The sequence below is a fragment of the Chryseobacterium sp. T20 genome (assembly GCF_047345655.1).
In the GTDB taxonomy this organism is placed as follows: domain Bacteria; phylum Bacteroidota; class Bacteroidia; order Flavobacteriales; family Weeksellaceae; genus Chryseobacterium.
This window is the reverse complement of the sequence record NZ_JBLFDU010000015.1, coordinates 57,672-104,958: the sequence shown is the minus strand read 5'-3', so window position 1 is coordinate 104,958 and position 47,287 is coordinate 57,672. Positions and strand designations below refer to the sequence as shown.

Sequence of the window (47,287 nt, the reverse complement as noted above, 5' to 3'; positions counted from 1 at the left end):
AGATTGATTCCTCAACCTTCCTAATTTTAGAACGGAATTATTTGTGGCTTCGCAAAACTACTTTGTGCAACAGCCACAATTAGCATCCCTTTACTTTTAACGCCAACCACTAAGGTAAGATCTCGTGCAGAACCTTTCCACATTCTGTCGGACTGATAAATCTTTGTAATTCTACTGAATTATCAGCAGACCAGGTACAAACAGGGTTAGTTTCCTCTTCACCACACATTTGTTCGGTCTCGATACACAGCCCTTGGCTTTCATCAAAGCGATAAGCTGTTTCATTAAATTTTGCCATGTTTCCGGCAACTGCTGCGCCAGCACCCATTGCTACAAGGAGTGCGGGTAATAACAATTTTTTCATCTTAATTTGTTTATAATTTCTCTGCCTACTCTTTGTGGAGGTTTTCAGCATCCCCTCTTATATAATTTCTTTTTATAATATCGCGAATCCGGTATCGTACAACTTCATCGCCACGCAGAACATACATATATTTCTCAGTTATCATGAAATCGTGCATTTTCATCTCTTTTTTATTATAGATGTAAAAGCTTCCGATATATTCCTGACGGTCTGTACGGTACATATCGATCACCTTGGCTGCTTTCCACGCTTCTCGCGATTCAAGCTTACCCATAAGATCCGATTGGTTGAAGAGTACTCCTCCATAAGAAACGCTCTGACGATTAACCTTCAATGGTGGCGCATTCATTTTGTGCCTTCCATCGGCAAGCTTTGTTATTTTGATCTGGGCAATCCGTGTTGTATCAATAGTATTGAACTTATTCTTCAAATTCAGCCTATCGTCCATAATTAGATACTCATTTCTATACAGGTAGGTGTAAATTAAATTCTTCTGCGATCTGTCGTAAGTTATATTGCCATCTACATCAAACACACCGTCTATTTGTTTTTGTAAAAGCTCCGGAAATAATTTTATCTTCGGTACAGCATTCAGATCAAGAAGCGCCAGAGTAAACTGTTTGGTCGCGCTACTCTGTGTTCTAAGCGCAAAACGGGCTGAATCTAAAACAATGAGCTGATTAAAATATGCATCCTGAAAACTCAAAGTTTTAGCGTTTGGATTTCCCAACCTACCACTGTAAATAATTGGGATTGTGCCGTCATAGAAATAGTAAAATCCGTTATTTACCTGCAGCCTCAAATTAGAAAATTTATGATTCATATTGTCCGGCTCGATCTTCATTAACTGATCGTTCTGGAGCCCAGTATCTGCAGTGATCAGAATCTGTGGGAAAATTCTATTTCCAAGATAGACGTGCCCATCATCATAACCTGCAAAATAATAGTCAGGATTATCCAGATCCAGAATCTTTTTTTCCTCAATAACGGGATGAACGAGGAAACGCCTTGTGAAATTATTTTCCTTTTTAACAATATGTTCAGATCCCAGAAACAGTAAAATCACAATGACACAGGTCAGCACAGCGGTAATAGTGGAAAAAACTAACGCTTTACGAATTTTATTCCCTCTATTCCTGCTGAGCACTACAATTGCCGCAAGAGCTAATAATACAAAGCAAATATTGAATATCAGATGTTCCTTCCAACCCAATTTTTCAAGTATACCGCCACAACTACAGGGAATGAAATCACTATAATTTAAGATCAGGTAAATGTAAATAGTAAAAGCCACCATTAACGCCAGTGATCCGTATAATGCAATAAGTCTGGTTTTGGGTAAGCATAACGCAATTGCTACGGAAAATTCGATGATAAGGATAAGATAGGATATAATTCCAGCATAAGCACTTAATAAAGGAGATTGCGCAAGCTGCACCTGAAAGTTCTCAAAGTCAAGCAATTTACTGGCAGAAGCATATATGAAAAGCAAAGCAAGAAGAATGCTTACCGTTTTTACAAAATATTTTTTTACTAAGCCTATCATAATCATTGGCATTGATTATGACAAATTTCGCTATTAGGGTAAAATTAAATATTGACAATATTAACAATTATATACCAATATGTAATAAACTTATACCAATATGCAACAAAAGTATGTACAATAGTAACTTAAAATATTATAAATTAGCTAATCGAGGAATTGTTGTCAAACCAATTCCGTGACGAATGAAAGCCTTGTACATATTCTGATAGTCAAGAAATCTATTTTTGAATGCAACCTGCTTTAAGCTCATCTTCGTGAAAACAATATCCTGAACAGCCTCTATCATATTCTTTTTTAACCAGAAGCTATAAAAGGAATCCCCAAAACATACTTTGCAGTCCCGTTGGAAATGATTGTAATTATATCCTTTTTTTTCTATAAATGTTCTCAATGTCTGCTTTTCATCAGAAATATAAGAATCAAGTAAGTCCTTAACATAGGTTACCTCAGATGGGATATTTTTTATTTCGCTTTTAGGTAGACATAGATCAACTATATGCAAAAAGCTTCTCTTAATATTCTCTATCCGGTATAAACCTACTACTAAATGCATATTATCCTTATCTGTATATCTCGTTTGAACTGGTATTACATCTTTAAACAGCAGTTTTTTGTGACTAAGGGCGCGCAAGATTTCGTTTACTGGCCGCTCATATATATTAGGCTCTGTAAAATTATAATAACCCAAATGATTTGTAATAGAAGCTTCGTTCGATATAAAATTTAGTTTTTTTAAAAAGGAGAAATAAAAATCGGTAACCACTTTGAAACGATTGGAAATTTCATGTAGGTCTGAGAAAAATCCAGCAGATTTTACGAAATTAAGATCGCAAAATATAGATAGGTTTTGCTCCGCCATAGCGTCCAATAATGAAACAATATAAAAATTCATCACAATCTATAAGTTGACATCAAAATTAGACCGATCTCAGGGATAGCAAAAATAAGTTTCCGTATAGTGTAATTTATGGTCTATAGTTTATATAAATCTAACATTTTTACCCTAATAAAGAAATATTTCCATGTAAAAAAATCATCTCACTTTCTCGCGCATACATTTACTAATTAATTGTAACAAAAAAGGACAGCCATTGGCTGTCCTAATGAGCATGCTCTCACTCTGGTAGTGTAAGGCCTTCGCCCTATTTTTACGGTAATACTTTTATAAATATAATATTATCTAACCGGACCGATAATGATCGGACCCAATTTTTTGTTGTTAAATTGAAAAGAAATTTGCTTTTCATTACCAAAACTGTCTACTATCCACACATCAAATTGTTGTGAAACTAAAGATTGTGAGGTATAATACAAGCGAAATTCTTTCTCGGCCAAGGGATAAAGATCGTTCGGTAAATAAGGTTTATAACCTGAATAATTTAAAATGCCCTGTCCATCGTTCTGAAAATAACGTATCCGGTAGGTATTACCTGTATAATTTCCGTTTGAAATGATAGAAAATCTGATCTCAACAGTTTCACCCATTCCGATTTCCTTTGGTACTGGCATCACCTTCACCTCAAAAGGGAAAACTTCCTGTACATCCAAAACCTCTTTATCACATCCGGAAAGTAACGTAATTCCCAGCATAGCAATAAAGCCTAGAAAAAGCGTTCCTATCGACATTTTCCACTTATTAATTAAATTTTTCATTTTATTCGCTGATTTTCAAAAGTTAAAACGTAAACCGACACCCGTTGAAGGTCTGAACCGCTCAAGATCTGTTCCCCAAAGCACCCTTATGCGACCTTGCAGCATAAAAACAATCCGGTCTGAAAGGTATGTCTCGAGCGACAATCTCCCGCTGCTCCCAAAAACAAATCCATTATTACTTTTTAGAAGCCCCCCATCCAAAAGGAGACTGTCTCCCCTATTGACAGATTCATAGCCCACAACTCCAGTTATACCTCCATTCAGCGTAATAAATTTTCTTGAATCCGAGAGAAGCTTAAAACTATAACCAACCTCTCCGATGAAGTCTTCTAAAGGAATTTCCCAATTTTTGTAGTCTACGGTCTTTCTTTGATATTCCACTCCCCAGATCCAATAGTTGCCATGTTTCGCAAAACTGTTCAGTGTCAGATTTAGATAGAAATTTTTGCCTACCCTTTCTGTATTTAGAAGTCCCGTATTAATTTCCAAAGATTTCTGTTTATAGACCATTCTCTGTGCATGTAATTTGATGCTCAAAATCGCCAGTACCAAAAAGATGATATATTTTTTCATAATTCGCTGCTTTATTGAGTGACTTTAATCTTCATTTCAGATACAGGCTTTGCGGCAACCAAATCCGAATTTTCAATTTCCAGAACCTGGTTCCTTGCGCCATTCCTTTCAAAAATTTCAATTCTTAGCACCTGTTCATCGGTGATTGTGAACTGATCCAGAAGTATGACGTTGCCAGCGATTGAATTATCCGAGATTACTTCAAGATCGGGATATTGCCTTACCGGAACCAATTGCTTTTCCTGAGATACTGTTCTTTTCGCAATCTGTTTATCCACTATTTTGTAGGTACAGAAGTCAACGACAAAAGGTACATTGGATCTGTTCTTCACTTCAAGATGAAAATAAAACTTTCCATTGTGGACATAGATTCCCTTAAGAATTGACTGAATGCCATAGGATCTGGCAGCGATATGCCGTACATATCTTTTATTCTGCTGATAGATGGTTTTAAGTACAATTTCTGTTAAAGATGGTGGATTAAAACCGAGCTCTTCAAACTGAACGTTTCTTCCTTCCTCACGCTCAACATCAGTTTTCATTTTCTTTAGATCATAACTCAACGTATAAGGATCAGCATTATAAATAACATTAAAGCTATAAAATTGCCCATCCTCTGTGATCACGCTGAAATTGGTTTCCTCTGCAAAGTCCTTAACCGCGGCCTTTATACGCAGGACGTTCTGCGCATCCTCAGCTTTTTCCGCAATCAGATAATTCGATCCCAGGTCTGTGTACCTGATCGCTACCGGAAAAATCAGGTGGCAGGTTTTATTATAGGTAACTTCCAGCCTATAAGGTTCGACCCTTCCCGCTTCAAGAGACTGTTGTCCAAAGGTCTTGATGAACAGTCCTACAAAAAGCAGGATCATAAGTGTATTTTTGATTGATATCATAGTATGATTATTATTGTTGTTATATTACTTTTTTGTCAACAGGAGTACCGGATGCCCTGATCTCACTGTTACCTTAACAGCTCTCAGCTTTTTAGAAAAAAAACCGGAAACTCCCTGAATCAAGCCCCTGCTCAGATCACTGGCAACCTGCTGGCCCGCAGAACGTGACATCGAAATATTCATTCCTGAACTCTGGCTCATGTTAGCCGCTATCTCTCCTGCGGCATTGATCTCATCTGTTCGTGGGACAAGTAGCCCAAGCTGACCGTCCGTGCCATAGACTAGAATCTCAACCGGAACTATATTTCCGGATACTTCAACTGCGCTGATCTTTAGCTGTAACCTGTTACCCTGAAATTTGGTATCGGCAACCAGTTCGGTTCCTTTGGGAACATAATGACCGCCAATAGTGGCATTTTCGGATAACCTCAACTTTAGAGACCCGTCGCCTGATAATGTTTTTGTTTCCATTACCATTGCACGTATGCTGTTCCTGACAACATCGCTTTGAACAACTTGTCCTGGCGTTATAAAACCCATGTTACGATCTCCGATCCCATTTAAAATCTCCGATGTGTCCTCTTCCCGATAGAGGGCTGAGACGACACTCTTTTTCAGCACCTTCAAACTTTCGGTTTTCCCTTTTTTGCCCGGTAGAGCAGTTGTTTTAACTGCAGTTGAATCCATATTCTGTCCAACTTTCACCGTAGGGCTTGCGGGTCCACCATTTGCTGACGGAAGATAGCGCGAAGCCATTTCGTATGATTTTTCCATTAATGCGAGCTGATCCTTATAGGTAGGTGCCTGCGGGACATCTTTTTCTGAAAGCTTATCTTTGAGTTCATCTACCTGTTTACGAAGTGCCAATTTCTCACGGTCATCATCCCTGTAAAACGAGCCCAGAGTTTGCTGCGCATTCTGATAACTGCTCAACGAACTATTCTGTGCACCGCTCATCCCATATCCCCCTGAGTTTCCTGCAATAACCTTCGAAACTGGAGTTTCAGCGTTAACCGATGTGTCTGCACCACTCCAATAATCTGACAAAGACATCAGGGAATTACGCTTTGCCGCTTCCCTTTCCTCAACCATCTCTTTTTCATATGCCTTTTGTTTATCGGCCTGCAGTCCTTTATCCGTTGCCTCGGGTACTGCATTTTTTAAACCTTTGTCTTTATTTTCCTCACCACTATTTTTAGGCTTAAATATTAAGTAAAGACAGGCGATGAAAACAATGGCCATCAGGCCAAAGATGATGGGCTTTTTAAGCTTATCATTTTTTGAGGAACTACTTTCCGGATTTTCTGTAGAATCTTCATCCACAATTAAACTGATCCTCTTATTCTCTTTCTCTTCCATTGTGTATAGTTTTAGGATTTCTAACAGAATCTTTCAAAGAAGATTCATTATGAATTACTGCGGACACCTCGATATGGCTTATATCGATTTTATCCCCTTTTCCCAGATCATAAAATACCTTGACCAGTACGCCTACGCCCATAAGCAGGTAGAATGCGAATAGATAAAGTACATATCTGATCTGTTTACGGACGGGTAAATTCCGCCATCTCAGATCGAGCTTCTCAAGCTCATTATCAATTGTTGTTCTAATATTTTTCATTTTTTAAATTTTGAACCATAACGCTTCCCCCTTTTAAGGAGAGAACTGATTTTCTCTACCGCTCTATCACTTCCTCATCCTTATTGGAAAGGACTGAAAATTTTAACATCTGGAAGCCCTGTGGATTGCTGTCTGACCGGACGCTATTGAGCAGATTGCATGATGTGACAAGGCTCCTTCGGGTAAGATTACTGGACCGGATGATAAACTGCTTGGCGTAGGTGGTGACAGAATAAGGATAAGTATTAAAATCACAGACCACACTGTCCACTTCAACTCTTTGCTGAATGTTCCCGGAGATAATCCTGTTATAATACCCCTTTTCAGAAAGGTCACGATAATAATCAAAAGCACTTTTATCCGCCAGGTCGAACGCCCGTTTCATATTGCTTTCAATCGCAGCTTTATCTGGTGCCAGCGTAAAAAAAAGCTCATGGAACCTCCTGACATGCTCACGTGCCTCAACGGGGCGGTTTATGCTTGCATCCTGTGAGAGTGCCAGCATCAGCGATTTTCCCTGATCAAGAACATAAATTTTCTCCCGTTGTACCGATGCAAAGGAATATGATTTCCAGACTGCAAAAGCTGCTACCGCTAAACACAATATTGCAAAGACAATTGCGTATAGCCTGATCTGCTTGAAACTGTTTTCAATATTTCTTAATGTTTTGAATTCCATAATCAATTGCTTTTTTGTCCCTGTCCATTGCTCTTATTATCCAACAGTTCACCCCCGATATTCCCCACTGCAGCTCCGGCAGCGGCAGCGCCAACATTTCCTGTACGCATCGCAGCCTGACTGACATTACGGGTAAAGTTTCCTGCACCTCCAGCCTGAATGATCCAGCTGGTAACAGTTGGAATGGTAAAGTATCCAACAATTCCTATGATCATAAAAATCAGATAAACGCTATTTTCAGGATCGGGCACAAATGAGGGGTCACTTAAGAGCTCTATATCCCGCTGGACGCTCATGGCATTTATTTTCGCCAGCATTGCGCTGAAAAGATCAGCAACCGGAAGCCACAGATATACACTTATGTACCGTGTAAGCCATTGGTTGAGCGTACTCTGAAAACCATCCCACACAGAAATAGCAAAAGCAATGGGTCCGAGTATCGAAAGAACAATTAAAAAAAATGAACGGATCGTATCCACAACAAGTGCCGCCGCCTGAAATAAAAGTTCCAGTAATTCGCGCAACTGCTGCTTGATTTCCTGCTTTATATTATAAACCGCCTGATCCCTGTACATATTCATCATCGTTGCAATGTCTTCAAAAGACCAACCCAGATCATCAAGCTTTTTGTCGAATTCCTCGTCCGAGACCAGATAGGCCGTTGCGGGATTCCGCAACATCGCTTCTTTTTCCAGTACATCTTTTTGCTGTTGCAAAGTGTTTAGATCCAGAACCTGTCCTTCCAGCATAGAGTGTGTACCCTTAACAATTGGGCTAAGTACACCGTTAATTGTCCCCAATACTATCGTCGGGAAGAACATGATGCAGATGCCTATTGCAAAAGGTCTCAGTAAGGGAAAAACGTCAATAGGTTCCGCCCGGCTCAGTGCCTGCCAGACCTTTAACGCCACATAAAACAGAGCTCCCAGACCCGCAACTCCTTTTGCGACAACTGCCATCGTTTCCGACATCGGGACCATTTCATCATAGAGGCCCCGAAGGATCTCATGTAAATTATTAAATTCCATAACCGTAAGAATTTATTACCAATATTTTTGATTAGCTGTACCATATAAGTCCATGACACGCTTGGTGTCATTCTGCTTTTTTGCACGCAGGATACTGACAGAGATATTTTTGTTCGTAAAATATCTTACCAGGCTATGGTACTCCTTTACCTCCTTGTAGACACGGTCTATAATCTCCATACGCTCCTTATCATTCAGTGAAAGGCTGCTGGAACTTACGATCTGCTTCAGTTCCTTGAGCAGTTCTGTACTCTCATTTAGCAGCGATGAATACCCATTTCCAATTGCTACCAGTTCCGCTGCAGAGAAGTTTTTGTCGTTCAGCATACGGGAAAAATTATTGACATAAAGATTACTGACATCCCCGACCAAAAGGACGGTCTGTTGCACTTTTCTCCCATCTTTCACCAGGTTGTTGACGGCCTTTAATTTGTCATAATACTCTTTGCCTTGTTCATACACTTTTTTGACTTCGTTAAAATTCTTCACCACATTACTTACAGTATTTGAGGTTTGTACAATCTCATTCGCGCTGTTCAGAACACCTGAGATCAGATTGCCCGGATCAGTTACAACCCATTGTGCTTTTACTTTTTGTGTTATGGTAATTGCCATTACCATAAACACGGTCATTAATAAATTTTTCATTTTTCTAAATTTTTAAGATTGTTTAATTATTGGGATGATCGCCGGGCGTTAACCCTTTGATCTTTTTCAGTGAGATTTTTTTTATGGCGGCTTCAACATCCCCGCCCATTTCATGCGCTAGATCCATCACTTCCATTTTCTCCGATTCCTCCGTGGTGTATGCCAGATACTCCTGCTCGCTCACTTCTGTCGCGTAGACCGCTGAATGCGTTCCTCCAAGTCCTATCCATACTTCCTTATATTTGCGGTTCGGATCATTGTCCTGATTGATCGAAAGTATCTGCGATTTTTCCCGTTCTGTAAGCCCGAGCATATTCTGGATCTCGTCAAATTTATTGGCGTATTTCCGTTGGTCGAGCAGGATCTTGCAGTCACTGTTGTTGATGATTGTTTCTTTGACTATGGGAGATTGTATGATGTCGTCTACTTCCTGTGTGACCACTATTGCCTCACCAAAAAATTTTCTGACGGTTTTAAACAAATATTTTAAATATTCTGCCATCCCCTCTTTAGCAATTGCCTTCCAAGCCTCCTCTATGAGTATCATCTTACGGATACCTTTTAACCGACGCATCTTATTGATAAAGACCTCCATAATGATGATCGTAACCACAGGAAACAGGATTTTGTGATCTTTGATTGCATCAATTTCAAAGACAATAAATCTCTTATTAAGCAAATCGAGCTCTTTTTCTGAGTTTAGCAAATAATCGTATTCACCACCTTTGTAATAGGGTTCCAGCACATTTAAAAAGTTCGCCAGATCAAAATCTTTCTCCCGAACTTCTTTGTCCTGCAGAATCTTTTTGTAGTCCCCCTTGATATATTCGTAGAAAGCATTGAAACAAGGTCTTTCAGAACTATTCTTAATTCTTTCGATATATCCTGCGACTGCATTGGACAGTGCCACTTCCTCACTACGTTTGGGAGCTTCGTCGTCCCTTTTCCATAATGTAAGGATCAAGGTCTTAATACTTTCTCTTTTCTCGATATCGAAGACATTATCTTCGGTAAAAAAAGGATTGAATGAGATCGGGTTTTCCTCGGTATAGGTGAAATAAATCCCGTCTTTTCCCTTAGTCTTACCTTTGATCAGTTCGCAAAGACCCTGATAAGAATTACCTGTATCGACTAATAGTACATGAGTTCCCTGCTCATAATACTGTCTCACCATATGATTGGTGAAGAATGATTTTCCACTTCCATTTTTGGGTGGGTTGGCGGGCTACTCAATTAAGAATAGCCCGCCAACCCCCAGATGGCCCTAAAATGAAACGGTTTCTATTCGTGATAATCCCCTTTTTCATGGGAAGATCACTGATATCCAAATGCACAGGTTTGCCAGTCAGTCTGTCCGCAAGCTTGATCCCAAAAGGAGAAAGTGAATCCTGATAGTTGGTCTCCTGCGTAAAAAAACACAGTGCCGGTTCGATGAAAGTGTAAAAGGATTCTTCGGCTGGAAAATCACCGGCATTCCCCGGAATTCCCGCCCAATATAGAGTGGCGGCATCTACTGTGTTATGACGGGGTTTACATTCCATAAGAGCAAGTGCACTCCCGACATCATTTTTCAGGTTACGCAGATCATTTCGGTCTTCACTCCACGCAAATACATTATAATGGGCCCTGATCGATGGTGAACCGTGGGAGTGTGCTTCATTCAGATAACGCTCTATCCATTCTTTATTGATCTGGTTCGCCCGGCTATAACGTGCCAATGAGTGCATATTTCTGGCGGACTTCTCAAATTTCTTAAGGTTTTCAGAACTATTATCGATGAACAGGTACTGGTTATAGATATGGTCGCAACTGAGCATCAGTCCCACAGGACTGGCAAAAGACAACATACAGTCACTGCGATCTGTGGAAAGCCTATCATAGCGATTGCAGTCAGAAACAGCTCCCGGAAGATCGTCTGTACTGGATAAGGTATGAAGTACCATCCTCTTACTTCCGATCCTAAGTTCCTCTGCTCCCAGAGCCATATCCTGCAGAACGGGGTTGGCATCACGTGACAGTGTAAAATACTGTTCAAGGATTCCGGTTTTCCCTTCGCTCCCCAATATTTCAGCTTCACTCAGCTGATCCATTGTTATATGACCACTGTCATTGATGATACGCTGGAACTGGCTTACCGATTCCAGGAAACGCCGCATTCCTTCTTTATCCCTTATTTCTTTTGGAACAAGATTGCCCTTGCACAAACTGCTAAAATTGCTCTGGGACTGCATCCGTGCCTTTGTTGTTTTCGTCAGGAAAATATAACAGTAGTGATTCAGAAACGGTCGCTCATTAAAATGCAGCTGGAAAGAACGTGACAAAAAACTATGTTCACTTTTTTCAAGATCCGGCTGGTAGTTTTCCTTTAGATACCAGTCCTGTTTGTGCAGGATACTATAATCCGGCAAAGTCTTGATCGCTTTACTCCATGAGGAATGAATGGATTCGTACACATCCGTGCCCACCGTAAAAATTTCCGGTAGCCTTACACGGAAACACACGGTAAGGTCTCCTTCTTTCGATATAATACAATCGTTCTCAATTGCCAGGAGAGGAAAACGGCTTTCTAATGTAGTTGTTTTAGAGATATTTCTCATGATAGCCTTGAAGATTTAGTGTTAAAATTTTGGATTTTCTCACCTTTTGCAACTGGGTATTTAAGGTAAGATTGGACAGGTTTACGGGTGATGATAAATTGTGGATGCTTTCTTTTTGCACCTAGCTTCATCAGCCCATGTTCACCGTACTTGTTGTTCAGACTGAAAGTTTTCCAAATGATCAGCGATGCAGAAATACAGCCGACCGAAAGGCAGATATACATATTTACATCAGCCATGTACAGCACCATAACCAGGATCAGGACCAATAACAATCCTCCGGCAAATCCGAAGAGATACTGCGCTTTCAACCCTTTAAATTCGACTGTACAGCCGATACCTTTATTGATGTTATAGGTTTTCATGTTCTTGGGATTTAAAGTTTAGGGTGCCCTGCACGATTGCAAGGTCATAGTTGGCGGTAAGTACTTCGATCTTTTTCTTGGGTACTTTTCCCGAATGTTTATCGACCAGCACCTCTTTCTGCATTTTGACAGTATGCCAGTCAAGATCGCGGCTGAATTTGTTCAGGATATCACTCGGGTAACTGCTCAAAAGAAACTTTCCCTTCGTATTGGATAGACACAATAGCAGAGATTCAAAATCATGTTTGCTATACCCATCGTAATGACCGCAGTCACTGTTAAAATAAGGCGGATCACAGTAGTGAAAGGCCTTTTCGTGATCGCGTGAATTGATGATCCTAATGGCATCTGTATTTTCGATCTGAACATTTTGAAGGCGTATTGCATAATCTTCACAGAATGACGCACGCTTATTGCTCAATCTTTTGGAAGAAGTCTGATCCCGTACATCGTAACCCCATGAATCGCCGATTTTTGCGCTGAAAGACTGGTTACATAAAACCCAGACTGCCCAGGCCCGTTGTAATCTGTCAAAGAGATGGGGATTGTTATAGATCACAAGCGCATCACTATGGAGCGACCTGCTGTGTAGTGTGATCCTTATCATTTTTTCCAGTTCAACAAACTGATTTTTCACCATCTCACAGAAGTTGATCAGCTCACGGTTGTAATCGTTGATCACCTCAACCTCAGATCTCGGTTTCGACCAAAAAATTGTGCCTCCTCCCACAAACGGCTCTACGTAGGTATAATGGGGTGGAATAAGCGGAATAATGATCCTGGCCAGCTGTTGCTTTCCGCCATAATAGGTCAATGGCGTTACCATCTTATTTTTTGACATAATTGAAAAAATTTAAGAGGGTTAGCCTAAAGGAAAAATGATCTTAAGATGGTCGCTGCTACGATCAGGAATATACAGGCACCGAACCAGCTCGCCGCTGTCTTTGAAGTGTCAGGGTCGCCCGAACTGAATTTGTTGTACACTTTCACGCCGCCGATCAGTCCGACCACAGCACCGATAGCATAAATCAGCTTTGTTGCTGGATCAAAATAGCTGGTAACCATTTGCGTGGCTTCCTGGATACCTGCAGCGCCATTTCCCTGCGCAAAAGCCCCATTGCTGATAAGCGAAATAAACAGCAACGCCAGCAGAATTTTTTGTCTTGATTTTTTCATGTTTCATTACATTTTAAGTTTGTAATACCCGCCTTTACGGGCTTGGAAACAAAGGTGTCTCAGATAGGATCGGATTTGGGGGCAGGTGGTATCAGACGTACTAAGTTTGCCGTTGTTTTCCTAATGTGAGTACCGGGAAACAAAAAAACCGTCAGGCTTTAGAAGCTGGTGGTTATGCATTTTTTTGAAAATGATTCCAGTAATTTCTTTTACTGATTCATATCTTACTTATTCGCGTTTAGTATTCATTACAGATTTGGTTTATCCCAAAAATAAAATTCTGGTAAGTCATTATTCCCGAACATTATTGGATAAAATTTTATACTAAAATCTTACAAAAATAGGTCTCGCTCCATAAATTATAAGTGCTTTAAAAAGCAACGTTTCTACTATTCTCATCATAATTGGATCACAGAGCAATAGAACGATCCTTGATATTAGAATAAGCATTCTCCGTTACTGAGTTCAACATGTTTTACCAGACTAAATATTGCTTAATTTTAATTTATAATCCTCACAGAATGAGGGAAAACAAACATTTATAAACCATCAAAATAAAACATTATGGCTAGTAACAGAGGAGTGGTCTACAAAGGCCCATGGAACTTAGAAGTAAATGAAATTGCCTATCCCACATTCCAGAACCCCAAGGGAAAGGACATTCATCATGCGGTAATCATTAAAGTGGTCTCCACAAATATTTGTGGAAGTGATCAGCACATTTTTAGGGGACGTTTCTCAGTACCTGTGGGACACGTATTGGGTCATGAAATCACAGGCGAAGTAGTTGAAATTGGAAAAGACGTAGAATTCATCAAGGTAGGTGACATCGTTTCAGTGCCTTTCAACGTTTCCTGCGGACGGTGTAGAAACTGTAAAAATGGAAATACCGACGTCTGCGAGACCGTTAATCCGGATGCCCCTGTTGGCGCTTATGGGTTTGACCTGGGAGGCTGGTTAGGTGGCCAATCTGAATATTGTCTTATCCCCTATGCTGACTTTCAGCTTCTTAAGTTTCCTGATAGAGAACAAGCACTGGAAAAGATTTTAGATCTCACATTAGTATCTGACATCCTTCCAACAGGATACCATGGTGCATACGCTGCTGGTGTGACAACAGGATCAACCGTTTATATTGCTGGTGCCGGACCTGTGGGACGCTGTGCTGCAGAATCAGCAAAGCTTCTTGGAGCTTCCTGCGTTATTGTGGGAGATATGAACAAGGAGCGGTTGGAACTTGTCAAACAGGCCGGAATGGAAACCGTTGATCTTACCCTTGATGCAAGCGTAGCAGAACAGATCGAACAGATTCTCGGTGTACCCGAAGTGGATGCCGGTGTGGATGCCGTAGGTTATGAGGCACATGGACATGGTGATGAAGACTACAAAAAAGAAAATCCCAACGCAGTTATCAATGATCTTTTCGATGTTGTCCGCGCAAGCGGAGGTATAGGGATTCCAGGTATCTATACTCCTTCTGACCCAGGAGGACGTGATGAGAACGCCAAACACGGAAAACTGACTGTCGACTGGGGAAAAGGTTGGCTTAAGTCATTGCATATTCAAACGGGAATGGCTCCAATTGGACGTTACAATTATCAAATTATGCAGGCTATTCTATGGGGCCGTATCTCGATGAAAACGATCATGAACCCGCAGGTTATCAGCCTTGACGAAGCACCACAAGCCTATAAAGACTTTTCGGATGGTTCAAGCAAAAAGTTTATTATCGATCCACATGGCATGATAAAAAACCGTTCGTAAACTCATGTAGAGCGAAAATAAAAAGTAAAGGTGGGGCATCGAATAAATGTCCCACCTTTTTTTAATTTCTCAGCTTAACCAATTACATACCTATTTAACGCGCACTTTGCGTTAATCAGTGTCTATATTGGCCCGGAGAAAGCCCTTCAAGCCTTTTAAAAATTTTAATGAAATGATTCACATTATTAAAACCTGATGCATAACAGGCTTCGGTCACAGTAACGGAACTGTCTGCCATTATTTTTTTTGCATGGTTTATGCGCGTGCGCAGAACAAATTCCAAAGGAGTTATGCCCAGTATATTTTTAAAATATTGATAAAAAGATGATTGGCTCAAACAGCATTCTCTTGCCATCTTTTCAACAGTTATTTTTTCCGTAAGATGCTTATGCACATAATTGATTGCCGGTTGAATTCGATTGTCATACATTGATTGATTGCTGTTCACTGACAAACGGTTCTGGGTCTGAAGAAGCCTTAATAGAAGTACTTTAAGAGACAGGTCCGCAATTGCCTCTTTTGCAAAACCTTCCTCCATACTAAGGTTAACAAGTTTATTGAGACTTGCTACCAGCTGCATGCTATTCTCGAAATGCTGATGCGAAAAATCAAGTTTCCATTCAAAAGGTGCCTGATGATTTGAATATCTCTCATTTAGATAGTCAAGATTTTTGTGAACAGTATCCCAGTCCAGCGTCAGAGTGATACATTGCACGGGACGATTTTCATCTGCGTCTGGAAAACCTACATTCATGGTTAGTCCGTCAGGAAGGATCACACTTTGACCGGGCAAAAAGTCAAATGCCTCCTGACCCTCCACGGACATCACTTTTTTACCTCTCATCATACTTGAAACCACCAATCCACCACTATATGAAAGTATTACATTGTCACTTTTATGAAATGTTTCAAATATGTTGAGCTCACAGTTCGGAAGATTAAAAGTCCTCCGGTGCTCCAGTCTGGAATCCAATTTAGAACTGTCGCTTAAATTTACGGGAGTTATCCGATAAGATTTCATACTTAAGTCTTTATATATTTACTATTGACCAAATAAAATTTACTTAATCCCAATTTTCGCAGCCGCCAGATTTGATCGCAGTGTGCCATACATTTCGGATCTGCACCTGTTAAATCACTTTCTGGAAATAATACAGTAAGCCAGGAGGGATAAATTGACCAGAACGGCAAAGGCATTCGATAGGATGATTTGCCAATCTTGTTTCATGATTCCATACCAGACCCACAGGGAAAGGCCTGAAAGTAAAACAATAAGTGTTAAGATTGAAATGTCATCCGCATTTCTGGTTCTTATCACCTTTATCAATTGGGGCATCATTGCAAATGAAGTTAAGACACCTGCAATGAGTCCAATTACGTCTGTATTCATACGACATATTTATTTTGTTAATAGCGGACATTTCGTCCTTTAATTTTCATTTTTTAAACATAGGCAGCCAAATATTTAGCTGTTTTGCTTTGCTTATTCTTAGCTACATCCCTGGGAGCTCCTTCAGCAATTATCTTTCCGCCATCTTTACCCGCACCGGGTCCAAGATCTATCACCCAGTCACTGGAAGCCACAACATGCATATCATGTTCAACCGTAATCACGGTATTTCCGGCATCAACCAAAAAATTCAGCTGACCTATCAATTTTTCCACATCAGACGGATGCAGTCCTGTCGTTGGTTCGTCCAAAACGTACAAGGTTTTCCCTTTTTGGGTACGCTGCAGTTCCGATGCCAATTTGATACGCTGTGCTTCTCCCCCGGATAATTCAGTGGCCGGCTGTCCAAGACGTATATAACCCAAACCGACCTGTCTGAGGACTTCAAGACTTTGCCTTAAAGACCTGTCGCTGCTGAAAAAATCCCAGGCCTGATCCACAGTCATGTCCAAAACTTCGGCAATATTTTTATCGTCATACTTTACTTCCAGTGTTTTCTCATTATACCGGGTTCCCTTACAGGTCGGACATGGTGTATAAACACTGGGAAGGAATAACAGTTCTACCATAACAAACCCTTCTCCTTTGCAGTGTGCACATCGTCCCTTCGCTACATTAAAAGAAAAACGTCCCACATCATATTTCCTTTTTTTAGCTAGCTCAGTTTCAGCAAATAATTGCCTTACCCTGTCAAACAGCCCCGTATAAGTTGCCAGATTTGAACGTGGTGTTCTGCCGATTGGCTTTTGGTCAACTCTTACCAGCCGTTTGATGTGTTCCATGCCGTTTGTGATAACACCTGAAGTATGAATATTGGTTTCCTGTGACAGTTCAGGCTGTTCATCGCTGCTTTCCTCCATATCCTGTCCCAAATAATCCGATATCAGGTCTACCAGTGCCTGACTTACCAGACTGCTTTTACCTGACCCTGAAGTACCTGTAATACTGGTGAGAACGCCCAAGGGAATTGACACATCCAGGTTTTGGATATTATTTCTGGTGATATTACTTGCTCGCAGCCAGTGCTCAGCTGTCCTGACAACCTCTTTGGTAACAGGAACCGGATCAATATAATGACGAGTTACCGACCGTTCTACAGATTGTAGTCCTTCCAGAGGACCGCTATATAATATCTCTCCGCCATTGGCTCCCGCCTGTGGCCCAACATCCACAACCCAGTCACAATGCCGGATAATATCAACCTCATGCTCTACGATAAACATTGAATTGCCCGCATCTTTCAATTTTATCAAAACAGCCAACAAGGCTTCTGTATCTGCAGGATGAAGACCCGCTGAGGGTTCATCCAGAACGTAAATTACCCCAAACAGATTAGAGTGTACCTGTGTCGCCAGCCTTAACCGCTGTAATTCGCCGGGAGAAATACTTGGCGTGCTCCGCTCCAGCGAAAGATAGCCCAGACCGAGATCAATCATGATTTTTAACCGGGCAACAAGATCTATCGCAATATTTTGGGCAACGATCGCTTTCTCAGGATGTTTATCCTTATCTTTAGATAAAAATCTACCTTCCGCATATGGGGTAAAAATAGCCATCAGCTGAGATAACGACTGATTGGATAGATCAGCGATGTCGAATCCCTCAAATTTTACAGCCAAAGATTCTTTTTTTAATCTCTTTCCGTGACATTCCGAACATTCCGTATTCAGCATATACTGTGATACCCGTCTCTTCATCATCTGACTGTTGGTATTTGCAAATGTTTGCAGAACATAGCGTTTGGCACCGGTAAAAGTTCCCATATAGCTTGGCGGCAATTTCATTTTCACTGCGCGGTTTACCTCCGCCGCAGACAGCCCTGAATACACGGGTACTGTAGGTGTTTCATCGGTAAACAGTATCCAGTCCCGGTCTTTTTTCGGCAGATCCTTCCACGGCTTATCGACATCAAATCCTAAAGTCATCAAAATCTCCCGGAGATTTTGCCCTTGCCAAGCCGATGGCCAGGCAGCCACAGCCCGTTCACGTATTGTCAGGGAATCATCCGGTACCATCGATTTTTCTGTGACATCGTAGATGCGTCCGATACCATGGCATACAGGACATGCTCCTTCCGGCGTATTTGGAGAAAATCCTTCTGCATAGATGATAGACTGTTTTGGCGGATAATCCCCTGCCCGGGAATATAACATCCGCAATAAATTGGAAATAGTCGTTACACTTCCCACTGTAGAGCGGACGGTAGTTCCTCCCCTACTCTGTTGCAGGGCAACAGCCGGAGGCAGTCCATGAATGGCACTGACTTCCGGAACATTCATTTGATTAAATAAACGTCTTGCATAGGGTGAAACTGATTCCAGATATCTTCGCTGTGCTTCCGCATAGATCGTACCGAATGCAAGAGAAGATTTACCGGAACCCGATATCCCCGTAAACACGACAAGTTTATTTCTCGGAATATCGACATCAACATCTTTTAGATTGTGTTCCTTGGCTCCCCTGACACGTAAAAAACCCTCGAAATTCTGTTCGCTTGGACTTTGATCTGAAAGGCCTCTCTTATTAGAGCCTTCTGTATTTTTACCAAAAATTTTCATAAAATAATGCTTTAAGGTTACATAAGATAAAATCCCTGCGGCTCAATCGGATCTGGGATTTCCTTCTCATTTAATAGTTGACGGATATTGATCTCTATCGTTCGTGAAAGTGCGGTCATAGGCGTATCCGTAGGGCTGTTGCTGAAAGGATCCTGAAGCCTATGCGCTAGCATTTCCAAGAAAAAAAACATCATCGAAACCGAAATAAGAATGACAACCTGCAGCACAATGTTTAAGTGGAACGAGGATGACAGACTCAGAAAAACGGCAAACAAATAGATGGCGGCATGCAATATCTGCCCAAATGTGGGTGGAAAAACGGTATTTTTAATCCGCTCTGCCCTCCCCATCGATGCTACCAGATCATTTAATGTTTTTTCTATCTGAAGCAGAGCAAATTCATTCAGCAGCTTTTCATCATAAAGTTTTTTCAAGCATCCATTCTGTAATTGACTGATCGCAAGGGGAACATTTGAATGTTCTTGGAGCTTTTTAATTTCCTCTTCGCTGAGCAAATCTTCCAGAACAGGCCAAATATCCTGCCGCCTCAATGATCTTTCTAAGGCTCTGCACCAGCCAATCTGATAATGGGAAATTTTAGCCACATCTACGTTTTCAGTTTTCACATAAAGCTGGAGCTGCAGGATCAGAGAACGGCTGTCATTTACGATTGCTCCCCAAATGGTACGGGCTTCCCACCACCGGTTATAGGACTGGTTGATTTTATACGATAACAGAATCGAGATCGCAATACCCAATGTTGTCGCTATCTGAATGGAAATATCCGGCGCATAATCTGGTAAATAATATGGTAATAGACCAAAAGTAACCCCCAGAAGGGCAACTGTAAACAATTGTACCTTAATTTCATTTAATAGAAATTTAAATGGAACTCTGCGGTTTATAATCATGGGATTTTCTATTTAACATTATTATTACTATACAATTCAAAATAAGAATTTCCGATTCCAATTTAATAAATATAGCTCCAAAATATCAAATGGAGGAAAGTGATCCACCCTAAATTAAAGGGTAAACCACTTTCTTTATCAAACTTGTTTAATTCTGATAGATATCGCCTTCAAAAGAAGCATTGTAAAGATCTTTTAAGTCCTGTAAAGTCGGTTTACGCGGATTGAAACCTGTACATGGATCTTCTAAAGCATTTTTGCTGATGAAATCCAGATTTTTCTCCCAGTCTTCACGGGAAATACCGAATGCTTTAAGTGAACCTATGTTATTGACAGACGCTCTAAGTTTCTCAATTTCCTGAGCCAGCTCCTCTGCTGATGTCCTGCCAACAATTTTGGCCAGATCAGGGTATCTGCTTGTTGCTGTCTGATTGTAACGGATCACATTTGGAAGGAATATCGCGTTGGCTGCACCATGGGGAATACCATAAAGGGCGCCAACTTGATGCGATAATGAGTGTACAATACCCAACCACGCATTATTAAAAGCTAAACCTCCCATAAATGAAGCATCGTGCATGTTTTGACGAGCCTTGATATTGCCCGGATTATTCACCGCTTCTTCCAGATTCTGAAAAACAATTTCCAGACCTCCTTTTGCCAGTACATCTGCATAGTTGTCTTCAATATTCGACACATAGGCTTCCACACAATGTGTCAAAGCATCCAGCCCCGTATTTGATGTGATGTGAGCCGGCATTGAAGCACATATTTCTCCATCTACAATTGCGATATCCGGAGTTAACTCGTAAGAAACGATCGGATACTTCACCCCCTTTTCTCTATCAGTGATAACCGCCAGACCTGTTGTTTCTGTTCCTGTACCACTTGTAGAAGGGATCGCTACAAATTTAGCCTTCTGGCGTAATGTCGGAACAGTGAAAGGTTTTGTCATTGCCTCAAAATCGGCATCGGGATATTCATAGAAGACCCACATCATTTTTGCCGCATCGATTGCAGAACAGCCCCCAAGACCAACAATCCAGTCCGGTTTAAAATCACGCATCACTGCAGCTCCCTTAAGACTTGTTTCCGAAGACGGATCTTCTTCAACACCGTCAAAAACAGCAGTTTTAAGTCCTGCTTCGTTTAAATAGGAAAGTGCTCTATCTAAGGTCCCACTTCTTTTCATTGATTGTCCACCAGTTACAATGATCGCTTTCTTTCCTGAAAGGTTCTTTAATTCTGATAAACTTCCAGCTCCGTGAAATACTTCGCTGGCAACAAATAACTTGCTCATATTTTTATTTTAAATTTCTTATACAAAATTACTGCAATGACAGAGGCTGATGTTATACATTGAATATTATATGATATACATTTGCTCCCTTATGAATAAACAACTGAAATTAAAACAAAAAGGCAGACAACTACCATTATACTATTGAAAATCAAATACTTCACACGGAACACAACATTCATTGTTATACATTTAATCACTGACATACAGCATATTTGGTACTGTATTAAGTATAAAAAGCAGAAGTAATAAACTTCTGCTTTTTATACTCGGAGTAAAACCTATCCTGAATCAGCGCCAGGACTTATATTGATTGATCAACCCATTGGTAGATGAGTCGTGGCCCTGAACCTGGTGATCCTCCTGAAGTTCAGGTAAGATAGCATTAGCTAATTGTTTACCAAGTTCAACGCCCCATTGATCAAAGCTGAAAATGTTCCAGATGACCCCTTGCACAAAAATTTTATGTTCATAAAGAGCGATCAGTTTACCCAATGATTTTGGCGTTATCTTTTTCAGCAAAAATGAATTTGTCGGACGGTTTCCCTGAAATACCTTGTATTTACGCTGCTGCTCGATTTCATCAGCTGATTTTCCTGATCCCTGCAGTTCGGTTATCACTTCCTCCGCCGATTTTCCGTTCATCAGTGCTTCGGTCTGCGCAAAAAAATTGGACAATAGTATTTTATGATGTTCTCCCAGCGGATTTAAACTCTGAGCAGGCGCGATGAAATCCGCAGGTATCAGCTTCGTCCCCTGATGAAGTAACTGATAAAACGCATGCTGTCCATTGGTGCCGGGTTCGCCCCAGACTATAGGTCCTGTCTGATAATCAACAATATGACCGTTACGGTCGATATATTTACCATTGCTTTCCATATCCCCCTGTTGAAAATAGGCAGCAAAACGGTGCAGGTATTGATCATACGAAAAAATACCCAAGGTCTCAGCACCATAAAAATTGATATACCAGATCCCCAAAAGAGCCATGATTACGGGAATATTCTTTTCAAAGGGAATATGCTGAAAATGCTCGTCGGCCTCATGGGCACCCTCCAATAACGCCTGGAAATTAGCATACCCTATTCCAAGACTGATGGACAGACCTATTGAGGACCATAATGAATATCTTCCCCCTACCCAGTCCCAGAACACAAACATATTACGCGTATTGATTCCGAACTTTTCCACCTCAGCTTCATTCGTGCTCAGCGCAACAAAATGTTTTTCGATATCTTTTATTTCAGCCCCCGCCTCAAGCAGCCAAGAACGCGCACTATGGGCATTGGCCATGGTTTCCTGGGTGGTAAATGTTTTGGAAGCAATAAGAAAAAGTGTGGTTTCAGGATTCACTTGCTTGAAGACCTCAGAAATGTGCGTACCATCGACATTCGATACAAAATGCAGATTCAGAGGCGTTTTATATGCTTTTAAAGCCTCCGTTACCATGACGGGGCCGAGATCTGACCCACCGATCCCAATATTGACAACATCAGTTATCGCCTTTCCCGTATATCCAGTCCAGCTTCCCGAAAGTACATCCTGTGTGAAATTTTTCATCTGGTCCAGTACTTCATGAACCTGGGGTATGATATTCACTCCATCAACAGTAACTACCGCATTTTTTGGCTGGCGCAGTGCTGTATGCAGAACAGGCCTGCCCTCCGTTGCATTGATCTTGTCTCCAGCGAACATTTTATCAATCGCCTGGTCTAGTTTCACCTCTTTTGCCAGCTCCAGCAAAAGGTTCAGCGTCTCTTCTGTAATTCTGTTTTTTGAATAATCAAACAGTATATCGCCCCATTGCACTGAAAACGTGGAGAACCGATGGGGATCTTCTATAAATAAATTGCGGATCTGCACATCTTTTATCATCTGGAAATGTGCCGTAAGCTTCTGAAAAGCCGCTGTATCTTTTAAATTAACCGTTGGTAACATATGTTTAAGATTTATGTTACAAACCTAGTTCAATTCTCCGGCGGTCACGCAACCAACTTATACCTATGTCTTATACATTTGCGCCAATTGCTGCTGCAGGTCCGTGGGTGTTTCATCAAGCTTAGCCTTAACAAACTTGTTAAGTGCAGCGGGTGAGTTGAAGCCAAGTTCGAAAGCAATTTCCTTATGGGAATAGCTGGAGAGCAGCAACAGCTGCTTGATCTCATTCATGATCCTTGCGTGGATGGTTTCGATCGAGGTCAGCCCCGCGGTTTTCTTGGTGATCTCATTTAATTTTTTTGGTGAAATAAGCAATTTTTCCGCATACCAGCTTACTGTACGTTCTGTCTTGTAATGCCGCTCCAGTAATTCTAAAAATTTCCCATAGAGTTTTGTATTTTCATTGGTCAGTTTATTCTTGTCCCACTTCGTGTGGACAAACTCGACCAATTTAAGTAACGTTATCTTGATGTAAAACCGTGCCTGTTCTTTCTTTACCGATGTCAGGTCATGGTATAATTTTTCTATCTGATCCAACAGCAACTCTACTTCCTTGGTCTCCGCTACGGGCAGTTCAATATGATTGAGTTTGACAGAAATGTTGTGATTGTAAATACTCAGCTCATTTTTAAGGATATCCGAACAGAACAGCACTTCATCAAACAGGATCATCTTGCCCTCAAAGTTACTGCTGATCTGTTCTTTTGATGATAGCTGTCCAGGAAATATAACACAGATATTATTTTCGGTCACATCGTACCGGCGGTCCTCCACCTGCATTTTCATTTTGCCTTTTTTAACAAATAATAGACAAAAATGGTCTTTTGTATGCGGTTCCCTATATTCCTCCAGTGCATTCCTGTCCAATTCAAAAATATGAAAGGGCGTGATTGCCCTTTCAGAATTATGCTGAATATCTTTCAGATGATGTGTGATCATATTTATTTTTTATATTAAATATTGCCGTGCAAATATTTGGCTGCTTTTTTGTCTACCAAAAATAATAATTCTCCCTGAGATGGCGCAAGCAATTGTGCCGGGTATATTCTGGGGTTATAAGGCCCCTCGATAACCTCTTTGAGAGCTTCTGCCTTCGTTTCTCCAAAAGCGATCACGAGCAGTTTTCGTGCCCTGTTAAGAAAAGGGGCCGTCAGTGTAATCCTGTACATCTGCTGCTGTTCCAGATAATACGCAGTGACCCAATTTTCTTTTTCATCCAGCGCCACGGTTCCCGGAAACAACGAGGCAGTATGCCCATCTTGTCCCATGCCAAGAAGGATGAGATCCATTCTGCCATCACTTCCCAGCATTTCTTTTAATAATACATTATATACAGCAGCGAAATCCTCTGCTGTTATACCGTCCCGGTACATGGGAAAGACATTGACCGGCCGAACAGGCACTCTGTCCAAGAGCTGCTCATAGGACATCCTGGCATTGCTCAGGTCATTGTCAAGTGGCACCCACCTTTCATCTCCCCAGAAGATCAGTACTTTGGTCCAGTCGATCTGGTTTTTATACTGATCTTCCGATAGTAACCTATACAGGCCTTCCGGTGAAGATCCGCCTGTCAGTGCAACAGCAAAATATCCTTTCTGCATAATCGCTTCATTTGCAGAACTGATAAAAACCGCTGCAGCTTCTTTGAAAATTTCTTCTGTGGTCGCAAATATATTAAGCATCTTGTTCCTTTTTAAATTTTTCGGCAGAAGTAGATAACCAGTGATGCCCCTGTCTCTTCAATAAATCATCCGCAGCTGCAGGCCCCGCACTTCCAGCAGCATACGTGTCCATCTTTGGCGAATTTCCGCTTTCCCAGGCGGTCTGAATATTGGAGATAACATCCCAGGCCTCCTCCACCTGATCCGAACGCATAAAAAGAGTAGAATCCCCGTCAAGAGCATCCAGGAGTAAGGTTTCATAAGCTTCAGGAGTTTCCGATGAACATTCAAAATAGTCGAATACCATTTCAGCCGGTTTCAGCTTCATGTCCAGACCTGGTTTTTTGGTCATGAACGACAGCCTGACGTCCATTTCTGGCTGGATATTGATCACCAGTTTATTGGGGAACAGCATATTCAGATCATCTCGAAATGTCGTGCACGGGACGTCTTTGAAACTGATCACGATGGAAGATTTTTTTTCCTGCATGCGCTTGCCCGTCCGCATATAGAACGGTACCCCGCGCCAGCGTTCATTGTCAATGTAAAACTTCATCGCAACATATGTTTCGGTATTTGACTTTGGATTCACTCCGGGTTCTTCCAAATAGCCAGATTTCTTTTTACCGTCAATCTCTCCCTCGGTATACTGTGCTCTTACCGTATAATGTCCGATATCCTCAAGGTTGATCCTTCTGACACTTTTGAGCACGTCTACTTTACGGTCCCTGATCTCTGACGATTCAAATGCAGCGGGAGCTTCCATGGCAATCATGCAGAGAATCTGCATCAAATGGTTCTGGATCATATCACGGAGAGCCCCTGACCCATCATAGTATCCGCCCCGGTCTTCAACGCCGACAGTCTCCGCAACGGTAATCTGTACAGAATCGATATAATTATTATTCCACAATGGTTCAAAAATGGTATTTCCAAAACGGAAAGCCAGGATATTCTGTACATTCTCCTTTCCAAGGTAATGATCGATCCGGTAGATCTGCTCCTCCTTAAAAGTCTGCGAAAGGAGCTTATTGAGCGCTACGGCCGAAGCCTTATCATACCCAAAAGGTTTTTCAATGATCATCCTGTCCTGATCAACATTCTCGGTCAGACCTGCATTTTTTAAGCTATTCGATACCGTTTCAATAAAACTGGGTGCCACCGAAAGGTAAAACAGACGGTTGGATCTGATCCCCAAGTTTACATCAATGGTATCAAGTTCATTTTTCAACCGGATAAAAGATTCCTCCTGTGTTATATCAAATCTGATAAATTTAATTTTCTCACTGAAATTATTCCATTGTTCCTGGGAGAATTTTTGGATTCTTGAAAATGTCCTGATATTTTCAAGGATATAATTCCTGAATTCTTCCTGTGTCTGTTCCGTTCTTCCCAGTGAAAGAACTTCAAATTCCTCGGGCAACCAACCCTCCAGGAACAGATTGAAAAATGCAGGAAATAATTTTCTTTTCGCCAAATCTCCTGTTGCCCCAAAAACTACGATCGAGGTTGGCTTTTTATCATTATTTTTCATTTTATTTAATTTTAAGATTCCCAACGGGTATGGAATACGCCTTCCTTATCAGTTCTTTCATAAGTATGCGCTCCAAAAAAATCCCGTTGTGCCTGAATAAGGTTCGTAGGCAAATTTTCTGCACGGTAAGAATCGAAATATGACAGTGCATTCATCCATGCCGAAACAGGTGTACCATTCTGAATGGCATCCCGAATGATGGACCGGATACCTGCCTGTGATGCATTTAACTTGGCAGCAATCTCCCTGTCAAGTAGAATATTTGCAAGATCCGGCTGTAAAGCGAACACCTTTCGGAAGTCTTCCAGAAGTGTCGCACGGATGATACAGCCCCCACGCCAGATTTTACACACGGTCTCCAGATTCAATCCATAACCATAGGTATCAGATGCCATCCTAAGCTGGGCAAGCCCCTGTGCGTATGTGCTAATAATCGCGAAATAAAGACCGGCCTTCAGATGTTCCAGATCAACAGGATCAACTTTTGACGTATTTTGCCAGGTCAGCAGCTTCGATGCCTGAATCCTTTCCAATTTATATTTGGACATGTCCCGCATATTCACAGCAGCGTCGATCACAGGTACGGGCACCTGAAGATCCATTGCATTTTGAGATGTCCATTTACCTGTCCCTTTGGATTTAGCCCAGTCTGAAATCAGATCCACCAGGAAAGTATTCTCTTCTTTTCGCTTTAGAATAGCTCCGGTAATTTCAATGAGAAAGGAATTCAGTTCTTCCCTGTTCCACTGTTCAAATGATTCCTGTATCACTTCATGCTCCAGATGATAGACATTCTTCATTATATCATAGGTCTCTGCAATAAGCTGCATAATTCCATATTCTATACCGTTATGAACCATCTTCACATAGTTGCCCGCTGAGCCGTTACCCAAAAATTCAACGCATGGTGCATCATCAACTTTTGCAGCAATTGCTTCAAAAATGGGGCGTAATCGCTCATAAGCTACCTTATCACCTCCGGGCATCATACTCGGCCCCCTTCTGGCCCCGCTCTCACCACCTGAGATTCCCATACCAAAAAAGTGGATTCCCTTTGACGAAAGTTCCTGATACCTCCTGTCGGTATCAGAAAAATAGGTATTGCCCCCATCGATTATTATATCGCCCTCATCCAGCAAGGGAAGTAAAGTTCCTATTGCCCCGTCAACAGCAGAACCCGCAGGAACAAGGAGCATTATTGCTCTCGGACTTTCCAGAGATTTAACAAAGGATTCCGGATCAACGGTTGCAAAAATCTGATGGTCTTTCTGTGCTTCATTCTGCAATGAACCTGCCTTCTCCTGATCCATATCCAGCCCGGCCACAGCAAATCCATGATCCGCCATATTGAGCAATAAATTTCGGCCCATCACACCCAGGCCTACTATACCAAAATTATATGTCTTCATTTTCTAAATCTTTAAATATTCTATTTATATCATTCTTCACTACAGTTAAAAATTGAGCAGATTTGATTCGTAGAATAAAGTCTTCCCTGTTAGTACAGAGAAGACTTCGAAGGATAATCCGACTTTCTGATTTATGCTGTGATGGCTTCTTTCAGGGCTTTAGCTGCTGCAGCTGGATCCTGGGCACCATAGATGGCTCCTCCGGCAACAGCTACTGCTGCACCAGCAGCCACGACATCTTTAATCGTGTCAAGATTTACACCACCGGCAATCGAAAAAGGAACCTGTGCCTCGCGGCCCTCACCGATAAGTTTTTGCACGTTATAACCCGGCTGCGCCTGTTCATCAAGGCCAGCATGCAATTCAACAAATGCCACACCAAAGGCTGTAACTTCTTTGGCACGTTGTACACGGTCTTTTACACCGATCGTATCAACTACTACTTTTTTACCGGCTTTTTTTGCTGCTTCTACCGCACCTTTGATCGTGGAATCATCAACAGCACCCATTACGGTTACCAGATCCGCACCTGCATTGAATGCCATTTCTGCTTCTAATGCACCTGTATCAGCTGTTTTCAGATCCGCAAAGACCAATTTATCGGGATGCGCGGATTTCATTGCGGTGATCACTTTTAGACCTTCAGCTTTGATTAAAGGTGTTCCCAGCTCGATGATATCCACATAAGGTGATACTTTTGCAGCCAAATCAAGGGCTGCTTCTGTAGTCAATAAGTCAATCGCTACTTGTAACTTAGTCATAATATAAAATTTTAATATTTATTTAATTGTATTTCTCGTTATTCAAGATTGGCATGTTTCGGCCAGAGTTCCTCTTTTGTCAGGCCTGAATCTCTCCACAGTGTCATAAATACAGCATCAAGGACCAAAAGGACAGACTGTTCAAAGAGACTTCCGGCATACTGACGGGACGCTGATTCTCCAAAGTCCGTCTTCACCGCCGCGTTAACAAGCACCACATGGTCTGAAAGGCTAGCAATTTTGCTATTCGAATCCGCTGTAATGCCAATAACAGTTGCATGTTGTTTTTTTGCCTTTTCAGCGGCGATTACAAGTGTCGGCGTGCTTCCAGAACCGGAGCCTACCAGCAGAAGATCGTCCTTTAAGATGGCGGGCGTAGTTGTTTCACCCACAACATATACATTTAAGCCTAGATGCATAAATCTCATGGCAGCCATCTTCAGTGCTAAACCGGTACGTCCGGCACCTGCAAAAAATATACGGTCCGCTTTCTTTAAATTGTACTCCAGTGTCTGTAGCGATACCGGATTCAGTACTGATGAAATCGCTTTAATTTCATCCAGGATTATATTTAAATTATTTATTGAACTATTCTCTTCCATTTTCTGTAGTAAGGATATTTTATCACCCGATCCTCTGATTTGATAATACAAAGTTATGCTGCCTGAGACGCCTGATATTATACATATAACATTATATAATATACATTTGCGACCTTCCTGACCACTGTAAAAGAGCGGGTTATATTTTAATAATACTGTATTGTATAGGGAGTGGTGTCGCTGAACCCAGAAAAAAGGTAACTGTGCCTGATCAATAACAGTCCAACGCACATTATGGCCTTACCAAACTATTTTACACCTGCTGGTCAAACATTAAATTCCGGAGGTTTAGTTTGCGGATCAATGAAACATTGATTTTCCCGGAACACCGGCAAACCGTGAATCAGTTTTTTAATTATATTTGTGTTACAACCAACTAACAGGAAACTTATGTCAAAAGGCCTTTTTATATTGCACTCAAAGTATATTCCAGCAGGAGACCAGCCGGATGCTATCGCAAGACTTGTTTCGGGAATTGAATCTGGAGCTACCCACCAGACACTCAAAGGTATCACAGGTTCAGGAAAGACCTTTACAATGGCCAACATTATCCATCAGCTAAAGCGTCCGACCTTGATTCTTGCACCTAACAAGACCTTGACTGCTCAGCTATATGATGAAATGAAGCAATTTTTCCCAGAGAATGCTGTTGAGTTTTTTGTCTCATATTACGATTATTTTCAGCCTGAGATGTATCTGCCCGGCAGTGACCGTTTCGTTGAAAAAGACTCTTCCATCAACGAGCATTTGGAAAGACTCCGCCTTTCCACCACAAAATCCCTTATTGAACGCAGGGATACTATTGTGGTCGCATCGGTTTCGTCCATTTATGGGCTTGGAGCACCCAGCGATTATAGCGCATTACAGGTTCGCCTGTCGCTGGGAATGACAGTTCAGATAGACCAGCTGGAGCAGGGCCTGGCACATTTACAGTACAGCCGTACGGAACGTGCCCTGAAACGTGGTAACTACCGGATCGAAGGAGATATCATAAAAATTTTTCCCGCTGATTCAGAATACAGGGCCATACAAATCGTTCTTAGTTACGGGATAATCACTTCACTAAAGTTTATTGATGCCGCTTCAGGCAAAGAGCTTGAAGATATAACAGCGTATTCAGTGTCGCCCAAAACTCTATTTGCACCTTCAAAAATACAGGCAACAGCAGCAGCGGACCAGATTATGACCGAACTTGATGAGCGTGTTGCACAGCTCAACAACGAAAATAGACTGGAAGAAGCTGACCGTCTTTACCAGCGTATTACCGATGATGTGGAAATGCTCCGTACTGCCGGATACTGTTCTGGTATGGAGAACTACGCAAGCTTTTTTAGTGGCCGTGATACCAAACTGCCACCCGTTACCCTTCTGGATTATTTACCGAAGGATGGCCTTCTGTTTATAGATGAATCACACGTCATGATTCCGCAGATTTCGGCAATGTACAAGGGCGATCAGGCGCGTAAAGATACCCTGATAGATTATGGTTTTAGACTTCCTTCATCAAAAAACAACCATCCCCTTAGTTTTGAAGAATTTGAGAAGATCAAACCGCAGACTATATTTGTTTCGGCCACCCCCGGTAATTATGAGCTGAAAGTTTCAGAGGACCGCGTTGTTGAACAGGTTGTCAGACCCACTGGACTTCTCGATCCCATTGTGGAGGTACGGCCATCAGCAAATGATATTGACGATCTGCTGGGCGAAATAAAAAAATGTGTGGATTCGGGCAACCGTGTTTTGATCACCACGCTGACAAAAGCCGCCGCCGAAGAACTCAGTGGCTATATCCAGAGTGAAGGTTTCCGCGTGAGATATCTACACTCGGATTTTAAGACCTTAGAAAGAACTGAAATTCTCAATGATCTCAGAGCCGGAGAATTCGACATCCTGATAGGTATCAGTCTGTTGCGGGAGGGACTCGACATTCCGGAGGCTTCACTGATTGCAATACTTGATGCTGACAGGGCTGGATTTCTGCGGTCAGCAAGTGCACTTATACAGATGATTGGCCGTGTAGCACGTAATGTCAACGGAAAAGCTATTATGTATGCCGACAAGATCACCCCGGCAATGAAGGCAGCTATTGACGAAACCGAAAGTCGCCGAAAACGCCAAATTGCTTTCAACGAAGAAAATCATGTTTCTCCCGTTTCCTCCAGCCGTAGACCAAATGCGGAGGAACCCCGCGAAGGAAAAAACTTCACCCACACAGAAGCTTTTTGTAAGAATCTTGAGGAGCTCTGCGAAAGGATAACTGAACTGGAACGTCAGCTTGTTGCTGCATCAGACGATCATGATGAAAAACTGACAGATGAAATCCGCCTTCAATTAGACGGTCTCTATAGACAGTTCATCTATATCTAAGTATTCGCATCCGATAGTTTTTAACGATACTGAGGGGCTTAGATCCCGCTAAATATATCATACAAAGATGCAATAACGCTGCACTATATAGAATTGCACATTATTTTAATGTGCAATTCTATATAGTGTTGAATTAGTTGTAGGATACTTCTATACGATCAAGTTTAGGAATATTATTTTTGCAAAATGGAAGAAAAATTTATTTTTTATCTGATCCTTGCAGTATTGATTACTCTTTTGATTATTCTGGCAAGAAAGATCAGGATCGCTTATCCTATTTTACTGGTATTGGCAGGATTAGCTGTTAGCTTCATTCCCAGTGTCCCGGTTATAACAATTGATCCCGAGCTAATTTTCATTATATTCCTACCTCCCCTGCTCTACGAATCAGCATGGAATATTTCATGGAAAGAGCTGTGGAAATGGCGCAGGATTATCAGCAGTTTTGCCTTTTTGGTTGTATTCTTCACTGCCTTCGCAGTTGGAGTTACCGCTTGGTATTTTATTCCCGGTTTTACCCTGGCCCTGGGTTTTTTATTGGGTGGAATTGTATCGCCGCCGGATGCCGTAAGTGCGGGGGCAATTCTTAAAAATGTGAAAATACCCAAAAGTTCCGCCGCTATTCTGGAGGGCGAAAGCCTACTGAATGATGCCTCGTCATTGATCATATTTCATTTTGCCATAGCCGCAGTAATGACCGGACATTTTGTTTGGTATGAAGCTTTGGGAAGCTTTTTCTGGATGGTGATCGGTGGCGTGGGAATTGGTATTCTGACAGGAAAAATCTTTATGGAAGTACATAAAAAACTGGATACAGATGTTAATATAGATACCATTTTAACGCTCATTGCTCCCTACATTATGTACCTTGCGGCTGAAGAAACTCACGCTTCCGGTGTATTGTCTGTTGTATCGGGAGGACTGTTTCTGTCCTATAACCAGCATAAGTTTTTGAGCAGTTCTTCCAGATTACGGACAATAAGTGTCTGGAACTGCCTGGGCTTTATACTAAACGGTACAGTCTTTATGATGATCGGTCTTGACCTTCCCCAGATTATTGCAGAGCTTGAAAATGTAAGCATTTCAAAAGCTATCGGATATGGTGTCTTGATTACCGGCGTTGTAATACTTATCCGGTTTATCTCTTCTTATGCCGCCGTAATTGCGACATTCATTGCAAGAAAATTTACGACGGTCGCAGCTGCCCAGAACCACGGATGGCAATTCCCGGTTTTCTTTGGCTGGTCAGGGATGCGCGGAGTGGTTTCTTTAGCTGCAGCACTTTCTATTCCGGTTTATATGGATAACGGTCAGCTTTTCCCGGAAAGAAGCCTCATTTTATTTGTCACTTTTGTAGTCATCCTATTAACTCTTGTTGTTCAGGGATTAACTCTCCCCCTTCTCATTAAAAAACTGAACTTACCTTCCGAAGAAAACGAAATGTCCGAAGAACAGATCAGCGCCAGTCTTTTTAAGGAAATGACAGCGGAAACTGTCCATTACCTCCAGGACAAATACGGTGATAAAATCCAGGATTATCCCCATGTCATGAACATGGTAGCAAAGTGGGAGAAAAAATATAATGATGTCGAAAATGTATGCCGAACTGCTCCGTCCAAAAATCTCTATATAGATCTTTTAGAATTTCAAAGACGTTGGCTGCTGAAAAAAAATGCAGAATACAAAGATCTGGATGAGGATATAATAAAAAAACATCTGATGCGTCTTGATCTTGAAGAAGAAAGACTACAATATTCATCTTTCTAGGATTGTAGTTAGGATTTCATATTTTGTTGATCTTTCTAATGCAGGAATCAGTGCTCAACTGATTCCTGCATTAATTGTCATTCAGGTTTTTAACTTTTCGAGTAAAGCAATAACCTCAATGTTCCTATAATTTCCGCCTTTTCTTATGTTCTTTCTTTTCATTGTCTTTAACTGCTTCCCTGATCGGCTGTTTAAGTCTATTTTCCGAGATAATTTCATCAATTCCAGATTTATTCCACGGCACCAACTCGGCCTTAAAGTCAAGTCTGAGGCCCGTTTCTTTCAAACCTTCCATCTCCTCCCATCCATTTCTTCGGTTCCATCCCACCGGATCAAGGGTTCTTGAATAAGGAATTTCAACAAAAATTAAATCTATGGGGTAGTCCAGTATTTTATCCCATTCTCGATCTCCTATTTCAAAATTTTTGGGATCGTAAGGAAAGGCATAGACATTTTTATCCTCAACATACCAATCCTCCAGATCATCAAAACGTATACCCATTGTTGATAGAACATCTTTAGGCCTTAAAAGATCAATCCTTGCATCTGCATAAAAGATGTGCCCTCCAATTTCAACCGTTGGAAGTTCTCCATGTTTAATTCTTCTTGTCAGTGCCACCTGATCGACCATGAGCTCAAAATCGGTCAGCAAAAGAATTTCCTCAACAGCCTTATTATATTTCTCTGCCATCTGCTTTGGTGCTAGCGTAACAAACTGAGGAGGAGTTATAGTCAGGTTCTGCCTACCCATCTTGTCGAAATGATCAAAGCGATATCCCTCTTCACCTAGATCGATCATGTCCTCTAATGTGTAACGGTTTTCGGGGTTGGCCCTTTCACGAAATTCGAATTTCTCCACATCAACAATAAACTCAATTCCGTAATCTGGATCTGTATAGATCGGTAGTTCTTTTTCCATAACTCAGCTTTTATTATTTTTATTAATTTAATTGCTGAGCTAAATTCTACTGTAGCGTTAAATATTTGGAGAATTGCAGAACATTGAGGTACCATTTTTCCTGAATTTTCCTATCTAATTTCAAAATTTTGGCCTCTTCCCTTTCTTGGGATTCTCTATTGCTGATTTTTCATTTTTGATCAATAATTTTTTAGCTTCTATTTGATCTTGCGAATGATACAGTTCAAGATATTTATTAATGGGAAGAAGTCTGCTCAATATAGAATTACTGGATATATTATTCGCTTTATCGACTAAATTGTCAATATGTTTCATTGCTTCATTTACACCTGACTGCTTCATATTGCTGGCTGAATGTTCAGAAAAAGGAATTATCACCTGTGCATTGTACGGTTTGTTGTTTTTTTCATAGATTATGGTCAGGTCTTTAGCAGGATAGCCAGTGTCATTGCTACTCGCAATAATATAATTTCGGTATTCCTGCAGAGTAAAATCAGGATCATTTTCTGAGATCTGGATCAAGGTCTTCAGATCTGGATTTTTAACTGTAAAATCACTGTTTAATAAAGCGGTTCCATTGATCTGCTGTTGTGACGGTTCGGCAAAATGAAACATTTTAAGATCCTGATAATATAGTTCAAGATCTGTAAGGAAATGAAAATTATTGATAACTGCAATTGGATCTAAGTTTGTAAGATCCGGAACTTTAAACTCTATTGAATTTTCGACCGTTTGATCTCGAAGCAGATCGACGATATGGCCATCATTCATATTGCAGTATAAGTAATAGCAACTTTCATCATCAATAAAATAATCATACCGATACGCTGTTAATTTGATACTATCCATAGCGCCGTTCAGTGGTCGAAGTGAATTAGCAATAGCATCTATTTCATAAACTATACCCGCAATATCAATTTTTACGCGTTCACCGGATACCCTTCGTCTGAGGACCTCCTGATCCACGATGATGTCAAAATCAGTTTTATTTTTAATGTCATCCACGCTACAGCCGTATTTCCGCATCATACCTTCCGGATCAATCTCAGCAATTCTTAGAACGCTTACTTTTACTGTTGACTGAGCAAATTCTTCCTTACTTTTTTCGGATTCATGAAAGATATCATCAGCGGGACCTAAAGATCTTTCCGTAGGAGTATTTTTATTTATTTTACTGTAAAAAAAATCGTAATGGGTAAGATGATCAAGCATTTCGTTGAAAAACAACAAATTATTTTGGATCATTTTTTTCAATTAAAACTAATCTATCAATATCAAATTGAAATTTGGTACCGCATAGTTCAATTTCAGGTAGGTTTGCTTCCATACTCTTTTTATTATTTATGAATATCTAGTTAGATCCCTCTACCCTTTTTCCGGGATTTACTCGGGGACTGTGCCTCATTATTTTCCAGCCTTCTCAAAGCGACCTCAGATAAGATCTGGCCCACAATTTCTTTAATCGGAACGGGAACAGAAACTGAGGCATCTTGCTGGAGGTCTTTTTTATTGGTCACTTCTGCTAACCAATCAATATAACTTCTGGCATCATCCATATTAACAGGTTCCATTTTCCTGTAGCCTGCACTTTTAGAATCATCAAGTCCGATGTAAAATCCGTAATCAGGAAAATCAAGCTTATCATAAACGATTATAATGTTGTCAATTGATTTTTGGGAAACATTATTTTTATGACTGGCTATTATCCGTCCTTTGTATTCTTCGATCACATAATCGGGATCATCCTTTGCTATCATAGCTCCTTTTTTTTATTATTACTGATTAGTGCCTTAAAAATTCAGTATCAGATAAAGTCTCCGATATCAAAATTGTCGAGAGCATTATTCTGGTTCTCTTTCGGAATGACATTATGCTTTTCCGATAACGACTTATCCAAAAGCCTGGCGATCTTCTGCGAAGCCCCATCGATGGACTGTTGCATCATCGCAAGAAACTCCGTTCCCTCCATTTTGTGGAGGATATCACTTGTTTCTTTTTCCTGGGCTGCATCCAGATTGTCCTGCTTCAACAGATCCCCAACTTTTGTAAGTTCATTTAAAGAAACTGCCTGCCCAAATCGGTCATCATCCGCTGGAATATTATCGGTTTCGTCAGGTTCCTCAATATTAGAACTGGAGACATCTTCCTTCTCCAGGTCATTTCTGGTTGGATCTTCGTTGCCCTGATCCGCCTTATTTGTCAACATTTGTTCGATTAACTTTTTCCTATTGGCAAGCCAGACGGGTGTTTTTGCTTTTTCAGGAACTGTGACCTTCCCTATAACATCCGGTTCAGCTATCTGCTCAACCTTTCGAAATATTTTCCGCTGTGGTTTTATGAACCTAACCTTATCGACCAGTAATAGTATAATCACGACAATTAGGCAGAACAATATTACGGTCTGTATTAAAGTTTCCATGACTTAAAAAAGTGGCTTTGATTTGTCCTTGAACTCCCTGACGAGCATTTCTTCAAAAAGCGTGAAATGATGTCTTAATATATTATCCAGTAGCGCATACAACGGTATTTTATCCTCACCGATTACATTGGCGATTCTTGCTAATCTGGTATGATGCTCGCTGCTGACATAAATGCTCTTATCGCCACGTTTTTCCATCAAAGTAGCTGAAAGGAAAAGCGATTCATAACTCACATTTTCATAAGTTACCTGCTGATGAACTTTAACAGTAACTTCAACCTTTCTATTTTGCTTTTTCATTTTATAAAATGGGTTTAAATTTTTTATTGAAATAATCAGTAATCTCATCCCCATATTCTCGGAAATGATTTTCCAGTATATTGTCTATATAGGAATACAGCGTTATTTTGTCCTCACGTGTCAACTGCACTATGCGCAGAAGCCGTTCGTGATATTCCGATCGGATATAGACAACCTTTCCACTCCTCCCGGTTAGAAAACGGTTGACAAGAAACAGTTCTTCGTAATCCATTTTTTTTCCGGATCTTGGTCTGGACTTCTCAACTTTAGGCGTGGGAATTACATCTTTATCGGTGCTTTCCTCCGGATTTGCCGCTGGTAAAGGCTCATCGCCACTCATAATGTTCATCAGGTACTCCTCATCTATGATGGGTTTCTGAAATTCTTTACGATCTTTCTTTATTGCCATCTCAGATATGAATTATTTTTAAAAATTCTTTAACAAATTCATCTACACGCGTAGCTTTCAAAATCTGTAAGTCGGCAGGCAGCAGCGTGGACTTGAAAACATAGCTTCCTGTGTCATCAATTTCTTTCCGAAACCGTTTACTGTCCATGATCCTTGTTGTCATACTCTTTAGCGATAATCCCTCTATTACAGTTTGATAAGAATCATAAAGACCTGTCTTTTCCCTGCCATCAACCTGATTCCAGAATAGAAACAGTGATTGTTCAAGGGCATTTTTGTTCTGTGCGGGAAGTTTCAGAAAAACCTCACTGAATGCCAATGTACTCTCAACGACCAGTCGGTCTGCGGTTATTGGCGAAAAAATAAAGTTCATGCCCTTTAAAGCACCGATAACACCCTGCGTATTTGCAGTTCCGGGGAGATCGAAAAAAATAATATCCGGCTGAACGGAGCTACTCTCACAGTAGTCAAAGGCTTTTTCAAGTGCGTTCTCCGCCTTACACTTAATGATCGGATAAGCTTTCTTATTGATCGAATGGAATTGCTTTACGGCCAGCCTCTTATGAAAATCACTTTCCATAATGGTACGCTTATCTCTTTCGCGCATACCCAGAAGGCTGTGCTGCGGAAAATCGCAATCCAGTACCACGATATTATATCCAAGACGATAATGCAAAACGCTCGCAAGAAGAATCGTCATTGTCGATTTACCAACTCCGCCCTTTTGCGCATAAATGCTTACCTTTAAGGTTTCTTTCTTTTTTTCCATATTATATTATTTTATAGCTTCTTAATTTTATAGTTGTATCAAAGAGCAAGAACCTAAGTTTACAGATGCGTCGTAAAATATATGCATAGTCAGTATTACTGGTTTAAAAATGACCTTGCATAAAGGCTCATATCTTATTTGTAAATCATATGTAGTTCTTAAAATATAGTAGGCTGGTAAAAAAACTTCCTCTATTTATGACCTCATATTTTACCAGTTTTATGCTTTTACGCTTTTATAGTTTTATGCTTTTATACTTTTATGGTTTTAAAACCTAATACTTTTATGCTTTTACAATTACTTGCTTTGTAAGAGGGTAAATTGACCATAGTTCTTACCGACATGCTCTATGCAAAAGAAGGCAACTGTAAGGGCTGTAAAGCAGAAGCTTTACTACCTTTCCTCTTTTTACCTACGGTTTCCGAAAGCTCTTTATGATGCGAGCTTTATTCTATTCTTTCTCATATCTGTTCCCAAGAACAGAGCAAGTTGTGTTTTGAGTGCCTCAAAACTCGTTTTGTGCCCCAAAACTACTTGCTCTGCCGAGGGCTGGGTAATCCTCCGAAGTCGGATTTACCTTTTATGTTGTCTTAGATATCTTATGAATCAGTAGGAAAAACTAGGTTTTTAATGGCTCATGAGCTTGAATGTTCATCGCTTTCAATTAGGTTTTGAAAAAAAGATATGACAGCAAATCGGAAGGGAGGTCGAAAACCCAAAATCGACAAAGCAACCCATCGTTATGTTTTCCGTCTCACGGATACAGAAAACGCAAGGTTTTTATCATTATTGGATCAATCAGGACTTGACAATAAAGCTAAGTTTATTGTATCTCTATTGTTTGAAAGGAAGATAAATTCGGTGATTATAGATAAAGGGGCTATGGATTACTGCACAAAATTAACGCAGTTTTTTGGTCAATTCAGGGCAATCGGGGTAAACTATAACCAGATCGTAAAGATCCTGCACACAAATTTCGGTGATAAAAAAACAGTCTTTTATATAGGAAAACTTGAAGGACTGACTATAGAACTGGCTAATATCTGCCGCGAAGTTTTGATCCTCAGCAAGAAATTCGATAGCGAAATTCTTGCTAAAAAACAAAATTTATGATAGCCAAAATAGGACGTGGCTCAAAAATCTATGGTGCGCTGCTGTATAATCATAGCAAGGTATTGCAGGATAATGCCCAGATTTTACACATGAACAATATGCTGCAAACACCTGACGGAAACTATACGACCGGACAGTTATTTGCTTCATTCATGCCATACCTTGCCGCTAATAAGAACACAGAAAAAACTACGATCCATATTTCTCTCAATCCAGATCCGCATGATATTGTTTCGGATGAAGACTTTATCAACATTGCAAATGAATATATGACCAAAATGGGTTACGCCAATCAACCCTATGTGGTTTTTAGGCACAATGATATTGATAGAACACACATCCACATTGTATCAACAACAGTCGATGAAAACGGAATAAAAATATCCGATGTTTTTGAGAAGAAAAGATCAATGGAGATTTGTCGCCATATTGAAAAAAAATACCATTTAGCTCCCGCAGATCAAAGGATAAGTGGTGGTGAAGGTTTTACCTTTTATCCTGTCGATTATAACATAGGAAATATAAAAAGTCAGATTGCCTCGATTGTACGCTACCTACCAGATTATTATAGCTTTCAGAACCTAGGTAGCTACAATGCTCTTCTTTCACTTTTCAATATTACCGCTGAACATGTAAAAAAAGATTATAGAGGTGAGGTCAAAGAGGGATTAGTTTATAGTGTTCTGGATGCTGGAGGCATTAAAATAGGTAATCCATTTAAAGCATCCCTGTTTGGAAAACAGGCGGGACTTATAGCCCTTCGATCACATTTTGAAAAGAGTAAAATAGTCAGTCCCGAAACTAAAGCAAAAACCAGACAGACTATTTCTACTGCCCAGACGATAATCTCCAATGAAAAGGATTTTACAGCTTATTTAATAGACCAGGGAATCAATACAGTAATCAGAAGAAATGAACAGGGCAGATTGTATGGAATTACCTTTATAGATCACAATACCGGAAATGTATTCAATGGTTCTCATTTAGGCAAACAATTCTCCGCCAATGTATTTCAAGAGCTCTTTTCAGCTAATGACAAAAATGAGAACTTGAAAACCGATCTCTTAACTCGCCAAAAATCTCCTTTGAGTAATACACAATCTCCAAAAGAAGATCTGCATCCTTTATTCGATTTTATGATTAATACCGGAAATATTATAAGTGACTGGGGACTGTTGGATGCGCTATTGCTTAATAATATGGCCGAAGATCCAGAAGAGCAATTATTCGAGTTCAATATGAAGAAAAAGAAGAGAAAAAGTCGCCGGAACAAAAACTAAGATGATAAAAACGAACAAAGCGCTTACCTCAATTTTATGAGAAAAGCACCGAATTGGCTTCGGTGCTTTCGCGCTTTATTTTGACAAATAACTCCTATAGGGATTGGAGTTCTCTAATTTAATGATTATTTTAAATATTTAAATATAGCCCCTGTCCAAATAGTATGTTATTGTAATTATGATATAAGGGAAATTACAAAAATACGCATCAAAACATGCTACATCGGATTAATTGCTTAACGAGAAACTTATTAATACTCATGCATACCTCTTATTTTAAAAGTTACTTTTAAATCTGGGAGTTCCAATATAAGATTGTGTATTGAATTAACGGAACAGAAAGAAAATCAATCCTACTGCCGCTATCGTCATTAGGGCAAAAGTCAAGATGCCCAAAATATTTGAAAGTCTTGTGTTTGTATGCTTTCCCATAATCTTCCTATTATTTGCGATGTGCATAATAACTGCTATCATAACAGGAGCAGTCAAGCCATATACGATTGCCGTATAAAGCAGGGCTTTAATAGGGCTTACACCGAAGAAATCCAGCGAAAGTCCTACAAGAAGTGAAACAATTATAGATCCATAGAACGGTTTCGCTTGGGAGAACTTTTTATCTAAACCTGCCTTCCATCCGAAAGTTTCCGCAAGCATATAAGATTGTGACCCAGCAAGCACCGGAATTGCGAGCATTCCCGTTCCCAGAACTCCTGTAGCAAAAATTAAATAGGTCAGCTTCCCTGCCAGTGGTTCAAGTGCTTTTGCGGCCTGATCCACGGTGTCGATCTTATGGATTCCACCATTAAAAAGAACCGTTCCCGTTGTAAGTATCATAAAGAACATGACCATATTGGATAGCAGCATGCCCAAATTTACATCGGTCTTCATTTCATTTAGTATCTGCTTGTCAACCACGATTGAACCCTTGTGCGACTGATCTTCTGCTTCCATAGTTGTCTGCCAAAAAAAGAGATAAGGGGAAATTGTGGTGCCTAGAATCGCTACAATAATTGAAAGAAAATCTTTGTCAAATTTTATTGTAGGTATCAAGGTTTTTTTTGCGACCAATAACCAGTCCTGACCAACCATAAAAGGTACGATTATATATAGCAATAAACTTAAACACAGCCATTTCAGGATCATTGATATTTTCTGATACGAGTAGTTTATGATAATAAAAAGAAGAATTGCCGTAATAACAATACAAAAGGCTGATACCGGAATTTTAGGCCAGATCATATGGGCTAGAGCCCCCATTCCCTGGATATCGGCTCCGATATTGAGGGTAATTGCAGGAAAACTAAAAAGCAGCATGCTATAAAGGATAGGCTTCGAGTAATGTTTTTTTAGTGTTACTGTCAACCCTTCGCATGTTACCAGACCAATCCTCGCACACATACCCTGTATGGCAGCCATCAGTGGAAAAGTAAGCAGCGCAGTCCACAAGGTGGACAGACCAAATTGTGCACCTGCCTGTGAATAGGTCGCAATCCCCGAAGGATCGTCGTCACTGGCGCCGGTTATCAGTCCAGGACCTAATTTTTTAAAAAAACCCAGGATTTTTGAGTCATTCTTTGCTTTTGACATAGGTATATTTTAAATCGGTTTACTCACAATTAATTGTATTAAAGATATCAAAAATTACGCCTCATAACATGGTCAATAAAGCTAGCTCAAATTTTAATAGTCAGTTTGCCAAGAAAAGCTCTAACCCGACCAAGATACTGCATTTTAACTGTTTATTTTAATTAGAGTTTTTTGACTATTCTCCAATTGTCATTCTTCTTATTATATTGCAAAAACCAACTTCCGCCGGGAAGCTTTTCCTGCGGTCCCGCGGAATATTCACCAACTTTAATTACTACTCTATTTACATGGACTTCGGAAATTTCTGCATATGCTTTTTCACCTCCGCGAAATTCAATAATTGCAGGTACGGATTTTTGCCCAATCTCAGGATCGAATAAAAATTGTGCAGTACCACCAATCTGAATAGTGACATCGTCAAAAATAAGCCCGTTCATAAATGTAAAAAATATAAGTTCGATAAATTTCGGAATGATCTTTCAGATCAGTCGAAAGATCAATAGACCACGTATTTTATTAGCGCATCTTATAAACAATTGTTCAATGAATTTGTTTTTGAAATTTGTTATAATACAATAAATAATACCTTATCAGAATTTCTTAAAATCTAGCTGAATTTGCATTCCCTTTATCGGTCTAATATTTGTATTCTCATGCTGGCGGCTTAGGTAGAATGGAGTGTTAATTGTCAAAAAGTTTATTATTCATGGTAATTGATGAGAATTTACTAATTAAATACGGTGCTATTTTTCACCATTACGCTGCAAAAGAAACAATTTTTAGCCGAGGTGATAACCCAGCGGCCTATCTGCAGATCAGTAAAGGAACTGTAGAGCTCAATAACTATCATGAAGATGGAAAGGAATTTACCTTAAATATCCTATCAGCAGGTCAAAGTATCGGAGAATCACTTCTGTTTGGAGGGAATCATTATCCAATGAACGCTGTAGCAAAAGATGAATGTTCCATACTGTATTTACCAAAAACACAATTCTTACAGCTTCTGGATGAAAATAAAAGTATTGTATTCAGACTTTTAGGGCATCTATCAGATAGATTGTTTTATAAATACACCATGCTTTTTGGTAACTCAGCAAACGAGCCGATCCCTAAAATACTGGCTCTTCTGGATTATTACAAAAGATCTGCGTCTGTGGAAGGACAGTTTTCTTACTCTTTTCCCTTGACAAGACAGCAAATTGCAAATTTGACGGGACTGCGTGTAGAAACTGTAATCCGTACCGTTAAAAAAATGAATGAAGAAGGACTAATACTTGTTAAGGATAGAAAGATCTTTTATTAATGCCTGATAAAAAAACTGCGTTAAATGAAAAGAAATCAATCGAATTTATATCACCTGATGTTATATAAATATTTGATTGCCAGCTTAAGGTTTAATTAAAAATCGAAATACTGAATTGTAATCTTTTAAACTATTATTATGACAGACAACAAATCAAAAAAAGGAAAATCCGACAGAAATAAAGTAAGCGGATCAGAGAATTACGAAATCCAATATTTTAAGGAAAAAATGGGTGTGAGTTCCCAGGCAGTTACAGGAGCTATACGGGCTACCGGATCAAACGATAGAAAAGTGCTAACAGATTATTTGAAGAAGCGTCACGGAAAGTAAAACCTTGTTTTTCATTAATTCGAATAACATTTAAATTATAAAGCTATGGGATTATCTAAATATCGCCAAAAACGTTCGGAGGAGAAAACCCCTGAGCCTTTTGGCGGGAAGCCGAGTGGGAAAGAGTTACGCTTTGTAGTACAAAAACATGATGCTTCCCATTTGCATTATGATTTTCGTCTGGAAATGGACGGCGTTTTAAAAAGCTGGGCGGTTCCAAAAGGGCCATCGTTGGACCCTGAAATCAAACGTCTGGCCATGATGGTCGAAGATCATCCGTATGATTACCGCAATTTTGAAGGCATCATCCCTAAAGGACAATACGGTGGCGGAACAGTGATTGTGTGGGACGAGGGAACCTATGAAGCCGTTGATTTTGAAGGGGAAGATCTTAAAAAGATGGAAAAAAGTCTGCTCCATCAGCTCTATTCAGGAAAAATAAAATTCAAACTCAATGGCAGTAAGCTCAAAGGTGAGTTTGTTCTTGTGAAGGCCCATGGAAGGGGCGAGAATGGATGGCTATTATTTAAGCTTGATGACAAATATGCCACAACAGATGATGTTACACTTAAAGATAAATCCGTTATTTCAAAAAAGACCATTGCCCAGATGGAAAAATCTCCGGACAGGGTGTACGGGAAAAATATCATCAAGAAAGATACCACAGTAAAGGATAAAAAGTCCACCGCAAATGAGGCCGCTGAAATAATAACAGATCAGTTGGAGGCTGTATCTGCAGACGGAATAAAAGCATCGAAAAAAGTTGCCGAATTATTAAAAAAGGCACCCAAACAGGCTTTTTATACCACTGTGGAACCTATGCTTGCTACCCTTGTCGATAAACCTTTTGATGATGAAGGCTGGATTTATGAAGTGAAATGGGACGGCTATAGGGCCGTAGCATTTATGAAAGATAGTAAGGTAGAGCTTAAATCGCGCAATGATAAAAGCTTTAATGAAAAGTTTTATCCGGTATATGACGCGTTAAAAGATATGGATCTTGATGCAATCATTGATGGTGAGGTTGTTGTACTCTCCAAAAATGGTACCGCGAATTTCGGTTCATTACAGAACTGGCGGAGTGAAGCGGACGGCGATCTGGTTTATTATATATTCGATATCTTATGGTACAAAGAGAAAGATCTTACGGAATTAACACTTTGCGAGCGTAAAGCCATATTGAAAGAAATCCTGCCTAAGAGCAATAATATATTAGTAAGTGAACATTTTGAAACTTCCGGTATTGCTTTCTTGGAGGAAGCCAAAAAACTCAGTCTTGAAGGGATTATGGCCAAACGGAAAGACAGCATTTATCATATCCATAACCGTTCACGCGATTGGCTCAAGATAAAAGCCAATAAGCGGCAGGAAGTAGTCATTGGCGGATTTACCTTAAACGACGATTCCAGCAAACTCTTTAGCAGTATCCTCGTTGGCGTATATGAAGGTAAAAAACTGGTCTATACGGGTAAGGTAGGCACCGGGTTCAATGAGAAAATGCAGAAAGAAATGATGTCGCAATTCAAGCCTTTGATTTCAAAGAAAGTGCCCTTTGCCGAAGAACCCGATGTCAATAAACCTTCGCGGTTCAGACCCAATCCACCCCATGCGACCGTAACATGGCTTAAACCCGAACTTGTCTGTGAGGTAAGTTTTACGGAAATGACCAGCGATGGGGTAATGCGGCATCCATCATTTGATGGTATGCGGGAAGATAAAAGTGCTAAGAAAGTCGTGCTTGAAAATGAAGAACCTATTGAAGAAATAATCGAAGAGGATAATACAAGGTCAATTGTACCTTCACGATCTGACAATGGCCGTAAGACCTTGCTGAATCCTAAGGATAAGACGCAGGTCAGAAAGATCAATAAGCACGAACTAAAATTTACCAACCTGGACAAAATATTCTGGCCGAAAGAAAAAATTACGAAAAGGGATCTGATCAACTATTATTATCAGGCAGCACCATTTATCCTACCTTATCTAAAAGGAAGGCCACAGAGCATGAATAGGTTTCCAAACGGAATAGAGGACGAAGGTTTCTATTTTAAAAATGTCACTGATACAGCACCCGAATGGGCCGATACTTACTTGTATCACAGTGATTCTGATGATAAAGACAGGCATTATCTCGTCGGAAAAGACGAGGCGACATTACTGTACATGGCCAATTTGGGATGCATCGAAATGAATCCCTGGAACAGTACCGTCAAAAAGCCGGAACATCCCACCTATTGCATCATCGATCTAGATCCTGACAAGAATTCGTTTGATCAGGTAATTGAAGCAGCACAGGTTACTAAGCAAATTCTTGATGACATGGGCGTACCCTCATATTGTAAAACGAGCGGCTCAACAGGATTGCATATATACATCCCATTAGGTAATAAATATACCTATGAACAGTGCAAGGAATTTGCACGTGTTATTGTAACGCTGGTGCATCGAGAGCTACCTGATTATACCAGTCTTGAACGTGCTATTAAAGATCGTAAGGGGAAAATGTACCTTGATTTTCTACAGAACAGGCCGCATGCCACTATTGCCTCGGTTTATTCCGTTCGACCTAAACCTGGTGCCACTGTATCAATGCCTTTGCATTGGGATGAAGTCAAGAAGGGCCTAAAAATGTCTGACTTCCATATTTTCAATGCGATAGAACGAATGCAGTCTGAAGGTGATATTTTTAAACCTGTTCTTGGTAAAGGTATCGATCTAAAAGCTGCAATAGAAAAATTTTCGGATAATCAGAAATTAAACAAATAATAAAGAAATTATGAACGTAAAACGGATATTCGGAACTATTCTGACAATATTAGGGATAGGAGGATTAATTTACACAGGCTATGAGCTCATCATGAAAAGCACCGCTTATACGAACTTGGCGGTAGTTGGTATCTTGGCGCTTATTTTCTTCTCTTCTGGAATAAGTCTTGTCAAGAATACCAAAGATGAGTCTTAAGAGTGATTTAATATAAGCGTTATGAGACATATTAACTTTGACAATACACATATTTATATAGGTTGTCTGGGAAAGTTTAATTTTCGACCGTTAATGGAATGCGTGTATATGGAGGTAATTATTGATTTTTCAGATGGTGCTATTTCCACGGGTGATATCGAGGTAATTGAGCCGGATCAAATTAATATGTATGTTGCTCCCTATACAACTGTCGCTGGAACTGCCATAGCAGCCAAAGCATGGGTTTTACAGAATATTGAAAAATCGGATGTTTGGAAGGTAACTGAAAAATATATCGATAGATAACCAAAATTAAATGCATGAAACACGCAAGTCATCCAAAGGATCATGAGTAATATTTGTTTCTGGATCAAAACATTGTTAACGAGGTACTGCGCGGGTGAGGAAATTCTTTTATTTTTTTCCAGATCCATCTCTTAGATTAAGATCACCGTACTCGTACATTGTCTTGCATAAGCTTTCATTTTTGTTAGAATCACAATTTAAAATATAGATTGTCGACAGGCTAACGTTTTAAATCATATCTTATATTGGTAACCAAGAATAAATTAGTTAATAGGTCTAATTACGGTCGAATGTTACGACTATTACCTGAAAATTACTTTTAACTCGAGAAGAGCTTAAATTGGTATATTAATTGTATTTTTTTGTATTCAGTTATTTATAAACCACTTAAAATATATATACAATGTGCAACGAAAAAA

At 40.3% G+C, this 47,287-nt stretch carries 46 protein-coding genes and 1 pseudogene (1 of these 47 running past the window's edge); 11 read left to right on the top strand and 36 right to left on the bottom strand.

Going from position 1 to position 47,287, the window contains the following annotated elements:
* Window positions 1-109 precede the first annotated feature (109 nt).
* From ACMA47_RS23180 to ACMA47_RS23110, 15 genes and pseudogenes are all read right to left on the bottom strand, one after another.
* Window positions 110-364, bottom strand: a complete 255-nt coding sequence (locus ACMA47_RS23180) for a hypothetical protein (RefSeq protein ID WP_413931673.1) — start codon at window positions 362-364, stop codon at window positions 110-112.
* Window positions 365-389: 25 nt separating this feature from the next.
* On the bottom strand, window positions 390-1,910 hold the full coding sequence (locus ACMA47_RS23175; RefSeq protein ID WP_413931672.1) for a DoxX family protein: 1,521 nt from the start codon (window positions 1,908-1,910) through the stop codon (window positions 390-392).
* A gap of 136 nt (window positions 1,911-2,046) precedes the next feature.
* Complete coding sequence (locus tag ACMA47_RS23170) at window positions 2,047-2,805, bottom strand: hypothetical protein (RefSeq protein ID WP_413931671.1); 759 nt, start codon at window positions 2,803-2,805, stop codon at window positions 2,047-2,049.
* Between the two features lie 284 nt (window positions 2,806-3,089).
* Complete coding sequence (locus ACMA47_RS23165) at window positions 3,090-3,566, bottom strand: DUF3872 domain-containing protein (RefSeq protein WP_240582293.1); 477 nt, start codon at window positions 3,564-3,566, stop codon at window positions 3,090-3,092.
* Between the two features lie 15 nt (window positions 3,567-3,581).
* Window positions 3,582-4,139: a conjugal transfer protein TraO gene (locus ACMA47_RS23160; RefSeq protein WP_413931670.1), complete on the bottom strand. Its 558-nt coding sequence runs from the start codon at window positions 4,137-4,139 to the stop codon at window positions 3,582-3,584.
* A gap of 11 nt (window positions 4,140-4,150) precedes the next feature.
* Window positions 4,151-5,035, bottom strand: a complete 885-nt coding sequence (gene traN, locus ACMA47_RS23155) for a conjugative transposon protein TraN (protein ID WP_413931669.1) — start codon at window positions 5,033-5,035, stop codon at window positions 4,151-4,153.
* Window positions 5,036-5,059: 24 nt separating this feature from the next.
* Window positions 5,060-6,394 carry a conjugative transposon protein TraM gene (gene traM / locus ACMA47_RS23150; RefSeq protein WP_413931668.1) on the bottom strand — a complete coding sequence of 445 codons (1,335 nt, stop codon included), beginning with the start codon at window positions 6,392-6,394 and terminating at the stop codon, window positions 5,060-5,062.
* Window positions 6,375-6,656 carry a nitrogen regulatory IIA protein gene (locus tag ACMA47_RS23145; protein WP_413931667.1) on the bottom strand — a complete coding sequence of 94 codons (282 nt, stop codon included), beginning with the start codon at window positions 6,654-6,656 and terminating at the stop codon, window positions 6,375-6,377. The genes traM and ACMA47_RS23145 overlap by 20 nt, the downstream gene beginning before the upstream one ends.
* Before the next feature lie 55 nt (window positions 6,657-6,711).
* On the bottom strand, window positions 6,712-7,335 hold the full coding sequence (gene traK / locus ACMA47_RS23140; RefSeq protein ID WP_413931678.1) for a conjugative transposon protein TraK: 624 nt from the start codon (window positions 7,333-7,335) through the stop codon (window positions 6,712-6,714).
* 2 nt (window positions 7,336-7,337) lie between these two features.
* Window positions 7,338-8,363, bottom strand: coding sequence for a conjugative transposon protein TraJ (gene traJ, locus ACMA47_RS23135; RefSeq protein WP_413931666.1), 1,026 nt, complete (start codon window positions 8,361-8,363; stop codon window positions 7,338-7,340).
* Window positions 8,364-8,378: 15 nt separating this feature from the next.
* Window positions 8,379-9,011, bottom strand: a complete 633-nt coding sequence (locus ACMA47_RS23130) for a DUF4141 domain-containing protein (RefSeq protein WP_413931665.1) — start codon at window positions 9,009-9,011, stop codon at window positions 8,379-8,381.
* 22 nt (window positions 9,012-9,033) lie between these two features.
* Window positions 9,034-11,608, bottom strand: a pseudogene (locus ACMA47_RS23125) (TraG family conjugative transposon ATPase).
* On the bottom strand, window positions 11,605-11,973 hold the full coding sequence (locus ACMA47_RS23120) for a DUF4133 domain-containing protein (RefSeq protein WP_413931664.1): 369 nt from the start codon (window positions 11,971-11,973) through the stop codon (window positions 11,605-11,607). Before ACMA47_RS23120 ends, ACMA47_RS23125 begins: the two are co-directional and overlap by 4 nt.
* Window positions 11,960-12,814 (bottom strand): DNA adenine methylase, encoded by an 855-nt coding sequence (locus ACMA47_RS23115; protein WP_413931663.1) that lies wholly within the window; start codon window positions 12,812-12,814, stop codon window positions 11,960-11,962. Before ACMA47_RS23115 ends, ACMA47_RS23120 begins: the two co-directional genes overlap by 14 nt.
* Before the next feature lie 26 nt (window positions 12,815-12,840).
* On the bottom strand, window positions 12,841-13,149 hold the full coding sequence (locus tag ACMA47_RS23110) for a DUF4134 domain-containing protein (protein WP_002981486.1): 309 nt from the start codon (window positions 13,147-13,149) through the stop codon (window positions 12,841-12,843).
* Between the two features lie 564 nt (window positions 13,150-13,713).
* Between ACMA47_RS23110 and ACMA47_RS23105 the strand changes: the two genes are divergently transcribed.
* Window positions 13,714-14,913 carry an alcohol dehydrogenase catalytic domain-containing protein gene (locus ACMA47_RS23105; RefSeq protein WP_027374817.1) on the top strand — a complete coding sequence of 400 codons (1,200 nt, stop codon included), beginning with the start codon at window positions 13,714-13,716 and terminating at the stop codon, window positions 14,911-14,913.
* Window positions 14,914-15,028: 115 nt separating this feature from the next.
* Here ACMA47_RS23105 and ACMA47_RS23100 read toward each other — a convergent pair whose 3' ends face one another.
* From ACMA47_RS23100 to hxlB, 12 genes are all read right to left on the bottom strand, one after another.
* On the bottom strand, window positions 15,029-15,934 hold the full coding sequence (locus ACMA47_RS23100) for a helix-turn-helix domain-containing protein (protein WP_413931662.1): 906 nt from the start codon (window positions 15,932-15,934) through the stop codon (window positions 15,029-15,031).
* A 114-nt stretch (window positions 15,935-16,048) separates the two neighbouring features.
* Complete coding sequence (locus ACMA47_RS23095) at window positions 16,049-16,303, bottom strand: SemiSWEET transporter (RefSeq protein WP_027374815.1); 255 nt, start codon at window positions 16,301-16,303, stop codon at window positions 16,049-16,051.
* A gap of 53 nt (window positions 16,304-16,356) precedes the next feature.
* Window positions 16,357-18,921 carry an excinuclease ABC subunit UvrA gene (gene uvrA / locus ACMA47_RS23090; RefSeq protein ID WP_413931661.1) on the bottom strand — a complete coding sequence of 855 codons (2,565 nt, stop codon included), beginning with the start codon at window positions 18,919-18,921 and terminating at the stop codon, window positions 16,357-16,359.
* A 17-nt stretch (window positions 18,922-18,938) separates the two neighbouring features.
* Window positions 18,939-19,832 carry a bestrophin family protein gene (locus tag ACMA47_RS23085; RefSeq protein WP_123870229.1) on the bottom strand — a complete coding sequence of 298 codons (894 nt, stop codon included), beginning with the start codon at window positions 19,830-19,832 and terminating at the stop codon, window positions 18,939-18,941.
* Between the two features lie 148 nt (window positions 19,833-19,980).
* Window positions 19,981-21,132 carry an iron-containing alcohol dehydrogenase gene (locus ACMA47_RS23080; protein WP_413931660.1) on the bottom strand — a complete coding sequence of 384 codons (1,152 nt, stop codon included), beginning with the start codon at window positions 21,130-21,132 and terminating at the stop codon, window positions 19,981-19,983.
* A gap of 291 nt (window positions 21,133-21,423) precedes the next feature.
* Window positions 21,424-23,070, bottom strand: a complete 1,647-nt coding sequence (pgi, locus tag ACMA47_RS23075) for a glucose-6-phosphate isomerase (RefSeq protein ID WP_413931659.1) — start codon at window positions 23,068-23,070, stop codon at window positions 21,424-21,426.
* A 63-nt stretch (window positions 23,071-23,133) separates the two neighbouring features.
* Window positions 23,134-24,009 carry an AraC family transcriptional regulator gene (locus tag ACMA47_RS23070; protein WP_061084744.1) on the bottom strand — a complete coding sequence of 292 codons (876 nt, stop codon included), beginning with the start codon at window positions 24,007-24,009 and terminating at the stop codon, window positions 23,134-23,136.
* A 14-nt stretch (window positions 24,010-24,023) separates the two neighbouring features.
* Window positions 24,024-24,752, bottom strand: coding sequence for a 6-phosphogluconolactonase (gene pgl / locus ACMA47_RS23065; RefSeq protein ID WP_413931658.1), 729 nt, complete (start codon window positions 24,750-24,752; stop codon window positions 24,024-24,026).
* Window positions 24,745-26,265: a glucose-6-phosphate dehydrogenase gene (gene zwf / locus ACMA47_RS23060; RefSeq protein ID WP_214588894.1), complete on the bottom strand. Its 1,521-nt coding sequence runs from the start codon at window positions 26,263-26,265 to the stop codon at window positions 24,745-24,747. Before zwf ends, pgl begins: the two co-directional genes overlap by 8 nt.
* 11 nt (window positions 26,266-26,276) lie before the next feature.
* Window positions 26,277-27,674 carry an NADP-dependent phosphogluconate dehydrogenase gene (gndA, locus tag ACMA47_RS23055; RefSeq protein ID WP_413931657.1) on the bottom strand — a complete coding sequence of 466 codons (1,398 nt, stop codon included), beginning with the start codon at window positions 27,672-27,674 and terminating at the stop codon, window positions 26,277-26,279.
* A gap of 131 nt (window positions 27,675-27,805) precedes the next feature.
* Window positions 27,806-28,435: a 3-hexulose-6-phosphate synthase gene (gene hxlA / locus ACMA47_RS23050; protein ID WP_061084748.1), complete on the bottom strand. Its 630-nt coding sequence runs from the start codon at window positions 28,433-28,435 to the stop codon at window positions 27,806-27,808.
* Window positions 28,436-28,473: 38 nt separating this feature from the next.
* Window positions 28,474-29,037 (bottom strand): 6-phospho-3-hexuloisomerase, encoded by a 564-nt coding sequence (gene hxlB / locus ACMA47_RS23045; protein ID WP_413931656.1) that lies wholly within the window; start codon window positions 29,035-29,037, stop codon window positions 28,474-28,476.
* A 390-nt stretch (window positions 29,038-29,427) separates the two neighbouring features.
* Here hxlB and uvrB point away from each other — a divergent pair, with 390 nt between their 5' ends.
* Window positions 29,428-31,404, top strand: a complete 1,977-nt coding sequence (uvrB, locus tag ACMA47_RS23040) for an excinuclease ABC subunit UvrB (RefSeq protein WP_413931655.1) — start codon at window positions 29,428-29,430, stop codon at window positions 31,402-31,404.
* Window positions 31,405-31,590: 186 nt separating this feature from the next.
* Entirely contained in the window at window positions 31,591-33,171 is a 1,581-nt protein-coding gene (locus ACMA47_RS23035; RefSeq protein WP_123865829.1) for a Na+/H+ antiporter, read from the top strand.
* Window positions 33,172-33,295: 124 nt separating this feature from the next.
* Here the strand turns inward: ACMA47_RS23035 and ACMA47_RS23030 are convergent, their stop codons facing one another.
* The 7 genes from ACMA47_RS23030 to ACMA47_RS23000 all read right to left on the bottom strand — a co-directional run bounded on the left by ACMA47_RS23030 (window position 33,296) and on the right by ACMA47_RS23000 (window position 37,987).
* Entirely contained in the window at window positions 33,296-34,090 is a 795-nt protein-coding gene (locus tag ACMA47_RS23030) for a hypothetical protein (protein WP_413931654.1), read from the bottom strand.
* A 120-nt stretch (window positions 34,091-34,210) separates the two neighbouring features.
* Window positions 34,211-35,335 (bottom strand): hypothetical protein, encoded by a 1,125-nt coding sequence (locus ACMA47_RS23025; protein ID WP_413931653.1) that lies wholly within the window; start codon window positions 35,333-35,335, stop codon window positions 34,211-34,213.
* A gap of 110 nt (window positions 35,336-35,445) precedes the next feature.
* The gene (locus ACMA47_RS23020) at window positions 35,446-35,847 is read right to left on the bottom strand and encodes a hypothetical protein (protein WP_413931652.1); all 402 of its coding nucleotides are present in this window, start codon (window positions 35,845-35,847) and stop codon (window positions 35,446-35,448) included.
* Window positions 35,848-35,894: 47 nt separating this feature from the next.
* Window positions 35,895-36,296 carry a hypothetical protein gene (locus ACMA47_RS23015; protein ID WP_413931651.1) on the bottom strand — a complete coding sequence of 134 codons (402 nt, stop codon included), beginning with the start codon at window positions 36,294-36,296 and terminating at the stop codon, window positions 35,895-35,897.
* A gap of 216 nt (window positions 36,297-36,512) precedes the next feature.
* Entirely contained in the window at window positions 36,513-36,809 is a 297-nt protein-coding gene (locus tag ACMA47_RS23010) for a DUF3408 domain-containing protein (protein WP_413931650.1), read from the bottom strand.
* A 1-nt stretch (window position 36,810) separates the two neighbouring features.
* Window positions 36,811-37,218, bottom strand: coding sequence for a DUF3408 domain-containing protein (locus ACMA47_RS23005; RefSeq protein ID WP_413931649.1), 408 nt, complete (start codon window positions 37,216-37,218; stop codon window positions 36,811-36,813).
* Between the two features lies 1 nt (window position 37,219).
* The gene (locus ACMA47_RS23000; protein WP_413931648.1) at window positions 37,220-37,987 is read right to left on the bottom strand and encodes a P-loop NTPase; all 768 of its coding nucleotides are present in this window, start codon (window positions 37,985-37,987) and stop codon (window positions 37,220-37,222) included.
* A gap of 684 nt (window positions 37,988-38,671) precedes the next feature.
* On the opposite strand from ACMA47_RS23000, the gene mobA reads away from it, so the two are divergent.
* Both mobA and mobB read left to right on the top strand, forming a co-directional pair.
* A complete protein-coding gene (gene mobA, locus ACMA47_RS22995; RefSeq protein WP_413931647.1) occupies window positions 38,672-39,100 on the top strand; it encodes a conjugal transfer protein MobA in 429 nt (142 codons plus the stop codon).
* Complete coding sequence (gene mobB, locus ACMA47_RS22990) at window positions 39,097-40,380, top strand: conjugal transfer protein MobB (protein ID WP_413931646.1); 1,284 nt, start codon at window positions 39,097-39,099, stop codon at window positions 40,378-40,380. Before mobA ends, mobB begins: the two co-directional genes overlap by 4 nt.
* A gap of 327 nt (window positions 40,381-40,707) precedes the next feature.
* Here mobB and ACMA47_RS22985 read toward each other — a convergent pair whose 3' ends face one another.
* Window positions 40,708-41,967 carry an NRAMP family divalent metal transporter gene (locus tag ACMA47_RS22985; protein ID WP_413931645.1) on the bottom strand — a complete coding sequence of 420 codons (1,260 nt, stop codon included), beginning with the start codon at window positions 41,965-41,967 and terminating at the stop codon, window positions 40,708-40,710.
* 161 nt (window positions 41,968-42,128) lie between these two features.
* The gene (locus ACMA47_RS22980) at window positions 42,129-42,404 is read right to left on the bottom strand and encodes a hypothetical protein (RefSeq protein ID WP_413931644.1); all 276 of its coding nucleotides are present in this window, start codon (window positions 42,402-42,404) and stop codon (window positions 42,129-42,131) included.
* A 269-nt stretch (window positions 42,405-42,673) separates the two neighbouring features.
* Here ACMA47_RS22980 and ACMA47_RS22975 point away from each other — a divergent pair, with 269 nt between their 5' ends.
* The 6 genes from ACMA47_RS22975 to ACMA47_RS22950 form a co-directional block, all read left to right on the top strand.
* A complete protein-coding gene (locus tag ACMA47_RS22975; RefSeq protein ID WP_413931643.1) occupies window positions 42,674-43,270 on the top strand; it encodes a Crp/Fnr family transcriptional regulator in 597 nt (198 codons plus the stop codon).
* A 138-nt stretch (window positions 43,271-43,408) separates the two neighbouring features.
* On the top strand, window positions 43,409-43,600 hold the full coding sequence (locus tag ACMA47_RS22970) for a DUF3606 domain-containing protein (RefSeq protein ID WP_240582336.1): 192 nt from the start codon (window positions 43,409-43,411) through the stop codon (window positions 43,598-43,600).
* A 45-nt stretch (window positions 43,601-43,645) separates the two neighbouring features.
* Window positions 43,646-46,366 carry a DNA ligase D gene (gene ligD / locus ACMA47_RS22965; protein WP_413931642.1) on the top strand — a complete coding sequence of 907 codons (2,721 nt, stop codon included), beginning with the start codon at window positions 43,646-43,648 and terminating at the stop codon, window positions 46,364-46,366.
* 10 nt (window positions 46,367-46,376) lie between these two features.
* On the top strand, window positions 46,377-46,562 hold the full coding sequence (locus ACMA47_RS22960) for a hypothetical protein (protein WP_413931641.1): 186 nt from the start codon (window positions 46,377-46,379) through the stop codon (window positions 46,560-46,562).
* 21 nt (window positions 46,563-46,583) lie between these two features.
* Window positions 46,584-46,868, top strand: a complete 285-nt coding sequence (locus tag ACMA47_RS22955; RefSeq protein ID WP_413931640.1) for a hypothetical protein — start codon at window positions 46,584-46,586, stop codon at window positions 46,866-46,868.
* Window positions 46,869-47,271: 403 nt separating this feature from the next.
* A protein-coding gene (locus ACMA47_RS22950) for a YtxH domain-containing protein (RefSeq protein WP_413931639.1) crosses the window boundary here: on the top strand, window positions 47,272-47,287 show its 5' portion. The gene runs 335 nt beyond the window's last position; the window shows 16 of its 351 coding nt (coding positions 1-16); it begins with the start codon at window positions 47,272-47,274; its stop codon lies off the right edge, out of view.

Bases quoted from the DNA above. Each gene is read 5' to 3' on its own strand.
- mobA (WP_413931647.1), top strand. From the start codon at position 38,672: ATGACAGCAAATCGGAAGGGAGGTCGAAAACCCAAAATCGACAAAGCA.
- ACMA47_RS23000 (WP_413931648.1), bottom strand. From the start codon at position 37,987: ATGGAAAAAAAGAAAGAAACCTTAAAGGTAAGCATTTATGCGCAAAAG.
- ACMA47_RS22955 (WP_413931640.1), top strand. From the start codon at position 46,584: ATGAGACATATTAACTTTGACAATACACATATTTATATAGGTTGTCTG.
- ACMA47_RS23145 (WP_413931667.1), bottom strand. From the start codon at position 6,656: ATGAAAAATATTAGAACAACAATTGATAATGAGCTTGAGAAGCTCGAT.
- ACMA47_RS23095 (WP_027374815.1), bottom strand. From the start codon at position 16,303: ATGAATACAGACGTAATTGGACTCATTGCAGGTGTCTTAACTTCATTT.
- ACMA47_RS23110 (WP_002981486.1), bottom strand. From the start codon at position 13,149: ATGAAAAAATCAAGACAAAAAATTCTGCTGGCGTTGCTGTTTATTTCG.
- ligD (WP_413931642.1), top strand. From the start codon at position 43,646: ATGGGATTATCTAAATATCGCCAAAAACGTTCGGAGGAGAAAACCCCT.
- ACMA47_RS23010 (WP_413931650.1), bottom strand. From the start codon at position 36,809: ATGAAAAAGCAAAATAGAAAGGTTGAAGTTACTGTTAAAGTTCATCAG.
- ACMA47_RS23175 (WP_413931672.1), bottom strand. From the start codon at position 1,910: ATGATAGGCTTAGTAAAAAAATATTTTGTAAAAACGGTAAGCATTCTT.
- ACMA47_RS23080 (WP_413931660.1), bottom strand. From the start codon at position 21,132: ATGAGCAAGTTATTTGTTGCCAGCGAAGTATTTCACGGAGCTGGAAGT.
- ACMA47_RS23015 (WP_413931651.1), bottom strand. From the start codon at position 36,296: ATGTTGACAAATAAGGCGGATCAGGGCAACGAAGATCCAACCAGAAAT.
- ACMA47_RS23115 (WP_413931663.1), bottom strand. From the start codon at position 12,814: ATGTCAAAAAATAAGATGGTAACGCCATTGACCTATTATGGCGGAAAG.
- ACMA47_RS22975 (WP_413931643.1), top strand. From the start codon at position 42,674: ATGGTAATTGATGAGAATTTACTAATTAAATACGGTGCTATTTTTCAC.
- ACMA47_RS22970 (WP_240582336.1), top strand. From the start codon at position 43,409: ATGACAGACAACAAATCAAAAAAAGGAAAATCCGACAGAAATAAAGTA.
- ACMA47_RS22985 (WP_413931645.1), bottom strand. From the start codon at position 41,967: ATGTCAAAAGCAAAGAATGACTCAAAAATCCTGGGTTTTTTTAAAAAA.
- ACMA47_RS23035 (WP_123865829.1), top strand. From the start codon at position 31,591: ATGGAAGAAAAATTTATTTTTTATCTGATCCTTGCAGTATTGATTACT.
- ACMA47_RS23100 (WP_413931662.1), bottom strand. From the start codon at position 15,934: ATGAAATCTTATCGGATAACTCCCGTAAATTTAAGCGACAGTTCTAAA.
- mobB (WP_413931646.1), top strand. From the start codon at position 39,097: ATGATAGCCAAAATAGGACGTGGCTCAAAAATCTATGGTGCGCTGCTG.
- ACMA47_RS23025 (WP_413931653.1), bottom strand. From the start codon at position 35,335: ATGATCCAAAATAATTTGTTGTTTTTCAACGAAATGCTTGATCATCTT.
- ACMA47_RS23165 (WP_240582293.1), bottom strand. From the start codon at position 3,566: ATGAAAAATTTAATTAATAAGTGGAAAATGTCGATAGGAACGCTTTTT.
- uvrA (WP_413931661.1), bottom strand. From the start codon at position 18,921: ATGAAAATTTTTGGTAAAAATACAGAAGGCTCTAATAAGAGAGGCCTT.
- ACMA47_RS23130 (WP_413931665.1), bottom strand. From the start codon at position 9,011: ATGAAAAATTTATTAATGACCGTGTTTATGGTAATGGCAATTACCATA.
- uvrB (WP_413931655.1), top strand. From the start codon at position 29,428: ATGTCAAAAGGCCTTTTTATATTGCACTCAAAGTATATTCCAGCAGGA.
- ACMA47_RS22960 (WP_413931641.1), top strand. From the start codon at position 46,377: ATGAACGTAAAACGGATATTCGGAACTATTCTGACAATATTAGGGATA.
- ACMA47_RS23085 (WP_123870229.1), bottom strand. From the start codon at position 19,832: ATGATTATAAACCGCAGAGTTCCATTTAAATTTCTATTAAATGAAATT.
- ACMA47_RS23170 (WP_413931671.1), bottom strand. From the start codon at position 2,805: ATGAATTTTTATATTGTTTCATTATTGGACGCTATGGCGGAGCAAAAC.
- ACMA47_RS23005 (WP_413931649.1), bottom strand. From the start codon at position 37,218: ATGGCAATAAAGAAAGATCGTAAAGAATTTCAGAAACCCATCATAGAT.
- ACMA47_RS23030 (WP_413931654.1), bottom strand. From the start codon at position 34,090: ATGGAAAAAGAACTACCGATCTATACAGATCCAGATTACGGAATTGAG.
- ACMA47_RS23020 (WP_413931652.1), bottom strand. From the start codon at position 35,847: ATGATAGCAAAGGATGATCCCGATTATGTGATCGAAGAATACAAAGGA.
- ACMA47_RS23120 (WP_413931664.1), bottom strand. From the start codon at position 11,973: ATGAAAACCTATAACATCAATAAAGGTATCGGCTGTACAGTCGAATTT.
- ACMA47_RS22980 (WP_413931644.1), bottom strand. From the start codon at position 42,404: ATGAACGGGCTTATTTTTGACGATGTCACTATTCAGATTGGTGGTACT.
- pgi (WP_413931659.1), bottom strand. From the start codon at position 23,070: ATGTTACCAACGGTTAATTTAAAAGATACAGCGGCTTTTCAGAAGCTT.
- ACMA47_RS23160 (WP_413931670.1), bottom strand. From the start codon at position 4,139: ATGAAAAAATATATCATCTTTTTGGTACTGGCGATTTTGAGCATCAAA.
- traK (WP_413931678.1), bottom strand. From the start codon at position 7,335: ATGGAATTCAAAACATTAAGAAATATTGAAAACAGTTTCAAGCAGATC.
- traJ (WP_413931666.1), bottom strand. From the start codon at position 8,363: ATGGAATTTAATAATTTACATGAGATCCTTCGGGGCCTCTATGATGAA.
- hxlB (WP_413931656.1), bottom strand. From the start codon at position 29,037: ATGGAAGAGAATAGTTCAATAAATAATTTAAATATAATCCTGGATGAA.
- gndA (WP_413931657.1), bottom strand. From the start codon at position 27,674: ATGAAGACATATAATTTTGGTATAGTAGGCCTGGGTGTGATGGGCCGA.
- hxlA (WP_061084748.1), bottom strand. From the start codon at position 28,435: ATGACTAAGTTACAAGTAGCGATTGACTTATTGACTACAGAAGCAGCC.
- pgl (WP_413931658.1), bottom strand. From the start codon at position 24,752: ATGCTTAATATATTTGCGACCACAGAAGAAATTTTCAAAGAAGCTGCA.
- ACMA47_RS23105 (WP_027374817.1), top strand. From the start codon at position 13,714: ATGGCTAGTAACAGAGGAGTGGTCTACAAAGGCCCATGGAACTTAGAA.
- ACMA47_RS23180 (WP_413931673.1), bottom strand. From the start codon at position 364: ATGAAAAAATTGTTATTACCCGCACTCCTTGTAGCAATGGGTGCTGGC.
- ACMA47_RS23070 (WP_061084744.1), bottom strand. From the start codon at position 24,009: ATGATCACACATCATCTGAAAGATATTCAGCATAATTCTGAAAGGGCA.
- traN (WP_413931669.1), bottom strand. From the start codon at position 5,035: ATGATATCAATCAAAAATACACTTATGATCCTGCTTTTTGTAGGACTG.
- zwf (WP_214588894.1), bottom strand. From the start codon at position 26,265: ATGAAAAATAATGATAAAAAGCCAACCTCGATCGTAGTTTTTGGGGCA.
- traM (WP_413931668.1), bottom strand. From the start codon at position 6,394: ATGGAAGAGAAAGAGAATAAGAGGATCAGTTTAATTGTGGATGAAGAT.